General features: G+C 61.2%; 59 protein-coding genes and 1 pseudogene. 38 read left to right on the forward strand and 22 right to left on the reverse strand.

The annotated features are described in order from the left end of the window. Positions 1–219: pseudogene (locus tag ACJ8PN_RS00005) on the forward strand (pyrroloquinoline quinone biosynthesis protein PqqE); the annotation flags it as partial. A 66-nt stretch (positions 220–285) separates the two neighbouring features. On the opposite strand, the gene ACJ8PN_RS00010 reads toward ACJ8PN_RS00005, so the two are convergent. The 5 genes from ACJ8PN_RS00010 to ACJ8PN_RS00030 all read right to left on the reverse strand — a co-directional run bounded on the left by ACJ8PN_RS00010 (position 286) and on the right by ACJ8PN_RS00030 (position 5,913). Then, entirely contained in the window at positions 286–990 is a 705-nt protein-coding gene (locus ACJ8PN_RS00010; protein ID WP_442534441.1) for a hypothetical protein, read from the reverse strand. 16 nt (positions 991–1,006) lie between these two features. Then, complete coding sequence (locus tag ACJ8PN_RS00015; protein ID WP_171453381.1) at positions 1,007–2,182, reverse strand: hypothetical protein; 1,176 nt, start codon at positions 2,180–2,182, stop codon at positions 1,007–1,009. After that, complete coding sequence (locus tag ACJ8PN_RS00020) at positions 2,179–3,465, reverse strand: hypothetical protein (RefSeq protein WP_171453382.1); 1,287 nt, start codon at positions 3,463–3,465, stop codon at positions 2,179–2,181. The genes ACJ8PN_RS00015 and ACJ8PN_RS00020 overlap by 4 nt, the downstream gene beginning before the upstream one ends. A gap of 53 nt (positions 3,466–3,518) precedes the next feature. Beyond that, positions 3,519–4,043, reverse strand: coding sequence for a cytochrome b561 (gene cybB / locus ACJ8PN_RS00025; RefSeq protein WP_171455025.1), 525 nt, complete (start codon positions 4,041–4,043; stop codon positions 3,519–3,521). A gap of 268 nt (positions 4,044–4,311) precedes the next feature. After that, on the reverse strand, positions 4,312–5,913 hold the full coding sequence (locus tag ACJ8PN_RS00030) for an ABC transporter substrate-binding protein (protein WP_442534442.1): 1,602 nt from the start codon (positions 5,911–5,913) through the stop codon (positions 4,312–4,314). Between the two features lie 174 nt (positions 5,914–6,087). Between ACJ8PN_RS00030 and ACJ8PN_RS00035 the strand changes: the two genes are divergently transcribed. Then, complete coding sequence (locus tag ACJ8PN_RS00035) at positions 6,088–6,669, forward strand: flavin reductase family protein (protein ID WP_442534443.1); 582 nt, start codon at positions 6,088–6,090, stop codon at positions 6,667–6,669. Here the strand turns inward: ACJ8PN_RS00035 and ACJ8PN_RS00040 are convergent. Beyond that, entirely contained in the window at positions 6,666–7,046 is a 381-nt protein-coding gene (locus ACJ8PN_RS00040) for a winged helix-turn-helix transcriptional regulator (protein ID WP_004940645.1), read from the reverse strand. The genes ACJ8PN_RS00035 and ACJ8PN_RS00040 overlap by 4 nt on opposite strands. A gap of 84 nt (positions 7,047–7,130) precedes the next feature. Between ACJ8PN_RS00040 and ACJ8PN_RS00045 the strand changes: the two genes are divergently transcribed. Further along, positions 7,131–7,898 carry an NAD(P)H-dependent oxidoreductase gene (locus tag ACJ8PN_RS00045; RefSeq protein WP_442534444.1) on the forward strand — a complete coding sequence of 256 codons (768 nt, stop codon included), beginning with the start codon at positions 7,131–7,133 and terminating at the stop codon, positions 7,896–7,898. Here ACJ8PN_RS00045 and ACJ8PN_RS00050 read toward each other — a convergent pair. Further along, the gene (locus tag ACJ8PN_RS00050) at positions 7,895–8,143 is read right to left on the reverse strand and encodes a hypothetical protein (protein ID WP_004940639.1); all 249 of its coding nucleotides are present in this window, start codon (positions 8,141–8,143) and stop codon (positions 7,895–7,897) included. The two genes, ACJ8PN_RS00045 and ACJ8PN_RS00050, sit on opposite strands and share 4 nt — an antisense overlap. Positions 8,144–8,336: 193 nt before the next feature. On the opposite strand from ACJ8PN_RS00050, the gene ACJ8PN_RS00055 reads away from it, so the two are divergent. From ACJ8PN_RS00055 to feaR, 3 genes are all read left to right on the forward strand, one after another. Further along, positions 8,337–8,741, forward strand: a complete 405-nt coding sequence (locus tag ACJ8PN_RS00055; RefSeq protein WP_015376778.1) for an Exc2 family lipoprotein — start codon at positions 8,337–8,339, stop codon at positions 8,739–8,741. Between the two features lie 107 nt (positions 8,742–8,848). Further along, positions 8,849–9,490 (forward strand): DsbA family protein, encoded by a 642-nt coding sequence (locus ACJ8PN_RS00060; protein WP_351109954.1) that lies wholly within the window; start codon positions 8,849–8,851, stop codon positions 9,488–9,490. Between the two features lie 138 nt (positions 9,491–9,628). Then, entirely contained in the window at positions 9,629–10,528 is a 900-nt protein-coding gene (gene feaR, locus ACJ8PN_RS00065) for a transcriptional regulator FeaR (protein WP_351109957.1), read from the forward strand. A 33-nt stretch (positions 10,529–10,561) separates the two neighbouring features. Here feaR and ACJ8PN_RS00070 read toward each other — a convergent pair whose 3' ends face one another. Both ACJ8PN_RS00070 and leuE read right to left on the reverse strand, forming a co-directional pair. After that, a complete protein-coding gene (locus ACJ8PN_RS00070) occupies positions 10,562–12,061 on the reverse strand; it encodes an aldehyde dehydrogenase family protein (protein WP_442534445.1) in 1,500 nt (499 codons plus the stop codon). 159 nt (positions 12,062–12,220) lie between these two features. Then, entirely contained in the window at positions 12,221–12,859 is a 639-nt protein-coding gene (leuE, locus tag ACJ8PN_RS00075; RefSeq protein ID WP_004940625.1) for a leucine efflux protein LeuE, read from the reverse strand. Positions 12,860–13,096: 237 nt separating this feature from the next. Here leuE and ada point away from each other — a divergent pair, with 237 nt between their 5' ends. Together ada and ACJ8PN_RS00085 are read left to right on the forward strand one after the other, a co-directional pair. Continuing rightward, entirely contained in the window at positions 13,097–14,152 is a 1,056-nt protein-coding gene (gene ada / locus ACJ8PN_RS00080; protein WP_442534756.1) for a bifunctional DNA-binding transcriptional regulator/O6-methylguanine-DNA methyltransferase Ada, read from the forward strand. Then, complete coding sequence (locus ACJ8PN_RS00085; protein WP_442534446.1) at positions 14,149–14,862, forward strand: 2OG-Fe(II) oxygenase; 714 nt, start codon at positions 14,149–14,151, stop codon at positions 14,860–14,862. The genes ada and ACJ8PN_RS00085 overlap by 4 nt, the downstream gene beginning before the upstream one ends. Here ACJ8PN_RS00085 and tehB read toward each other — a convergent pair. Further along, positions 14,857–15,720 carry an SAM-dependent methyltransferase TehB gene (gene tehB / locus ACJ8PN_RS00090; RefSeq protein WP_411261261.1) on the reverse strand — a complete coding sequence of 288 codons (864 nt, stop codon included), beginning with the start codon at positions 15,718–15,720 and terminating at the stop codon, positions 14,857–14,859. The genes ACJ8PN_RS00085 and tehB overlap by 6 nt on opposite strands. Positions 15,721–15,898: 178 nt before the next feature. Here tehB and ACJ8PN_RS00095 point away from each other — a divergent pair, with 178 nt between their 5' ends. Beyond that, positions 15,899–17,002 carry a DUF1615 domain-containing protein gene (locus ACJ8PN_RS00095; protein ID WP_004940610.1) on the forward strand — a complete coding sequence of 368 codons (1,104 nt, stop codon included), beginning with the start codon at positions 15,899–15,901 and terminating at the stop codon, positions 17,000–17,002. A 55-nt stretch (positions 17,003–17,057) separates the two neighbouring features. On the opposite strand, the gene ACJ8PN_RS00100 is transcribed toward ACJ8PN_RS00095, so the two are convergent. Continuing rightward, complete coding sequence (locus ACJ8PN_RS00100; protein ID WP_171453388.1) at positions 17,058–18,737, reverse strand: alpha-keto acid decarboxylase family protein; 1,680 nt, start codon at positions 18,735–18,737, stop codon at positions 17,058–17,060. Positions 18,738–19,412: 675 nt separating this feature from the next. Here ACJ8PN_RS00100 and ACJ8PN_RS00105 point away from each other — a divergent pair. From ACJ8PN_RS00105 to ACJ8PN_RS00120, 4 genes are all read left to right on the forward strand, one after another. Beyond that, complete coding sequence (locus tag ACJ8PN_RS00105) at positions 19,413–19,841, forward strand: universal stress protein (RefSeq protein WP_171453389.1); 429 nt, start codon at positions 19,413–19,415, stop codon at positions 19,839–19,841. A gap of 207 nt (positions 19,842–20,048) precedes the next feature. Next, on the forward strand, positions 20,049–20,639 hold the full coding sequence (pagP, locus tag ACJ8PN_RS00110) for a lipid IV(A) palmitoyltransferase PagP (protein WP_004940603.1): 591 nt from the start codon (positions 20,049–20,051) through the stop codon (positions 20,637–20,639). A gap of 126 nt (positions 20,640–20,765) precedes the next feature. Next, complete coding sequence (locus tag ACJ8PN_RS00115; RefSeq protein WP_015376789.1) at positions 20,766–21,254, forward strand: DUF2501 domain-containing protein; 489 nt, start codon at positions 20,766–20,768, stop codon at positions 21,252–21,254. Between the two features lie 50 nt (positions 21,255–21,304). Further along, positions 21,305–21,568, forward strand: coding sequence for a putative hemolysin (locus ACJ8PN_RS00120; RefSeq protein WP_004940597.1), 264 nt, complete (start codon positions 21,305–21,307; stop codon positions 21,566–21,568). A gap of 36 nt (positions 21,569–21,604) precedes the next feature. Here the strand turns inward: ACJ8PN_RS00120 and ACJ8PN_RS00125 are convergent, their stop codons facing one another. Next, positions 21,605–22,129, reverse strand: a complete 525-nt coding sequence (locus tag ACJ8PN_RS00125) for a hypothetical protein (RefSeq protein ID WP_442534447.1) — start codon at positions 22,127–22,129, stop codon at positions 21,605–21,607. Further along, entirely contained in the window at positions 22,071–22,361 is a 291-nt protein-coding gene (locus tag ACJ8PN_RS00130; protein WP_442534448.1) for a hypothetical protein, read from the reverse strand. The genes ACJ8PN_RS00125 and ACJ8PN_RS00130 overlap by 59 nt, the downstream gene beginning before the upstream one ends. Positions 22,362–22,394: 33 nt before the next feature. On the opposite strand from ACJ8PN_RS00130, the gene ACJ8PN_RS00135 reads away from it, so the two are divergent. Further along, positions 22,395–23,177, forward strand: coding sequence for a DeoR/GlpR family DNA-binding transcription regulator (locus tag ACJ8PN_RS00135; protein WP_004940586.1), 783 nt, complete (start codon positions 22,395–22,397; stop codon positions 23,175–23,177). A 2-nt stretch (positions 23,178–23,179) separates the two neighbouring features. Beyond that, positions 23,180–23,563, forward strand: a complete 384-nt coding sequence (locus ACJ8PN_RS00140) for a VOC family protein (RefSeq protein WP_015376793.1) — start codon at positions 23,180–23,182, stop codon at positions 23,561–23,563. Here the strand turns inward: ACJ8PN_RS00140 and ACJ8PN_RS00145 are convergent, their stop codons facing one another. Continuing rightward, positions 23,564–24,472, reverse strand: coding sequence for a LysR family transcriptional regulator (locus ACJ8PN_RS00145; RefSeq protein WP_442534449.1), 909 nt, complete (start codon positions 24,470–24,472; stop codon positions 23,564–23,566). Positions 24,473–24,597: 125 nt separating this feature from the next. On the opposite strand from ACJ8PN_RS00145, the gene ACJ8PN_RS00150 reads away from it, so the two are divergent. From ACJ8PN_RS00150 to ACJ8PN_RS00170, 5 genes are all read left to right on the forward strand, one after another. Further along, positions 24,598–25,479 (forward strand): pirin family protein, encoded by an 882-nt coding sequence (locus ACJ8PN_RS00150; protein ID WP_015376795.1) that lies wholly within the window; start codon positions 24,598–24,600, stop codon positions 25,477–25,479. Positions 25,480–25,597: 118 nt separating this feature from the next. Then, positions 25,598–26,224, forward strand: a complete 627-nt coding sequence (gene ycaC / locus ACJ8PN_RS00155; protein ID WP_004928476.1) for an isochorismate family cysteine hydrolase YcaC — start codon at positions 25,598–25,600, stop codon at positions 26,222–26,224. 154 nt (positions 26,225–26,378) lie between these two features. Then, positions 26,379–26,708 (forward strand): hypothetical protein, encoded by a 330-nt coding sequence (locus ACJ8PN_RS00160; protein ID WP_015376796.1) that lies wholly within the window; start codon positions 26,379–26,381, stop codon positions 26,706–26,708. A 75-nt stretch (positions 26,709–26,783) separates the two neighbouring features. Continuing rightward, positions 26,784–27,236: a thiol-disulfide oxidoreductase DCC family protein gene (locus ACJ8PN_RS00165; RefSeq protein WP_442534450.1), complete on the forward strand. Its 453-nt coding sequence runs from the start codon at positions 26,784–26,786 to the stop codon at positions 27,234–27,236. An 86-nt stretch (positions 27,237–27,322) separates the two neighbouring features. Next, on the forward strand, positions 27,323–27,574 hold the full coding sequence (locus ACJ8PN_RS00170; RefSeq protein WP_004928468.1) for a hypothetical protein: 252 nt from the start codon (positions 27,323–27,325) through the stop codon (positions 27,572–27,574). Here the strand turns inward: ACJ8PN_RS00170 and ACJ8PN_RS00175 are convergent. The 3 genes from ACJ8PN_RS00175 to ACJ8PN_RS00185 form a co-directional block, all read right to left on the reverse strand. Beyond that, the gene (locus ACJ8PN_RS00175) at positions 27,565–28,113 is read right to left on the reverse strand and encodes a GNAT family N-acetyltransferase (RefSeq protein ID WP_015376798.1); all 549 of its coding nucleotides are present in this window, start codon (positions 28,111–28,113) and stop codon (positions 27,565–27,567) included. The two genes, ACJ8PN_RS00170 and ACJ8PN_RS00175, sit on opposite strands and share 10 nt — an antisense overlap. Before the next feature lie 95 nt (positions 28,114–28,208). Beyond that, entirely contained in the window at positions 28,209–28,949 is a 741-nt protein-coding gene (locus tag ACJ8PN_RS00180; RefSeq protein WP_004928461.1) for a DUF2076 domain-containing protein, read from the reverse strand. A 107-nt stretch (positions 28,950–29,056) separates the two neighbouring features. Next, positions 29,057–29,860, reverse strand: coding sequence for a helix-turn-helix transcriptional regulator (locus ACJ8PN_RS00185; RefSeq protein ID WP_442534451.1), 804 nt, complete (start codon positions 29,858–29,860; stop codon positions 29,057–29,059). Between the two features lie 117 nt (positions 29,861–29,977). On the opposite strand from ACJ8PN_RS00185, the gene ACJ8PN_RS00190 reads away from it, so the two are divergent. Further along, entirely contained in the window at positions 29,978–30,748 is a 771-nt protein-coding gene (locus ACJ8PN_RS00190; RefSeq protein ID WP_442534452.1) for a class I SAM-dependent methyltransferase, read from the forward strand. A gap of 57 nt (positions 30,749–30,805) precedes the next feature. Here the strand turns inward: ACJ8PN_RS00190 and aqpZ are convergent, their stop codons facing one another. Then, positions 30,806–31,501, reverse strand: coding sequence for an aquaporin Z (aqpZ, locus tag ACJ8PN_RS00195; RefSeq protein ID WP_004940529.1), 696 nt, complete (start codon positions 31,499–31,501; stop codon positions 30,806–30,808). 427 nt (positions 31,502–31,928) lie between these two features. On the opposite strand from aqpZ, the gene ACJ8PN_RS00200 reads away from it, so the two are divergent. Beyond that, positions 31,929–33,290 carry an esterase-like activity of phytase family protein gene (locus ACJ8PN_RS00200; RefSeq protein WP_442534453.1) on the forward strand — a complete coding sequence of 454 codons (1,362 nt, stop codon included), beginning with the start codon at positions 31,929–31,931 and terminating at the stop codon, positions 33,288–33,290. 195 nt (positions 33,291–33,485) lie between these two features. Here ACJ8PN_RS00200 and ACJ8PN_RS00205 read toward each other — a convergent pair whose 3' ends face one another. Continuing rightward, positions 33,486–34,661 (reverse strand): low temperature requirement protein A, encoded by a 1,176-nt coding sequence (locus ACJ8PN_RS00205; protein WP_033634036.1) that lies wholly within the window; start codon positions 34,659–34,661, stop codon positions 33,486–33,488. A gap of 309 nt (positions 34,662–34,970) precedes the next feature. Between ACJ8PN_RS00205 and ACJ8PN_RS00210 the strand changes: the two genes are divergently transcribed. After that, positions 34,971–35,255, forward strand: coding sequence for a YdgH/BhsA/McbA-like domain containing protein (locus ACJ8PN_RS00210; RefSeq protein ID WP_004940519.1), 285 nt, complete (start codon positions 34,971–34,973; stop codon positions 35,253–35,255). A gap of 241 nt (positions 35,256–35,496) precedes the next feature. After that, entirely contained in the window at positions 35,497–36,054 is a 558-nt protein-coding gene (locus tag ACJ8PN_RS00215; protein WP_004940516.1) for a class I SAM-dependent methyltransferase, read from the forward strand. On the opposite strand, the gene ACJ8PN_RS00220 is transcribed toward ACJ8PN_RS00215, so the two are convergent. Beyond that, positions 36,055–36,516: a GNAT family N-acetyltransferase gene (locus ACJ8PN_RS00220; protein ID WP_171453399.1), complete on the reverse strand. Its 462-nt coding sequence runs from the start codon at positions 36,514–36,516 to the stop codon at positions 36,055–36,057. A 219-nt stretch (positions 36,517–36,735) separates the two neighbouring features. Between ACJ8PN_RS00220 and ACJ8PN_RS00225 the strand changes: the two genes are divergently transcribed. The 4 genes from ACJ8PN_RS00225 (at position 36,736) to aroL (ending at position 41,173) form a co-directional block, all read left to right on the forward strand. Continuing rightward, a complete protein-coding gene (locus ACJ8PN_RS00225; protein ID WP_442534454.1) occupies positions 36,736–37,851 on the forward strand; it encodes an ABC transporter substrate-binding protein in 1,116 nt (371 codons plus the stop codon). Continuing rightward, positions 37,844–39,967 carry a TonB-dependent siderophore receptor gene (locus ACJ8PN_RS00230; RefSeq protein WP_351109977.1) on the forward strand — a complete coding sequence of 708 codons (2,124 nt, stop codon included), beginning with the start codon at positions 37,844–37,846 and terminating at the stop codon, positions 39,965–39,967. Before ACJ8PN_RS00225 ends, ACJ8PN_RS00230 begins: the two co-directional genes overlap by 8 nt. 53 nt (positions 39,968–40,020) lie before the next feature. Then, entirely contained in the window at positions 40,021–40,539 is a 519-nt protein-coding gene (locus tag ACJ8PN_RS00235; RefSeq protein WP_004940503.1) for a GNAT family N-acetyltransferase, read from the forward strand. A gap of 109 nt (positions 40,540–40,648) precedes the next feature. Then, positions 40,649–41,173 carry a shikimate kinase AroL gene (gene aroL / locus ACJ8PN_RS00240; protein ID WP_442534455.1) on the forward strand — a complete coding sequence of 175 codons (525 nt, stop codon included), beginning with the start codon at positions 40,649–40,651 and terminating at the stop codon, positions 41,171–41,173. A 36-nt stretch (positions 41,174–41,209) separates the two neighbouring features. Here the strand turns inward: aroL and ACJ8PN_RS00245 are convergent, their stop codons facing one another. After that, positions 41,210–41,953: a helix-turn-helix domain-containing protein gene (locus ACJ8PN_RS00245; RefSeq protein WP_442534456.1), complete on the reverse strand. Its 744-nt coding sequence runs from the start codon at positions 41,951–41,953 to the stop codon at positions 41,210–41,212. A 96-nt stretch (positions 41,954–42,049) separates the two neighbouring features. Here ACJ8PN_RS00245 and ACJ8PN_RS00250 point away from each other — a divergent pair, with 96 nt between their 5' ends. The 10 genes from ACJ8PN_RS00250 to ppnP all read left to right on the forward strand — a co-directional run bounded on the left by ACJ8PN_RS00250 (position 42,050) and on the right by ppnP (position 52,283). Further along, positions 42,050–42,454: a nuclear transport factor 2 family protein gene (locus ACJ8PN_RS00250; RefSeq protein ID WP_044031852.1), complete on the forward strand. Its 405-nt coding sequence runs from the start codon at positions 42,050–42,052 to the stop codon at positions 42,452–42,454. 47 nt (positions 42,455–42,501) lie between these two features. Beyond that, positions 42,502–42,702, forward strand: coding sequence for a YaiA family protein (locus tag ACJ8PN_RS00255; protein ID WP_015376810.1), 201 nt, complete (start codon positions 42,502–42,504; stop codon positions 42,700–42,702). Between the two features lie 146 nt (positions 42,703–42,848). After that, positions 42,849–43,349 (forward strand): RNA polymerase sigma factor, encoded by a 501-nt coding sequence (locus ACJ8PN_RS00260; protein ID WP_021504701.1) that lies wholly within the window; start codon positions 42,849–42,851, stop codon positions 43,347–43,349. A gap of 76 nt (positions 43,350–43,425) precedes the next feature. Continuing rightward, positions 43,426–44,379, forward strand: coding sequence for a FecR family protein (locus ACJ8PN_RS00265; protein ID WP_442534457.1), 954 nt, complete (start codon positions 43,426–43,428; stop codon positions 44,377–44,379). A gap of 156 nt (positions 44,380–44,535) precedes the next feature. After that, entirely contained in the window at positions 44,536–47,223 is a 2,688-nt protein-coding gene (locus tag ACJ8PN_RS00270; RefSeq protein WP_442534458.1) for a TonB-dependent hemoglobin/transferrin/lactoferrin family receptor, read from the forward strand. A gap of 78 nt (positions 47,224–47,301) precedes the next feature. After that, the gene (locus tag ACJ8PN_RS00275) at positions 47,302–47,868 is read left to right on the forward strand and encodes a heme acquisition protein HasA (RefSeq protein ID WP_004940479.1); all 567 of its coding nucleotides are present in this window, start codon (positions 47,302–47,304) and stop codon (positions 47,866–47,868) included. Positions 47,869–47,940: 72 nt separating this feature from the next. Beyond that, positions 47,941–49,719: a type I secretion system permease/ATPase gene (locus ACJ8PN_RS00280; RefSeq protein ID WP_442534459.1), complete on the forward strand. Its 1,779-nt coding sequence runs from the start codon at positions 47,941–47,943 to the stop codon at positions 49,717–49,719. After that, positions 49,716–51,047, forward strand: coding sequence for an HlyD family type I secretion periplasmic adaptor subunit (locus ACJ8PN_RS00285; protein ID WP_442534460.1), 1,332 nt, complete (start codon positions 49,716–49,718; stop codon positions 51,045–51,047). Before ACJ8PN_RS00280 ends, ACJ8PN_RS00285 begins: the two co-directional genes overlap by 4 nt. A 2-nt stretch (positions 51,048–51,049) precedes the next feature. Then, entirely contained in the window at positions 51,050–51,841 is a 792-nt protein-coding gene (locus ACJ8PN_RS00290) for an energy transducer TonB (protein WP_442534461.1), read from the forward strand. 151 nt (positions 51,842–51,992) lie between these two features. Continuing rightward, the gene (ppnP, locus tag ACJ8PN_RS00295; RefSeq protein WP_004940463.1) at positions 51,993–52,283 is read left to right on the forward strand and encodes a pyrimidine/purine nucleoside phosphorylase; all 291 of its coding nucleotides are present in this window, start codon (positions 51,993–51,995) and stop codon (positions 52,281–52,283) included. 65 nt (positions 52,284–52,348) lie between these two features. On the opposite strand, the gene rdgC is transcribed toward ppnP, so the two are convergent. Continuing rightward, complete coding sequence (gene rdgC / locus ACJ8PN_RS00300; protein WP_004940461.1) at positions 52,349–53,260, reverse strand: recombination-associated protein RdgC; 912 nt, start codon at positions 53,258–53,260, stop codon at positions 52,349–52,351. Positions 53,261–53,323: the final 63 nt, after the last annotated feature.

Below are 53,323 nucleotides of genomic sequence, written 5' to 3' on the forward strand. Positions count from 1 at the left end.
TGCCGGTCCTGTTCGGAGAAAGAGCAAGACTACGGCGGCTGCCGCTGCCAGGCGTTCATGCTGACCGGCAACGCCGACAACGCCGACCCGGTGTGCGGCAAATCGCCGCATCACGGCACTATCCTGGCGGCGCGTGAAGCGGCTAATCACTCGCAGATCGGTATCGATCAGCTGCGCTTTCGCAATCAGACCAACTCCCGACTGATCTTCAAGGGATAGCGTTGGTGCTGTCTTCACTGAGATCTGCCGGAACGACCTTTTGAAAATTACGCCACGGTCTAACGCTTAAGGCAGCACCCTGACTTCGCCGTTGTGCAAGGTCAGCACCGCGATCGGGCCGCCGGAGAAGCACTCCTTAAAGAGCCAGCCGCTGGGCCGAAACGCCGCCGCAGGCAGCCCGGCCTGCCACTCCTCCCACTGCGGGGCCGGCTTATCCGGCGGTAAAGAGAAAGAGACCAGCCAACCGGCTTCGCAGTGCGCCCTTTGGCCGGTTGGACGGGTGAAGGTATGCGCATCCGCCAGCTCCATCACCGGCGGTAAAACCTCAAAAGCGATGATCGGCACGCCGGCCACGCTTTGCGGCTGAGGGAAGCGCACGGCGGTTACACCGTCCATCGTGATGGGGCTGTCTTCGGTGCCGGGCTGGCGCGGCTCCTGCCGGTTTACCCAGCTTCCCTTTGGCAGGGTGATTTCGCCGAACGGCCTGGCCGCCTCTAGCGTCAGGTAGCTGCGCCGATTCCAGCGTTCTTCCGCCCGCTGGCTCTTGAGATCCTGGATGGCAATGTCGATCAGCATCAGCGCGAACGCTACCGGGTAGATCGCCAGCGCCGAGGCCAACAGATAGCCGCCCCAGGAAAGCGGCGGGCGCGGGCGGCCGCAGCGGGCGGTGGCATATCGCCAGCCCCACCAGGCGAGCAGGATGCCGGCGAGCAGCAGAGCCAATAACAGCGCCAGCAGGCCGGCGACGCCGGCGCCATAACCTAACAGCATGGCAAGTTCCTTATGTTCACGGCGTGGTGGAGCGATAGCGAATGAAGTAGGGCAGCGCCGGGGTCTCCCCGTCATCGCCATAGTGGCTTTCCGGTTCGATCACGGTTTGGCGTGCGTCGTCGCGCCCGTTGTAGCGGTACTCCAACGGCTGTCGGTAGCGCACTTCGGATGAGCGCAGATCGAAAATCAGCGAAAGACGGGCATCGCCGTTATCCGTTTGGGCGACCAGCTTATCGTTGCCCGCCCAGAGCTGATACAGCGATTTATCGCCGGTCTCCAGCAGCATCTTCAACTGCCCGTCGGATTGATAACGCAGAAGCTGATACAGCCCTCTGTCCAGCGTTTGTGCGATCAGGTAGATGCTGCCGTCCGGGGCCTGCGCGCTTTCCTCCACGCGCACCAGCAGCCAATGCAGTTCAATCACCTCGCCGGTTTTACCGTTAACGGCGATGTGTAACGCGCCGGATCCGAGCACCGGGTTCATCCAGAAATGCACGCGATCACCATCAACGGCGGTGAAGATCTCGGGTACGGATTTGCGCTTACCGGAGGCGTAAGCCGTCGGTGAGTCCTCCTCGCCTCGCTCAAAGCCCAGCAGTTGCCGCGCGTCCAGCAGCGCCGGCAGATCCAGCGTCTGCCGCCAATGGGCGCCGAAGTCCGGGCTGTAGAATACGCCTTCGGTGCTGATGAGATACAGCGCGCGTTTTCCCGGTTGCGCTACCAGTTTGCCGCCGACAAAGGAAGGCCGGTTGTCGTCGCCCTCCGGCCAGGGGATCAGCGCCCCGATGGTGCCCCGTTGCACATCAACCAGCCTGCGGCCCTTAGAGAGAAAAAGCACGCACTCCTGCTCGCCGCAAACCGCATCGTGGATCAAGTCGTCGAGTTCCCCCAGCATCTGTAACCCTTTTGGGCCGGCAAACAGCACCTGGCTGAGGTAGTTGGCCGCCCAGCCGTAAAAGCTATTGTACGCGCGGTCTTCACTTCTTTTGCTGGTGAGCAGCAGGGCGCCGTCCTGCGCCGGATAGCTGTGGATGAGATCGTAACGGGCTATCGTCGGCAACGCCTGGTCGCCCTGAGTCCATTGCCACTGCGCATAGCGTTGCTCAGGGGCGAGCAAATAGACGCCCAGCGCGCTGGCCAAAAACAGCGTCAGGATAATAAGGGGTCTTTTATAAAGCGCTAACGTCATCATTTCAGCTCCGTCACCTGAGCCTGCCGCCATAAACTGCGGCGCAGATTTCTCAGGTATTTAAACGTTTTAAACGTGCGGTGCTGGTCAAAAGAGTACAAGCGGCAGATCTGGGCGAACCCCTCGATCAACAGCGCCAGGCCGCTGACCATCAGCATCAGCAGCAGAATAATCGGCGGCAATTCGCTGCCGAGACGCTTCAGGGTCCAGGCATCCAGGTGAAAGCCGGCCGGGGTATCGGCGTTATCCACCACCATCATGCCGAGTACAAAACACGCCACGATTGCCCCAAAAATGAAGACAACGCGCGCGCACAGGTTAAGACCGGCTTCGGTGAAGTAGCGGCTGCCGCCGATGAGATAGGTTTGGCGATCGCGATGATTGATGATCCCACGCACTTTGGGCAACTCGGGAATGACGTCGTTCTCGCAATACAGCACCTGCAGCGGATCGCCTTTGGCGATGAAAAGCGGATGCTGCCGACGAAATACCGGATGCAGTTTGGTATTGGGGACATTGAGCGCGCGGGTCGTCAACGCGAAGTGCGTCTCCTTCTGACGCCACGCATACGTATCCAAATACTGCACCTGCCGCGGGATCTCATATTGGCAGAGTTCGTAGTTCAGGGCGTTGACCGTCTCTATGCCGGAGGTCTCGACGCCGTCCGGGAGGGGGGGCGCGGTCTGCAGCGATGTGGTCGCCGGCACAGCGTCTGCGCGGACAGCCCGGTATTTGATGCCGGGGATTTTCAGGCTGAGCGAGCCGGGCGGCGTGACGTCTTGCCCCTGCAGCACGCGATCCAGCGCCCGTAGCAGGCGCCTGCGGCCGCGGTGCCCGATCAGCAGGAGCTCCGAACCGACGAACAGCACTATGCCGATGCCGATAAGGCCGGCGATGATGGCGATAAAGAACAGGACGATGGTCAGCCAGGAATCTTCCCCGTCCATGATGAAAAAGGCCGCCGGGAAACCGCCGGCCAGCACTGCGCCCAGCAGCAGCAGGGCGAAGTATTTCAGCTTGTATTTCAGCGTTCTGTCAGGCTCCAGCCGACCTTTCGTGCCGTGCAGCAGCCAGTGTAGCCAGTAGCTGCCGTCTTGCAGGCGGTGGGCACCGATCTTCACCCGATCGCCGGCGGCGAGCCTGGCCAGCAGATTTTCGCTGTCGCTGAAGTCGTCGCGGTAAAAAAAGAACGTCTGGCCGGAGGCGATGATCCTCACCAGATTATCGGGCGCCGTCTGCTGGCAGGCGCATTGCTCGACGGTCACATTAAAAAATTGGGTTTGCATGTCATTCCCTGTCAGTGGGCGTGGCCCGAAAATTCATCCCTGGCGCCGGGTATTCAGCGTTTTTTCATCAGCGGCAGCATGCGCACCAGCGCATTGTCCTTGACGATATAGTGGTGGAACAGCGCGGCGGCGGTATGCAGGCCGATCAGCCAGTAGCCGAATGACGCCAGCGTTTTGTGCCAGCCGATAATCATTCGTGCCTGCGGCCGATCGGCCACGTCGGCGAACGGCATCGACAGGCCGAACAGATACCACTCCTTGCCGCCCAGATAGCGTGAATACACCCCCAGCACCGGCAGCGTCAGCAGCAGCAGGTAAATCAGGGTGTGCGTCAGGTGCGCCAGGCCGGTTTGCCACTTCGGGGGTTTGGGCGCGATGGCGGGCGAGGGGTGGCGCCAGCGCAGGAGCAGACGGGCGATCATCAGCGCAAACACCGTTACGCCGCAGCTGAAGTGGGTGACAACCAGCGCGTACCAGGGGGCGCTGCCCGGTTCGGCATAGCCGCGCAGCTCGATGGTGACACAGGTGATGACCAGCAGGATCGCCACCAGCCAGTGCAGGCGAATTTGCAACGGCATGTAGGTGTTCTGCACCGGGTTACCTTTTGATGTTAAAGGGTCTGTGTGCCGATGGTAACGAAATGTTACATCGGAGGAAAGCGCGTGCGCGCAATTTAGGCAAAACGCCAGGCTCAACTCACTTATTAAGCTATTGGTTTAGTGGGCTATGCGCCTGGCGATAGGTGGGGTAGTAAGTTATGAAGCTAATAAACGACAGGTTCAGAGGTTGGCAGCTTATTAAGCGATGAGGCGGGTGGTGCCGCAGCCCTCGCTGCGGCGCCCGGGATCAGTTCAATTTGGCCTTGGCGAAGTCGCTGCCGTTCACGTCCACCACGTAGCCGCTCAGGTTGCTGCGGGTGGCGTAGAACACTTTGCCGGTGGCCAGCGGCAGCCACGGCGCCTGTTTGGCGAAGATCACCTGCGCCTGTTGATACAGCTTGGCGCGTGCCTGCGGCTGGTTTTCCTGGATCGCCTGCTGGATCAGGCTGTCATAATCCTTATCGCACCAGCGCGCCACGTTGGCGCCGCTCTGCACTCCGGCGCAGCCGAGCAGGGTGGCGAAGTTGTCCGGATCGCCATTGTCGGACACCCAGCCGTACAGCGCGCTCTGTTGCTCGCCTTTGCGCAGCCCGGCCAGATACTGGCCCCACTCCCAGGTAACGATCTTGGCCTTCACGCCCACCTTCGCCCAGTCGCTCTGAATCATCTCGGCGATGCGCTTCGAGTTCGGGTTGTAAGGGCGCTGTACCGGCATCGACCAGATGTCGGTCTCAAAACCGTGCTCCAGCCCGGCCTGCTTCAGCAGCTCACGCGCCTTCTGCGGATCGTAGGCGTACTCCGGCAGTTTAACGTTGTAGCCCAGCATGCCCGGCGGCAGCAGCGAATTAGCCGGGGTGCCGCTGTCTTTGAACACGGCGGCGACGATCGCTTTCTTGTCTACCGCGTAGCTCAGCGCCTGGCGCACCAGCAGGTTGTCGAACGGTTTTTTCTGGGTGTTGAACGCCAGATAGCCGACGTTCAGCCCGGTAATGTCGTGCAGTTGCAGGTTGCCGTCGGCCTTGATGGCGGCGAATTGCTCCGGCAGCGGTGCCGGGATGATCTGGCATTCGTTGGTTTTCAGCTTGGCCAACCGGGTTTGCGGATCCGGCGTAATCGAGAAGATCAGGTGCTTGCTGGCCACATCGCCCTGCCAGTAGTGCGGGTTGGCGATGTAGCGGATCAGCGAATCCTGCTTGTACTGCTGCAGCGCGAACGGCCCGGTGCCGATCGGCCAGTTGTCGACGTATTCCGGCGTGCCCTTTTTCAGCATCGCGTCGGCGTACTCGGCGGACAGGATCGAGGCGAAATCCATCGCCCAGTCGGCGACGAAGGCGGCGTTGGGCTGGCTCAGCGTGAAGCGCACGTGGTGCTCGTCTACCGCTTCCACCTTGGTGATCAGCTTATCCAGACCCATGTCGGTGAAGTATTCATAGTTGCCGCCGGAGACCTTGTGATACGGGTTGGCGGGATCTTTCTGCCGCATCACGGTGAACACCACGTCTTCGGCGTTGAAGTCGCGCGTTGGGGTGAAGTATTTGTTGCTGTTGAATTTCACGCCCTGGCGCAGGGTGAAGGTGTAGGTCTTGCCGTCCGGGCTGACGCTCCACTCGGTGGCCAGCGAAGGGGCGGGCGTTTTGTCGCTTTCACGCAGCGTTACCAGGCGGTTGTACAGCACCTGCGAGGTGGCGATAAAGGTCGGCCCGGAGCTGGAGAGCTGCGGGTTGAACGATTCCGGCGAGGCGACGGTGCAGTACACCAGCGCATCGGAAGCGGCCAGCGCGCCGCCCGCCGACAACAGGCCGCAGCCGGCCAGCACCAATCCGGCGATAGGGTGTTTTAAAAACGTCAAGGCAAGATCCTCAGGTGGAATGAGCCGTTACCGGCGAATTGATCTAACTATAGATAACGGATGGCGAGATCGGGAACAAGCGCCTCATCGGTGCATTCTGTGCGCCCCGCGTTGCCTGCCATTGCGGCGCAGATCTACACTGCTGGGCAAACAGTCACTCGCAAGGATTTCCCGATGAGCCACTTTCGTCCTGTCGCCCTCGAACACACCAGCCGCCTGCTGAATCACGGTCCGACGGTATTGATCACCAGCCGCAGCCATGACGGCGCCAAACGCAACGTGATGGCCGCCGCCTGGTCGATGCCGGTGGAGTTCAGCCCGCCGCGCATCGCCATCGTGGTGGACAAAGGGGCGCATAGCCGGCAAATGATCGAGGAGAGCGGCGCATTCGGCATTTGCGTGCCGGCGGCGATGTTCATCGACGCCACCTACGCGGTGGGCAGCGTGTCCGGGCTGGATGAAGACAAATTTTCCCGTTTCCATATCGCAGCGACGCCGAGCGCCACGCTGCAGGTGCCGCTGATCGAACAGGGCTGCGTGGCGTGGCTGGAGTGTCGCTTGCTGCCGGAAAGCGGCGCGCAGGAAAAATACGACACCTGCTTCGGCGAGGTGTTGAGCGCGGCGGCGGATGAGCGAGTGTTCCAGCAAGGGCGCTGGCACTTCACCGCCGCCAATGCGGATCTGCACACCATTCATCATCTGGGGGCGGGCAACTTCGTGCGCATCGGCGAGACGCTGCGGGCCAAACCGCTTTAATCGGCCTCGCGTTTGCGGTCTGCATCATAGCGCTCGCGGGCGGCGTCCAGCTCGGGGAAATGGTATTCCGCCCACTTATCCAGCGCCGTCAGCGTCTCGACCAGCGAGCAGGCGACGGCGCTGAGGCGGTATTCCACATGGGCCTGATTCTTTTCACTTAAATCCAGCCGCTCGAGCAGCCCGTTGCGTTCCAGCTGGCGCAGCGTTTGCGTCAGCACCTTCTGCGAAATGCCGTCGATGCGGCGCAGCAGCTCGCCGTTGCGCATCGGCCGCTGCGCCAGCGCGGGCAGGATCAGCATCACCCACTTGCCGGAAATCAGCGCCAGCGCATCGCGCGCGGAGCACTTGCTCGAATAGACGTCGCCGGGATAAGCCATTGGGGGTTACCTTCAGGTGCGTAATTGCCAAGAGGGCGATAAAGCCACAGCATAACAGCACCACCTTACAACGGGAGAAACAGGATGAACGTGCTGATTGTGCTGGCTCACCCCGAGCCGCATTCTTTCAATGCCCATTTGGCCGAACAGGCGCGGCAGGCCTGGCTGGCGCAGGGGCATCAGGTGAAAACGGTCGATCTGTATCAGGAGGGGTTTGATCCGCGCGAGGGCGCCGGCCACTACCCCAGCAGAAAGCAGGCGGACAGGTTCGATGCGATGCAGGAGCAGCGCCATCACTGGACGATCCAGGTACTGCCGGCGGAGATCCGGCGGCATATCGAGCTGCTGCGCTGGGCGGATACGCTGGTGCTGCAGTTCCCTTTCTGGTGGTTCGGCGCGCCGGCCATCATCAAGGGCTGGATGGATCGGGTGTTCGTTTACGGCGGGCTCTACGACAGCCGCCACCGCCATGAGAACGGCGTGATGCGCGGCAAGCGGGCGCTGCTGACCGTCACCGCCGGCGCTTCCGCACAGGCCTGCGCGCCGGACGGGCGCGACGGCGACATGCGGCTGATGCTGTGGCCGATCATGCATGCGCTGCACTATATCGGCTTTAGCGTGCTGGAACCGTTCCTGGTCTATGGCGTGCGCGGCGGGCTGGCGTGCGAGGAGCGGCAGGCGCAAAACGCCGCGTTGGCGCAGGTGACGCAGGCGTATCGGGCTGGCTTAAGCGACCTTGCCGCCTGGCCGGTGGTGCCGTTCAACCGTAATGAAGATTTTGATGCCGATCTGGCGCTGAAGCCCGGCGCGCCGGTCTACAGTCCGTTCGTGCGGCACCGAGATCCGGCTTAGAACCCGGCCTTCAGCAGTTCCTCGCGCAAATCGTCGATAATCGCCGGTTCGATGTCGGGGAACTGCTGCTGAATATCGGCGATGGCTTCGGCCACGCTCGGGCCGGCGAAGGTGCCGGAGAAGGGCAGCAGCGGCAGATTCGCGTCGCTGTCCGGCAGTTCACCGCGGATGGTGCCGGTGATCATGCCCGCTTTTTTTTCCGCAGTGAGGTCGTACTCCCCCACGCTTTTGTCGATCGGTTTCATTGGCCGCCTCGCTGTCGGTGAGTGTTTACCCTGTTCTGTTAAAGCATAGTGTTTCAGGCAATGAATACCAATCAATGTATATAATATTAATATAAAACAAAGTGATGCGTATTTTGTCGTTTGACGTTCACCGGGGGCTGGCGCTATGCTCTTGGCGCTAAAGGAACCTTCCTCACTGACAGGGACAGACGACATGAAAAGACTGAAAAGCGCGGCGCTGCTGTTGCCGCTGTTGGCGCTCAGCGCCTGCACCCACTCCCTCAGCAGCGCCGAGCAGCATGCCAAACACTACGTTTATCAAACCCGCGACGACTTCGATCCGCAATTCCGCACCGATGTGAACGGCAGCATTAAAAACGCCGTGCCGATGTTCGAACAGTTCTATCAGCAGGGGAAAAAGGATCGCGCGGCGGGCGTGGCGCGCAGCGAAGCGCAGAAAAAGGCCGACTACCTGGCCAGCGCGGAATTCCAGCAGAATATGGAACACAAAACCATTTTCATCAATCGCGCCTACAGCAGCACCGACAATCCTAAACGCCGCCAGGTGCTGTCGCAGGAAGCGGTAGGCGCCTATTGGGACGGCTACGAAGGGCGCTGACTTAATCCCACATAAACAGAAGGTAATAAAAACTGGCCTTCTGGCGGTTATTTGATTATAAAAACCGCCGCTAAGGACGATGTTCATAGAAGAAACCAGGAGTGTTTATGTTGGCAAAAGTTAAGCGTTCGTTCGCCGCCGCCGTCGTATTGATGTTGGCGCTGCCCGCGGTGCAGGCTGCGGATTACCGTGCGGGCGAGCAATATACCCGGCTGGATCATCCGGTGGCCGCCGCACCGGCGGTGGTGGAGTTTTTCTCCTTCTACTGCGGGCCTTGCTATCAGTTCGCCGAAACCTACCGCGTAGGCAGCACCGTGGCGCAGGCGCTGCCCGCTGGTGAGAAGGTCACCAAATATCACGTCAGCCTGATGGGCAAACTGGGCAATGAGCTGACCGAAGCCTGGGCGGTGGCGACGGTGCTGGGCGTGGAAGACAAGATTGAAGGCGCGATGTTTGATGCGGTGCAGAAACAGCGCGCCGTCAACGGCGCCGACGATATTCAGCGGGTGTTCACGGCGGCCGGCATCGATGCCGCCACCTATGAAAACGCGCGCCACAGCCTGCTGGTCAAAGGGGTGATCGCCAAGCAGAACGAAGCGGTGAAAGCGTTCGAGGTGCGCGGCACCCCGTCGTTCTACGTGGCAGGCAAATACAAGATAGATAATGCCGGCATGGCCAGCACCAGCGTCGAAGGTTACGCCAAAGAGTACGCGGCGGTGGTGCGCCATCTGTTGGATACGCAGCCTTAAGGCGATGCCTCCCCGGCGCCCGGTGATCTGTGATCGCGGCGCCAAATCCCCCGCTCGCCATTGATTGTGTGTTAACGGATTGTTATGGTGTTTTTCTGTTCAACGGCGCAGCTCCGCTGCTGTTTGAAGGGAGAGATCATGACGGCATTGGCAACGCTCCGGGACGTCGGCTTCGAAGAGTGGCTGGGGAAAATCAACACCGCTTGCGGCCGATTCTGCGCGAAAACGTTGGGGCCCGGCTTTAGCGGGGCGATGCAGGAGTTTCGCGCCCATGCCCTGCGCCTGAGCGTGGTCGACGTGTCTCAGGCCCGGTTGTACCGCACGCCGCGTGAGATCGCCCGCAGCGACGGCGCGCACTTTTTCACCGTCATCCAGCTGCGCGGCAGTGCGTTGATGGAGCAGGGCGATCGCCAAACGCTGCTCTCCCCCGGCGACATGACGCTGATCGATGCCTCACGGCCCAGCAGCTTCACCTTCCAGCGCGATTCGCGCCAAATCTCCCTGTTGTTGCCGCGCGGCTGCCTGCCGCTGCCGCCGCCTGGTGCGCAGCGTCTCGGGGCTGAGCTCAGCGCGGTGCGCCTCAGCCGCCAGCTGGTGCTGAGCAGCATGCAGGATCCTCAGCTCGCCGCGGCGGAAAGCGAGGCGGTGCTGAATGCGCTGGCGGCGCTGCTGCGCCCGGCGTTGGCGCTCGAACAGGCGCGTCCGGAGGGGCAACAACCGGTCTTCGACAAGGCGCTGGCGTTGATCGACAGGCATATTCAGTCGGCGCAGCTGCGCCCTGAGTGGGTGGCGGCCGAGTTGGGGGTGTCGCTGCGCAGTCTGTATCGGCTGTTCGCCCGCCAGGGGCTGGTGGTGGCCCAGTACATCAGGAACCGCAGGCTGGATCTTTGCGCGCAGGCGCTGCGCAGCGCCGCCGGGCAAGAAAAGCTGGCCGGAGTCGGCCTCGACTGGGGCTTCGCCGATCACAGCCATTTCTCGACCGCTTTCAAGCAGCGTTTCGGCATGTCGCCGAGCGAGTACCGCAGGCAGTATCAGTAAGTCAGGGCGCGGGCCAGGCCCGCGCCGCTTCACTCAATAGCGGATGCAGACCGATTTCGACTCGGTGTAAGCGTCCAGCCAATCCGGGCCGAAATCACGGCCGCTGCCCGACTGTTTGAACCCGCCGAACGGCATGTTCGGGTCGATCAGCGTATGTGTGTTGACCCACACGGTGCCGGCCTGAATGCGCGGCGTCAGCGCCATCGCCTGCTGCAGGCTGGTGGTCCACAGGCTGGCGGTCAGCCCGAAGTCGGTGTCGTTGGCCTTGCTCAGCGCTTCTTCGGCGCTCGCCACCCGGATCAGGTTGACCACCGGGCCGAACACTTCCTCGCGCGTCAGGTTCAGCCGATCGTCCGGGTTGATCACCAGGGTCGGCGGAATGTAGAAGCCGTTGGCGTCCGGCCCGGCCGCGCCGCCGATAAGCTCGGCGTTTTTCGCCCGGGCGTCGTCCAGGTAGGCCGCCACCTTGTTGCGGTGCGCGAGCGACACCAGCGGGTTGATTTGCGCGCCGGTATCCATCCCCGGCCCGACCGACAGCGATTTCACCGCCTGTTCGAATCCAGCCACCAACCGATCATAAATCGGCGCTTCGATATAGATTCGCGAGCTGGCGGCGCACACCTGCCCCTGGTTGAGGAAGCTGCCGAGCATCAGGCCTTCGATCACCTGCTGCGGATCGGCATCTTTCAGCACGATGGCCGGGTTTTTGCCGCCCAGCTCCAGCGTCACGCGGGTCAGGCGATCCGCCGCCGCGCGCGCGATGCTTTTGCCCACCGGCGTGGAGCCGGTAAAGCTGACTTTGGCGATCAGCGGATGTTCGGTCAGCGCCTTGCCGCACATGGTGCCGCGGCCGGTGACCACGTTGAACGCGCCCGGCGGCACGCCGGCTTCGCTCGCCAGTTCGGCGATGCGCAGCAGGGTGAGCGGGGTGGTTTCCGACGGCTTGATGACGATGGAGCAGCCCGCAGCCAGCGCCGGCATCACTTTCCACATGCCGATCATCAGCGGGAAGTTCCAGGGCACGATGCCGGCGACCACGCCGATCGGCTCTTTGCGCGTATAAACCTGATATTTGGCGCCCGGTGGCATCGGAATGGAGACGTCCAGCGTCTGGCCGGTGATTTTGGTCGCCAGCCCGGCGGTGTAGCGCATCCAGTTCAGGGTGCTGCCGACTTCGAAGGCGCGGGCGATGTTGATGGATTTGCCCTGCTCAAGGGTTTCGAGCTGAGCCAACTCTTCGGCGTGCTGCTCCACCAGATCGGCGAAGCGCAGCAGGATGCGCTCGCGCTCTACCGGCAGGCGCTGCGCCCAGACGCCTTCGCTGAAGGCTTTGTGGGCGGACTGCACCGCCAGCGCGACGTCGTGTTCATTGGCGTCGGCGGTGGTGGCGATCTGCTGCCCATTGGCGGGGTTGTACACCGCCAGGCGGCCTTCCGCGGCGGACGCGCGCCATTGGCCGTCGATATACAGCCCATGCTGACGATCGAGAAAACGCGACACGCTATCCAGCACGGCTACGGTATTGTCAGACATACATCCTCCGATCAGGCTCATCAGGTTATCGTTAACCCTGCAAGTCTAGATCAGCGGGAAAGGGGCGGCTTTGGTCTGCCTGACATTCGGTTTGTCCTGCGTGTCATTTTGCCGTGACGGGAGAGTAAACCGCGGCCGGCGGGCGCCGGCCGGGAGGGATCACGAGCTCAGGGTCGCCAGACGGGTGGCAAAACCGAGGAACAGCAGGCCGATCAGGCCGTTGCCGAGCTTCGCCAGGCCTTTCTTGTGGTTGAAGAAATGCGCCAGCATCGCACCGGAGAAGATCAGCGTGCTCATGTAGATAAAGCTGACGGCTTCGAGGATCAGCGCCAGAATGGTGAACGACAGCCCGGTGTGCGCGTAGTTGAAGTCGATGAACTGCACGAAGAACGACACGTAAAACAGAATAGCTTTCGGGTTGGTCAGGCTCAGCGTCAGCGACTTGCGCAGAATGCTGTGGCCGCCTTCAATTTGCTGCTGTTGCGCCTGCGCCTTCTGCACGAAGGTGGCGTAGAGGATTTTTGCGCCGAGGAACAGCAGGTAAATCGCGCCGAGAAAACGCACCAGGGTAAACAGGAACGGCGTGGTGCGGATCAGCGACGCCACGCCGATATAGGCGCAGAAGATCAGGATCGCATCACCGATAAACACGCCCAGCGCCGCGGTGTAGCCGGCGCGCACGCCGCGCGATATGCCGGTTTTCAGCACGTACAGTGTATTCGGCCCCGGCAGAATGATGATGAAGACCACCCCGGCCAAATAGGTCCATAAATTCAGGACGCCAAAACTCTCTAACACAATAACCTCTCCATGCGCGCAACTAACAGGCAAAAACACTGGCCACGCCCGTGACCGGCCGCGATCCTAACGCCGTGCAAGCGGGTTGGCAACGTAATAAACTTCATGTTGTTGGTTAAAAATTGTCGAAACATTGTTGAAAACGTCGGCATCGAATTAAAAAGCAAGAGTCGGCGTGTTTCGCCAACGGCCCGTCACTATGCTGGTTAACATCGAAACCGCAGTGAGGAACGGATGATGAAAAACGTAATCGACAGCGCCGATCCGCGCTGGTTGGCGATCGTCAGCCGCGACAAGCACGCCGACGGCCGCTTTATCTACGCGGTGAAAACCACCGGCGTGTATTGCTCGCCTTCCTGCCCGTCACGCCAGCCGAATCGGCAAAACGTGGAGCTGTTCGACGATGCGGAACAGGCGGAGGCGGCGGGTTATCGGCCCTGCAAACGCTGCCGCCAGGGGCTGACGCCGTTGACGGAGCAGCATGCGCGGCAGATAGCCGAGGCCTGCCGCTATATCGAACGGGCGGAGAAAGCGCCGTCGCTGCAGACGCTGGCGCGCCACATCGGGTTGAGCCAATACCATTTCCACCGGCTGTTCAAAGCGATCACCGGCCTGACGCCGAAAGGCTACGCCGACGCGCAGCGTAGCCAGCGCTTGCGCACCGGTCTTTCGCAGCAGGAGACGGTGACCGACGCGATCTTCGACGCCGGCTATGGCACCAACGGCCGCTTCTACCAGCAAGCCAACGCCGCGCTGGGCATGACGCCGAAGGCCTACCGGGCGGGCGGCAAAGGCATGCGCATCCATTTCGCCGTCGGGCGCTGTTCGCTGGGCGAGATCCTGGCGGCGCAGAGCGAGGTGGGCATTTGCGCCATTCTGCTGGGGGACGATGCGCAGCAGCTGGTGCAGGATCTGCAGGATAAATTCCCCAACGCCGAGCTGATCGGCGGTGACGCACAGTATGAAGCGCTGATGGCGCAGGTAGTGGGCCTGATTGAAGCGCCGGAGAGCGGGCTGGCGCTGCCGCTGGATATTCGCGGCACTGCGTTTCAACAGCGGGTCTGGCGGGCGCTGCAGGCGATACCAGTCGGCGAAACCGTCAGCTATGCCGATATCGCCCGGCGCATCGGCGCGCCGAAAGCGGTGCGCGCGGTGGCCGGCGCTTGCGCCGCCAACGTGCTGGCGGTGGCAATCCCCTGTCACCGGGTGGTGCGCAACGACGGCGCCTTGTCCGGTTATCGCTGGGGCGTCGAGCGCAAGAAAGCCTTGCTGGAAAAGGAGGCGCAGCGATGAGCGGCGCGCTGGCGGCGCGGTTGGCCGAATTGGACTGGGCGGCGATCGAACGCGAACTTGATGCGCAGGGGGGCGCGCGCCTGCCGGGCGTGCTCAGCGCCGAGCTGTGCCGGCAATTGGCGGCGCTGTATCCGCATGGCGAGCACTTCCGCAGCCGCATCGTCATGGCGCGGCACGGTTTTGGCCGCGGCGAGTACCGGTATTTTGCGTATCCGTTACCGCCCCCGGTGGCCGAAGTGCGCGGCCTGCTGTACGCGCGGTTGGCGCCGTTGGCCAATCGCTGGAACGCCATGCTGGGTCTGGAGACGCGCTATCCCGCCGAACACGAGGCCTACCTGACTGAATGCCATCAGGCCGGCCAGCGGCGGCCAACGCCGCTGCTGTTGCGTTACACGGAGGGGGATTACAACTGCCTGCATCAGGATCTGTACGGCGAACGGGTGTTTCCGCTGCAGGTAGCGTTTTTGCTCTCCGCCCCTGAACGGGATTTCACCGGCGGCGAGTTTGTGCTGACCGAGCAGCGGCCGCGGATGCAGAGCAGGCCGGAGGTGGTGCCGCTGCAGCAGGGCGATGCGGTGGTGTTCGCGGTGCACCATCGGCCGGTGGCCGGGGCGAGAGGCTACTATCGGGTCAATCTGCGCCACGGCGTCAGCCGGATACGCACCGGCCAACGCCACACGCTAGGGGTGATCTTTCACGACGCGTTATAGCTTGCGCGCCAGCAGGGTGGCGAAGCGCAGCGAGATGCGGTTGCCGGCTGCGTCGGTCTTGTGCAGTTGGCCGACGTCCTCGTTGTATTTGAGGATCTGCCAGTCGCGGTAATAGTGCTTCAGCTCGCCCGGCTTGAAGGTGAACGGGAACGGCAGCGGGCAGGGATAATCTTCGGTATCCATCGCCGCCACGATCAGATTATGGCCGCCGGGCACGATGCTGTCCTGCATGTTTTGCACGATATGCGGGATCTGCTGGCGCTCGAGAAACATCAACACCACGGTGGACAGGATGAAGTCGTACTCGCCGCTGAAGCGGTGAGTATTGAGATCCTGCACCCCGGCGCTCAGGCGGGTCAGCTGCTCGGCGTCGATGATCTGATTGAGGCGAGCTATCGACGGCGCGTGCTTGTCCCAGGCGGTGACGTCGAAACCTTTCAGATTGAGATAGAGCGAATTGCGGCCGCCGCCGCAGCCCAGATCCAGCGCCTTGCCCGGTGCGATGCGCGCCGCCGCTTCGATCACTTCGGAGTGGGTGCGCGTCAGTTCGTATTTCTTGTGGTAGTAATCTTCCGGCGTGCAGTAGAACGCCAGCCGGCAGGTCATGTCGTCCGAGAAGGAAACGATGCGATGCCACTGCTGCGGTTCGATAAACGGCGGCTGGCTTTCGGGGCTAAACTGCCAGGTCTCGGTGGTGGCGCCGTCTTCGGTCATCATGGCGAACGTCAGGTTGCCGCTCAGCACGGTGAGCTTCGCCCAGGTGCCGCTCTGGGTGTTGTGGCGCTGGCGAAAGGCTTCCGGCAGTGTGTCGCTGTTCCATTCCGGCAGGGTTTTATAGCAAAGCAGCTGCTGCTCCATAGGGGGCTCCTCTGGCTGGGCAAACAAAGTGATTTATATGATGTATATAAAATACATCTTTATCGATCGTTTGAACATAGCGGCCTGACGGAAAGGCGCGGCGATATCTTTATACTGGATTGTGCGCGGCGGCTGGGCTAATTTCAGTGCTGTTCATGTCATCACGTTCAGGGAAAAGATGCCGATATCTCGTTTATTCCACCCGATGCCCTTCCGTTTGCTGAGCCTGGCCGCGCTGCTGGCGCTGGCGGGCTGTACCAGCAAAACCACCACCACGGCGCCGGCGGCGCGCCCCGCCGACGTCAAAGCCCGACTGATGACGCTGATCCCGGCCAACGCCGGCGATCGCCAGGGCTGGGCCACCGATATTACCGCCGCCTTCGCCGCGCAGGGTATTGAACCGAGCGATGAGAACCTGTGTTCGGTGCTGGCGGTGACCGAACAAGAGTCGACGTTCCAGGCTAACCCGCAGGTGCCGGGGCTGCCGAAGATCGCCTGGAAAGAGATCGACCGCCGTGCCGATCAGATGCACATCCCGAACTTTTTGGTGCATACCGCGTTGAAGATCTCGTCGTCGAACGGCCAGAGCTACAGCGAGCGTCTGGATAAGGTGCGCACGGAGAAGGATCTGAGCGATATCTTCGATGACATGATCGACCGCGTGCCGATGGGACAGAAGCTGTTCGGCCATTTGAACCCGGTACATACCGGCGGCCCGATGCAGGTGAGCATCGCCTTCGCCGAGGCGCACGCCAAAGGGTATCCTTATCCGGTCGACGGCTCGATTCGCCGCGAAGTTTTCAGCCGGCGCGGCGGCATGTACTTCGGCATTATGCATTTGCTGGGGTACCCGGCCGATTACAGCCGGCCGATTTACCGCTTTGCCGACTTCAACGCCGGCTGGTACGCCAGCCGCAACGCAGCGTTCCAAAACGCGGTCAGCCGGGCGAGCGCCATTCCGTTGGCGCTGGACGGCGATCTGATCGACTTCAGCAGCGACAAGCCCGGCTCGACCGAGCTGGCGGTGCGTACGCTCGGCAAGCGCCTGAACATGAGCGACAGCGCCATTCGCCGGGCGCTTGAGAAAGGCGATACGGCTGACTTTGCCGATACCGACCTGTATAAGAAGGTCTTTGCGCTGGCGGGCGGCAAGCTGCCGCGTGAGATGCTGCCGGGTATCCAGTTGGAAAGCCCGAAAATCACCCGCAAGCTGACCACCGCCTGGTTCGCCAAGCGGGTGGATGAACGCCGCCAGCGCTGCATGGCGCGCGCCGGCGGGTAACGGCATGAAAAACGCCGCCGGTGGCCTGAACCACCGGCGGCGCGATCATCGCGCCTCAGGCGCTGCGGCGCGGGTTGGTCAGGCCGAAGTTAAAGCTGTTGCAGCGGTTACAGAACTCTTTCATCACCGGCGGCGTGTCCATCATCGGCACTTTCACCTCGATAAACGCCAGCCGATCCTGCCGTGAGGCGTGTTCCAGGGCCATTTCCAGCTGTTGTGTGGTTTCCACCGCTACGCTGAACGGCTGCGCCTGGGTATTCAATACCGCCGGCAGTTTGGCGTAGTCCCACGGGCTGATGTCATTGTAGGACGAGTTTTCGCCGAGGATATAGCGTTCGATAGTGTAACCGTCGTTGTTGATCAGGAAGATGATCGGCTTTTGTTCGCAGCGCAGCAGGGTGGACACTTCCTGCGCGGTAAGCTGGAAGGAGCCGTCGCCGATGAACAGCAGGTGACGGCGCTCAGGGGCCGCCATCAGGGTGCCGAGCAGCGCCGGCAGGGTATAACCGATCGAGCCCCAAATCGGTTGGTTGACCACCTTGACGCCGCCCGGCATGCGCATGCCGCCGATGGCCGCGCCCGAGGTGCCGTTTTCCACCACCACCACATCCTCCGCCTGGATGAAGCGTTGGATCCGCTGCCACAGATAGGCCTGGTCGATAAGCGCGTCGCTCGGCGTCGCCAGCTTGTCACGCGGATCGGCCAGCGGTGATAAAAGCTGCGCCGGCGCGTCTTCGCTCAGATCCAGCAGCGCCTGCAGCAGAGCCGCCGTCGCTACCGCCGGGTAGGACGTATTGTCCAACGTCATCGAGAACGGCTGAATATCCACCTGAGCGGCGGCGGGAATTTGCTGCGAGAAATAGCCGGTGGTGGAGTCCACCAGACGCACGCCGAAACTCAGCACGCAATCTGAGTGGGCCATGCGTTCATACAATTCGGGGCGCGACAGGTTGCCGCTGTAGCCGCCCATCCAGCCGGCGGTGTTTTCCGGGATAATGCATTTGGCGGTTGGCATGTTGGTCAGCGGTATGGCGAAGCGGTGAGCGACATCGATAACCAACTGCTGCAACTGGTAGCGATCCACCATTTGGTCGACCAATATGATCGGGCGCTGCGCGCGCTTTATTTTGGTTAACAGCGCCATTGCCGCCAATTGCACATTGTATTTATCGCTCGCCGGCAATTGCGGCGCTGCTGCGGCTTCGGCGACTTCAATTTCGATATCGCAAATATCAGACGGCAGCTGTAAATACACCGGTTTCTTCTCTATCCAGGCGCGAGAAATAACGCGTGGAATTTCCTGCGCGGCATTTTCCGGCGTGATAAGAGCCTGAGCGACGGTGAATTGTTTAAAGCAGTTCATGACGTTGTCGAAATTGCCGTCGCCCAGGGTATGGTGCAATAGCTGATGATTCTTCATCGCGTGCAGCGGCGGCGTGCCGGCGATGCAGACCACCGGCGAAGATTCGGCATAGGCGCCGGCGATGCCGGACAGCGCGGCCAGATCGCCGACGCCGTAGGTGACGATCAGCGCGCCGGCGCCTTTCATCCGTGCGTAGCCGTCGGCGGCGTAGGAGGCGTTCAATTCATTGCAGTTGCCGACAAACGCCAGCCGTTCGTCGCTTTCCAACAGCTCCAGCAGGCTGAGGTTATAGTCGCCGGGCACGCCGTAAATACGATCGACGTTCAGGGCGTGAAGCTGTTGCAGAATGAATGACCCGATAGTTATTTTCATTGATTGCTCCGGATTATTTATCTTTATTTTGTCAGGCGAAAATCAGCAAAAATAAATTGCTGGCGATGTTGTGTCGTTAGCATTAACAGTTATTTAAAGTGTCGGCTTGTTCAAGATAGGAGGAGCGGCCGAGGAAGAGGCGGTTTGTATTCGGCGCTTTACGCGATGGGTTTGTCCATAAATAGTGTGGCTATTGTGCATTAGGGCGGGGCGGTATTTTTCGTTGACGGCATATCGGCAGAAAAACGGCGGCGCATTGGTATTTATCATGATGCAGGGTGAATCATCCGGTACTTTTGAAGCCGTGTTAAATCCCATTGAGCGGTGCAACGCTTTTTGCCTGAGAAAGAAAAGCACAACTTCATGTAAAGGTGCATTTTGGTGATCCGCCGCACGCTTATTTAAAGAAACCTTCCAGTAACCAATTAAAAACAAAAAATCAACAATGGGGTTTTTTTATTCGGTCATTGTTGTCAGTTTTGCTTTACAGATGCCGCAATGCGCGCCGCGTCGGGCCGATGTAAAAATGGGCCGTCACGGGCGCTAATATAACGTGGCGGTCATCACATTCTGTGGGAAGTGATACGTAAACTTTTCTCTACGTGCGCACGGATGGCGTATACCTACCAGAGGGGCTCATGTCCCAGCGGTGCTGGCTTGAGAGGGGGGCGTGTGATGAAAGGCTATCGACATATTCTGGTGCTGATTCATAACGAGCGTGATGGGCTGCCGTTGCTGCGTCAAACGGCGGCGATGGTGCGCGGGCAACCAATCGCCCTCACCGTCGGGCACCTTAACGCCGACTACGCGGAGCTGGAGTACGGCAGCGATGCGTTAATCAAGGATCGCCAGGCGCAGGAAGTGATCGCCGCCAAGGCGATGCTGAGCCGGTTGGTGAGCGCCGTCGATGTGCCGGTCGCGGTCAAGGAGATTGTCACCATTCGGCGCTTTAAGGACGTGAGCGATTTTATTCACCAGGCCGGCATCGATCTGGTGGTGGTCGGGCACCAAAACCGCCTGTTCGGCCTCTATTCCTCGTATTCCCTGGCGTTCGTGAACCGTCTCGATGTCGATGTGTTGGTCAAGCATCTTGCTCGCGAGTAGCGTGTGACAAAGCGGATTTTTCCCACGGTTTTGCCGCCCGAAAGGCAATAGCATGCGGATATCGGTACGGTTTGTCCTGAATTATTGGGCATTTTCCGGTGCTAAACTTAACCAAAGCACAACGGGCGTTGGATAAATTAGATACGGCTTGATCTTGCCTGGGCTATCGGTAAAAATCTGCGGCCGTATTTTTACAGGAGCTTTACGATGTTTCTAAAACGGACCCTTTTGGCGTGTTCTCTGGCGTTGATATTTCCTGCACTGCCTTCTTATGCTGAGGTTGGTACAGAAAGTGGCAATGCCGCACAGGCTGAAAAACCGGGTTTATGGCAGCGTTTTACCGATAACGTGGCGGAGACCTGGAACAACTCGCCTAACCACGATCTCTATATCCCGGCCATCACCTGGCACAACCGTTGGACTTATGATGATGAGCATATCGATAAGTACAACGAACGCCCATGGGGCGCCGGTTACGGCATCTCCCGCTACGACAGCGACGGTGACTGGCACGGCATCTACATCATGGCGTTCAAGGATTCCTTCAACAAATGGGAGCCGATCGGCGGCTACGCCTACGAGAAGATCTGGCGCCCGCTGGATGACAAGGATTTCCGCCTGGGGCTGGGCTTCACCGCCAGCGTCACCGCGCGCGACAACTGGAATTACATCCCTATCCCGGCGCCGCTGCCGCTGGCCTCTATCGGCTATCAGCGGCTGACGTTCCAGGCGACCTACATTCCCGGCACCTATAACAACGGCAACGTGTTCTTCGCCTGGCTGCGCTGGCAGTTCTAAACTTCCTGAATTCCGAAAAACGGCGCGGCGGCGAGATAAAAGGAACTTGTCGCCGCAGGCGGCGTCGGAGAGGTATCCCGGCGCGCTGCGCCGATTGCATGCCGTTATGACAGGAGTTTCACCACTATGATCACCAAACATCGTTTATTGCTGGCTTTGGCGCTGTCCGCGACCCTGGCCAGCGGCGCCACCCAGGCCGCCGGGCTGATGGATTCCCTCAGCAGCGCGGCGGGCGAACTGAGCAAGTCGGGCGGCGATAGTAGCGGCGGCATGTCGCTCTCCTCGTTGACCGGCCTGCTGAACGGCGGCGACAAGGCGTTGAGCTCCAGCAGCATGACCAATGCCGCCGGTATCCTGCAGTACTGCGTGAAAAACAACGTGCTGTCGGCTAACGGCGCCGAAGGGGTGAAAGATCAGCTGCTCAGCAAGCTGGGCATCACCAGCACCGAAAACGCCAAGAGTCAGGATTATCAGCAGGGCCTGGGCGGCTTGCTGCAGACCGGCGAAGGCAAGAGCCTGGATCTGAACAGCCTGGGCACCTCGCAGATCACCGAGAAGGTGAAGCAAAAAGCCTGCGATCTGGTGCTGAAACAGGGCAAATCCTTTATTTCATGATCTAAGAACGGCGGAGCGCTCCGCCGTTCGTTTTTGTATAAGCTGGAAAAATGAAAAAAACGTTGATGCTTTCCCTGCTGGCAGGGATGACGATGTTGCAGGGGTGTTCCGTGAAATCCAACGATGCGCCGCCACCGCCGCAGGTGAAACCGATCGGCATGGCGAACCCGGCCGACGTGTACTGCACCCAAATCGGCGGCAAGCTGAACGCCAAAGAGAATGCGGCAGGCCAGTATTCCACCTGTACCTTGCCGAGTGGGCAGGAAATTGAAAGCTGGGAACTGTTCCGCCGCGATCATCCGGTGAAAAAGTAACCCTATGCGGCGCCGGCTCTGCTGCCCGGCGCCCGCTCAGAATTGGCGATCGCCTATCGGCTGCAGCTGCAGGTTGCCGTCCTTCTGCAGCGTCAGCGGCATGCGCCAATCACGCTGTTTATCCAGGTTGAACGGCCGGGAGCGGAACATGCAGCCGGTCTTGATATTCTTGATTTTCATCACGTGTTCCGCGTTCGCATTGATTTTCACCTCGAAGCTGCCGGCGGGCGGAATAAAGACTTCCGCCAGCTGTTGCGGCGCCGCTGGCGTTTCCAGCTTGACCAGCACCGCGAAATCGTTGCCCTGATTATCCAACGTCAGCCGATGCAGGCCGGATGCGGGCAGGCGCGTCGGCTGATGCAGATAACCCGCTGAGGCGGGCCACGGCTGCCCGGCATTGTCATGCAGCGGCCCGCCGCACTGTTCGCGCGCCTCCCGCAGCGGCATTTCGCGCTTGATGGCGCGATTGTAATCGGCGGGGGCGGCGAGACTGAACTCGTCGTCATATTGGTGAGCGCGCAGATAGCGCTTGGCGCCGAGCACCCCAACGGCGACCAGCATGAAGAACAAAAATATCCTCAGGCGATTTTTGAAAATCAGCCCGAACAGCTTCCCGGGGAGTTGAAACAGCCACCTTGCGATCGTCAATAACATCGTTTTCCCTTAGCGTCCAAGCCGTTACGTCTGCGGTAACTTCGCTTGCCTCAGTATAGCCAACATCCTGCAGGCGAAAATCCTGCCCGGCGATTTTTCTTCCGCTCTGCATTGTACGTTTGTGTTTGTTTGTGTGCATTTATGATCACTTTAGCGTCACCGGATTGACATGATGTCCAAACTGTTACCGAATGAGCGTCACCAGGCCATTCTTGACACGCTCCGCCAACAGGGGCGGGTGCTGGCCCTGGAGATGGCGCAGCGGCTGAACACCACCGAAGCGACCATCCGCCGCGATCTGCGCCAGCTGGCGGCGCAAAATCTGTGCAAGCGCATCTATGGCGGCGCGTTGGCGCCGACGCCGGCCGAAGGCCCCGTTGCGGCGCGCATTGCGCTCAGCGGCGATGAGAAGCTGGCGCTGGCGCAGACCGCGCTGGGGGTGATCGGTGAAGAACAGCTGATCTTCCTCGACGCCGGCAGCACCCACCTGTATCTGGCGGATCTGTTGCCGCGCGACCGGCGTTTGACGGTGGTGACCAATGCATTGAGCATCGCCGGCAAAATGCTGGAGCGGCCGGGGATCCGCACCATCCTGATCGGCGGCGAGTTGGATGCGCAGGTCGGCGGCTGCGTGGACGCCAAGGCCGCGGAAGAGATCGACGGTTTCCATTTCGATTTGGTGTTTACCGGCATCTGCGCCTACGACCCGGCCGGCGGCTTCTCCGCGCTGAGCTACCAGGACGCCACCTTCAAAAAGCGGCTGTTGACGCGCGCCGGCAGCGTGGCGGTGCTGTGCACCCGCGACAAGCTCAATACCTACGCCCCTTACCCGTTCCTGCCCGCCGGGCGGGTGGATCATCTGGTGACGGCGCGCGGCGCGCACCCGCAGCTTGAGCTGCAGGTGGCGCAGGGCGGCGGCCAGGTTTGGCACAGCGATTTACCGACCGGAGAATGATGATGAAAATAGCCCATGTTGCCCTGTGGACCCGTGACATCGACGCGCAGCTGGCATTTTGGCAGCGCTATTTCAATGGTGCCGCGGGAGAGGAGTATGTCAGCCGCAACCGGCCGGGGTTCGTTTCCCGCTTCGTCAGCCTGGCGGCCGGGCCGTCGCTGGAGATCATGCGCGTACCGACGTTGCTGCCGGCGCAGGAGCAGGAGGAGCGGGTCGGTTGGGCGCATATCGCGCTGTCGTTGGGGGATGAGCGGCAGGTCGATCGGTTGGCGCAGCGCGCGCAGCAGGAGGGCATTTTGCTGTCCGCGCCGCGCTGGACCGGCGACGGCTTCTACGAGGCCGTCATTCGCGATCCAGACGGTAACGCGATCGAAATCACCGCCTGATCACTCTTCTTCAATGCTGGCGAATTGCTCGCCCAGATAGTCGAGCAGCAGCCGCACCGCCGGCAGCAGACCGCGGCGCGACGGGTAAACCGCATGCACCACGCCGCCCTGCGGCTGCCAGCCCGGCAACAGTTGCACCAGCTCGCCGCGCAGCATGTCGTCGCGCATCATCATCGCCGGCAGTTGGACGATGCCGGCGCCGGCGATGGCGGCGGTGCGCAGCATCAGCATGTCGTCTGTGACCAGCCGCGGCGTGTGCTCCCACTCCACCCGTTCACTCTGCGGGCCGGTCAGCCGCCATTGGTGCTGACCGCGCGCGGGGCCGAGATCGAGCGTCGGGTATTTACGCAGGTCTTCCGGCGTGCGCACCGGTCCGAGGGTGCGCACCAGCGCCGGGCTGGCGGCGACGCACCAGGTGCGCTGCGCCAGGATCTTCAGCACCAGATCGCTGTCCTCCAGCGGCGGCGGCCGCACGCGGATCGCCAGATCCAACCCTTCCCCCACCACGTCCACCCGGCGATTGGTGGCCTCCAGATGCACCGTCACCTTGGGATAATCGGCCATAAAGGCCGCCACCATGCTGCCGACGCGGGTGTGCAGGATCGCCACCGGGCAGGACATGCGCACCGTGCCGCAGGGCTCGGCGCGGGTCTGTTCGATCGCCTGCTGCGCCGCTTCCGCTTCCACCAGCATTGCCTTGCAGTGCGCGTAATAGGTTTGGCCGACCTCGGTCACCGAGAAGCGCCGCGTCGAGCGCTGGATCAGGCGTACGCCCAACCGCTCCTCCAGCAGCGCCACGCGGCGGCTGAGCTTGGATTTGGGAATGCCCAGCGCCCGGCCGGCGGGGGCGAATCCCTGGTGATCGACCACGCTGGCGAAGAAAAACAGATCGTTCAGATCGGTCAGCATCGTATCCCTTATCGTTCTATCAGTAGAACGCTGAGTGTACATCTTGCCTACTACTGCAGCAAACCCCGGCGGATTAAACTTCTGACATCAACTTAAGGCCGTGAGGTCTGAAACGGGAGTTCAAGATGAAAAAAATCCTCGGTATTCACAACAGCCCGGAAGCACACTGGGTCGGTAACGGTTTCCTGGTGAATTCGCTGTTCTCTTATAACGATTTGGGGGCGGAAATGAGCCCGTTCCTGCTGCTGGATCACGCGGCGCCGACCAAATTCCGTTCCGCCTCCGGCACCCGTGGCGTGGGTCAGCACCCGCATCGCGGGTTTGAAACGGTGACCATCGTCTATCAGGGCGAAGTGGAACACCGCGACTCGACCGGCAGCGGCGGGGTGATTGGCCCCGGCGACGTCCAGTGGATGACCGCCGCCTCCGGCATCTTGCACGAAGAGTTCCATTCGCGGGACTTCTCGCGCAACGGCGGCACCATGGAAATGGTGCAGCTGTGGGTCAACCTGCCGGCCAAGGACAAAATGGCCGAGCCGGGTTACCAGACGCTGCTGAACGCCGATATTCCGGTGGTTCCGCTGGCGGACGGCGCAGGGCAGGTGCGGGTGATCGCCGGTGACTTCGGCGGCCATGCCGGCCCGGCGCGCACTTTCAGCCCGCTCAACGTGTGGGATATGAAGCTGAATGCCGGCCATACCACCACGCTGACGGTGAAAGAAGGCCATACGCTGGCGCTGGTGATGCTGCACGGCGCGATCCTGGTTAACGGCGAAGATGTGGTGCGTGAAACCCAAATGGTGCGTTTCGACCGGGCGGGGGATTCGATCACTATCGAAGCCAACAACGACGTCGCGCTGTTGGTGCTGAGCGGCGAACCGATCGATGAGCCTATCGTCGGCTACGGCCCGTTCGTTATGAACAGCGAAGCGGAAATCCAGCAGGCGTTCCGCGATTTCAACAGCGGCAAGTTCGGCAGCATGAACGCCGAAGCGAGCGCCGGTTGAACCTTGGCGTCTGGGGCGGGAAGTGTTCTCGGTTCCAGACGCCACACTTAAACCTCAACGCCCCGCCACACCGGCGGGGCATTTCATCCGCAACATCAAACCCCACAGGAGTAAAACCATGACTGCAAATTACAAACGCCTCGACAAAGATCAGGCCGCCGTATTGCTGGTGGATCATCAGGCAGGGCTGCTTTCGCTGGTGCGCGACATCGATCCCGATCGGTTTAAAAACAACGTGCTGGCGCTGGGTGATTTAGCGAAGTATTTCAACCTGCCGACCATTCTGACCACCAGTTTTGAAAACGGCCCCAACGGCCCGCTGGTGCCGGAACTGAAAGCCCAATTCCCCGATGCTCCCTTCATTCCGCGCCCTGGCCAGATCAACGCCTGGGACAACGACGACTTCGTCAAAGCGGTAAAAGCCACCGGCCGCAAGCAGCTGATCATTGCCGGCGTGGTGACCGAAGTGTGCGTGGCATTCCCGGCGCTGTCTGCACTCAATGAAGGGTTCGAAGTGTTTGTGGTGACCGACGCCTCCGGCACCTTCAATGAACTGACCCGTCAGTCGGCCTGGAGCCGCATGGAAGCCGCCGGCGCGCAGTTGATGACCTGGTTCGGCGTCGCCTGCGAGCTGCACCGCGACTGGCGCAACGATATCGAAGGCCTGGGCACGCTGTTCTCCAACCATATCCCGGACTACCGCAATCTGATGACCAGCTACAACACGCTGACCAACGGTAAGTAACGCGACGGCCCTTTACTCAACCTTTCGCCTTTCATCACGTTAGACGCGGGATGTAAGCAAAGCGCAGCGGGGCGAAAAGGTAGCGAAAAGCGGCTTTCTCATTGGCCGGGGGCGGGGTAGCGTAATCCCGAACCCGGCAAATGAGGCTAATTCAATGAAACAAGCAATCAAGATCCTGGCGCTGCCCTGCATGGGCATGGCGCTATTGTTCAGCGCGAGCGCGATGTCGGCGCCTGAGAAGCCTGCGGCCAACGCGTTGCCGCCTTTGATGGATGCGCCGATGCGCATGCCGCCTTTCCCGGGCGGGCACCCGCCCAAGCCGGGGTTCTGCCACGGCGGCGAGCTGTTCTGTGCCACCTCGGCCAGCGACAATCCGGTGGAAACCATCAACAAACTGACGGCGGTGATCCCGGCGGGCAGCGCCAAACATTACGAAGTGCGCGTCGCGGTGGTGGCCGTGCCTGACGCACCGCCTGCGCCTTAACGGGCCCTGTCATCCCGCTCTGGCCTGGGCGCGCCCGGCGCGTTAGGCTAAGGAGAGCGTTTTTCGGGAGGCGGGATGACCCCTTTATCACAGCTGCCTTATCTCCAGCCCGGCGATCGCGCGCTGTTGTTCGACGGCGAATGCAATCTGTGCCACGGGCTGGTGAGATACCTTATTCGCGCCGATCGGCAGCGGCGCATTCTGTTGGCAACGGTGCAATCCGTCGAAGGACAGGCAATCCTGCTGGCGTTGGGGTTGCCGACCGATCGTTTCGATTCCGTGGTCTATGTTGAGCAGGGGCGCTATTGGTTGCGCTCGGCGGCGTTGTTTCAGGCGCTGCGCCAAATGACCTGGCCGTACCGTGCGCTGGCGCTGGGGCGTTGCCTGCCACCGCGGCTGGCGGACAAGGTCTACGATGCGGTTGCCGGCAATCGCTACCGGCTGTTTGGCCGCAACGACGGCAGCGGCCTGCCGGGTGCCGATCAGCCCGGGCGCTATCTGTCTCGGCGGCGGGAGCCGCCGGCCTGAGCTTTACGCTTCTTTACCATCCAACCGCTTGAAATATCAGCACTCCAACTCCATATAATGGAACATTCAACCAACAAGGAGCGCGTATGGGAATCAGTGAAGAAGAGCGCATTCGCCGTTTGACCCAGGAGAAAAACGACATGGGCAATACGGCGAAATGGGTGGCGATCGTTTCCGCCGTGTACTTTGCCTTGATGGTGTTTTACGGCCACCCGACAGGCGTGTTGGCGATGTCGGGCGCGGTGTTCATCGTGTCGACCACCACCTGGCTGAAAAAGCGTAAAAAGGTCAAATCTTATCGCATGGCATTGGCCAGAATCAGCGACGATCAGCCCTGATAGTCGCCGCGCTTTAGTGTATACACCAGGCTCGGCGCCGCGCCGGGCACGTCATCCAGCGTATCCACCCGCCGCATGCCGATCTTTTCCAGCACTCGCCACGACGCCTGATTCTCCGCGCGCACAATGGCGGAAATTTCCTCCATCGCCAATCCGACAAAACCATATTGCAGCGAAGCCCGCGCCATCTCGGTGGCCAACCCCATGCCCCAGACGCGAGTATCGAATCGATAACCGAGGTTCACGGTGCGCTGCGCGCCAAGCGGTTTCCAGGACAATCCGCCAAAGCCGATAATCCAATCCGGCCGTTCGCGCAGGGCGATCGCCCAGGAACCGTAACCGTGTTGTTGCCACCCGGAAATTCTCTCTTGCAGCGCCGAGATAGCCTGCGCTTCGCTGGTGAGCGGGCCGGCGGGATTGAAACGCTGGGTTTGCGGATCGCCGAAGATGGCGTAGAAGCGTTCGAGATCCGCCATCACCGGCGGGCGCATCTGCAGGCGTTCGCTGAAAAAAGGGTCTGAAGGAGTCAGGCTCATCATCGTTTCTCCCGGCTGGATAAATGAACAGTGTTCACTGTAGACCAGATTGGTGAAACGTGAAATCCCCCTCTGCGGGTGAGAGGGGGCGAAGGGAATTACAGGAAGGAGTCGTCGTCGTCGCTGTAATCGTCGTCGGCGTAATCCGTGTCGTCCTGATAGCTGGCGTTCTGGAAGCCGTTGTCCTGGTTCAGGAAGCTGCCACCATCGCCGTTGTTGAAGGTATCAAGGTTGTTGGAGGCGTCGAAATTGCGCATTGCGCTGTCGTCCAGCGGTGCCGGGGTTTCCTCGATAATATTTACGATTTCCTGTGGTTGCGAATGGCGGAACATGCCGGTCAGCATGTCGGCCAACACCACGCCGCCGGCGACGCCCGCCGCCGTTTGCAAGGCGCCTCCCAGGAAGCCACCGGCGCGTGAAGGCGCCGCCTGCTGCGGTTGGGCATAGGCAGGCTGCTGCTGCGCGTAGCCACCCTGCTGCGCGTTGTTCCAGGCCGCCGTATTTTGCTGCTGCGCCTGATACTGTTCGCGCGGGCTTGGCGTGCGACTGCCGCCGCCGAACAGACCGGCCAGGAAGCCGCCGCTGCTCTGCTGGCCGTTGGCGGTTTGCTGCAGCTGCGCCACCTGGGCCTCCAGCTCTTTGACCCGCTGATCCATCTGCTTGAGCGCCGCTTCCTGAATGATCATCGCCTGCGCCATGTAATAAGGGGCGGAAGGCTGCTCGCGAATATGCTGGTTGATTTGCTGCTCTGCCTGGAGATCCCGTGGGCCCGTCTTGGTCTCGGCTTCTTTCAGGCGGCCAAACAGACCATCGATAAGGCGTTGTTCTTCGGATTGCATAGGAGTACCTCAGGAGATAAATAACTGTGTTGGATGATCATTATCATCGATATTAATCACCCTAGCGCGTTTACATGAACCAATAAATAAATGGCGGGTAAACTTGCCTATGAATTTGTTACCAATTGCGGCAGCGGTATCAGCATCACCAGCTTCAGACCGGCGTGCTCTGCCGGGTGGAAGGTCAGTTGGCGATAGCGCAGTGTGCCTTGCCGAGAATGCTCGAACGCGCGTTCGCCGCCTTCGCGCGCCATGACGTCATGTTGCTTCCACCAGTGATTAAAGTCTGCGCTGTTGTGCGTCATGTTGCGCACGAAGGCGCGCATCTCTTCGGTATTTTGATGATGGCTGGTCTCGGCGCGAAACTCGGCCACCACGCGGCGCGCGCGCTCTTCCCAATCGCTGACCAGCGTTTTCGCCAATGGGTGGAAGAACATGAAGTGCAGCAGGTTGGGGGTGTTGGCCACATCCAGCCAGCCGCTGAACAGCGCCGCCGCCTGCGGGTTCCAGGCAACGACATTCCAGGTCACGTCCAGCAGGTAGCAGGGCACCGTCATCTGGTGCACGCTTTGCAGCACCGCGTCGTTGGCGGTTTCGCGGTGTGTTTCCTGCTCGGGGTCGGCGACGCGCGCCAGGGTAAACAGGTAATGGCGTTCGGCCGGGCCGAGCCGCAGCGCCTTGGCGATGCGTGCCAGCGTATAGGGGGAAATGGATACCTCGCGGCCCTGTTCGATCCAGGTATACCAGGTGGCGCTGATGCCGCTGATTTGCGCCAGCTCTTCGCGCCGCAGGCCGCTGGTGCGACGGCGCGAGGAGCTGGGCAGGCCGAGCATTTCCGGCGTGATGCGTTCGCGGTGCGCCCGCAGGAACGCGCCGAGGGCCTTTGGCCCGGATAAGGCTTCTGATGACATAGCGTGGTACCTATTTATACCAGGATAACTGCTCATATTGTACCCGTATAGTAGCCTGATTATAGTAGCCGAAAGCCTTCAGGCACAGGCGCAAGCCGGATAATAACGGGAGCAAACATGAGCATCAGCAACAGCCATAACAATGCGGTAGACCGGCAGTTCGGCGAGCAGGCCAACGCCTACTTAACCAGCGCGGTACACGCGCAGGGCAAGGATTTGCAACGCCTTGCACAGTTACTGGAACCGCACGCCGGCGCGCGCCTGCTCGATCTGGGCTGCGGCGCCGGGCATGCCAGCTTCACGGCGGCTGCCAGGGTGGCGCAGGTGGTGGCCTACGATCTGTCGGCGCAAATGTTGGCGGTGGTGAAGCAGGCGGCGGCGGAAAAAGGCCTGAATAACATTCAGCTGCAGCAGGGCGTGGCGGAGTCTTTACCGTTTGAAGACGCCAGCTTCGATCTGGTCATCAGCCGCTATTCGGCGCACCACTGGCACGACGTCGGCCAGGCGCTGCGCGAGGTCAGGCGGGTACTCAAACCGGGCGGCAGTGCGATCTTTATGGACGTGGTCTCGCCGGGGCATCCGCTGCTGGATATCTACCTGCAAACCGTGGAAGTGCTGCGCGACACTTCGCACGTGCGCAACTATGCGCCGGGCGAGTGGCTGACGTTGCTGACCGAGGCCGGGCTGATGGTACGCGAAGTGACGGCGGATCGATTGATGCTGGAGTTCGGCAGTTGGGTGGCGCGCATGCGCACGCCGGCGCATTTCGTCACCGCGATCCGCGCGCTGCAGCAGAGTGTGTCGCAGGAGGTGGCGGCGCATTTCGCCATTCAGCCGGACGGCTCCTTTAGCAGCGATATCATGATGTTTGAAGTGACGAAGGGCTGAAAGCAACGGGGCAGCCGATGAAGGCTGCCCCGTGAAACGCGATCGACTGCGATACGCTTATTTCTTGTCTTCCAGCAGGCAGCGGTAGATCAGGCCGCCGATAATGCCGCCGACCAGCGGCACCAGCCAGAATACCCACAGCTGCTGCAGCGCCCAGGTGCCCTGGAAGATCGCTACGCCGGTGCTGCGCGCCGGGTTGACGGAGGTGTTGGTCACCGGGATGCTGATCAGGTGGATCAGCGTCAGCGTCAGGCCGATCGCCAGCGGGGCAAAGCCTGCCGGCGCGCGCTTGTCGGTCACGCCGTGAATAACGATCAGGAAGAAGGCGGTCAGTACCAGCTCAATCACGATCGCGGCTTGCAGAGAATAACCGCCCGGTGAGTGTTCGCCGTAACCGTTGGAGGCGAAGCCGCCTGCGGTGGCGTCGAAACCGGCTTTGCCGCTGGCGATCAAATACAGCACCGCCGCTGCGGCGATACCGCCGATGACCTGAGCGATAACGTAAGGAATAACGTCTTTCGCCGCGAAACGGCCGCCGGCGAATAAGCCGACGGTGACGGCCGGGTTAAAATGCCCGCCGGAAATATGGCCGACGGCATAGGCCATCGTCACCACGGTCAGACCGAAAGCGAGCGCGACGCCGAGGAAACCAATACCCAGCTGTGGGAATGCCGCTGCCAATACTGCGCTACCACAACCACCAAACACCAACCAAAATGTGCCAAAAAATTCAGCAAAAAGTCGCTTTGACATAGATTCCATCCTGCGGAATAGACTAACGGGCGTTAGCACTAAAAACTATAGAACAGCTTTTTGAGTTCATGCAGATATTCTATAGAATTTTCTTAATGCACCTTGAATAACGGCGGTATTAAATCCCCGGTATTTTATTTTGTCTATGAGAAAAACACCGTTTTTCCCCGTGCCGACGCGCGTTTGCCGATTTTTTTATCTTTGCTATAAGAATTTACCCTAAGCAAAATGGCGGGCTATTTTCGGGCGGTTTTTTCCAGCGGTTTTATCCATTCAATACGCTCAGGTTAATTGCTAATTTCTATTTGCCAGCCAACCTTATTGCTTGTTTTACATTTGACGAAGCGCCTGTTGTCATCTAAGTGTCATGCTAAATTAATATCTTCTTCTGCCTGATAACGCTTCATTCAACCTCGGGTAAAAAAACATGAGAATAAAATCGCTCTCCCTGCTGTTGGCTTCGCTGTTTCCGGTATTCACCTACGCTGCAGATATTGAGGTGGCGCGTTATGTGGTCGGCTTCCCCGGCGGGGAACGCGTCGCCTATCAGGGAGCGTTTGCCAAGCATTTCCCGCAGGGGCTGCCGGTGGGGATCGGCTCAGGGCTGTCGTTCAATCGCAAGCAGGGCGACGATCTGGTGCTGACGACGCTGACCGATCGCGGCCCGAATGCTGATGCCCCTGCGGTGGGCAAGCAAGAAGCCAAGATTTTCGCCAATCCGCAATTCACGCCTCTGTTGATGGACATTCGTATCGGCGGCGGCAAGGCCGTGGCCGAGAATGCGCGGCCCTTGCATGACGAAAAAGGGCCGATTAGCGGGCTGCCGCTGCCGAGCGAGCTGATTGGTTCCACGAACGAAGTGGCGTTGAACGACGCGCTGCAACCGCTGTCCGGCGATCGCCGTGGGTTGGATACCGAAGGTATCATTGGTGACGGCAACGGCGGCTATTGGCTGTGTGACGAGTATGGCCCGTTTCTGATCCATGTCGACGACAAAGGCAAGATTCTCGCCAAATATGGCCCAACGCCGCAGGCCGGCGAGCAGGCGGTGGCGAGCGGTTTGCCGAACATCCTGAAGTGGCGCCAGCCTAACCGCGGTTTTGAGGGGCTGACCCGGATGCCGGATGGGCGCATTCTGGCGGCGGTGCAGAGCACGCTGGATGTCGATGGTAAAAGCAAAAACAAGGCGCAGTTTACCCGGCTGGTGAGCTTCGATCCGCGCAGTGGCAAAACTGCGATGTATGGCTATCCCATCGATATCGACCGCTATAAAAAAGCCAAAGACGCCAAGATTGGCGATATCGTGGCGTTGGACAACCAGCGCATCCTGTTGATTGAACAGGGAACCGATAAAGATAAGACGATGCTCAACAAGATCTATCTGGTGGATCTCGCGCAGGCCAGCGATCTGAGTACGTTTGACGGCCAGGGTAAAGCGCTGGAGTTCGACGACGCGCAAGCTCTGGCTAAACGCGGCGTGAAGTTGGCGCAGAAACGGGAAGTGGCGGATCTGCGCCAGTTGGGCTGGCGCCAGGAGAAAGCGGAAGGGTTGGCGCTGATCGACGATCGCACGCTGGCGGTGATCAATGACAACGATTTCGGCTTGCAGGCGAAGCTGGTGGATGCGTCGCCAAAGAGCAAAAAAATCGGTGACTACCAGTTGGAGAAAGAAGGGCGGTTGAGCCTCGACGGCGACAAGACCGATGCCCGTATCGAATTGCGCCCTCTGGAGCAGCCGGAGTCGCTGAGCGAGCTCTGGGTGCTCACCTTGCCGCAATCCTTGAAGTGATCGAGAGGGGGCGACAGCGCCCCCGTCAGACCGTTGACAAAGGAGGAAAAACGTGGTTTTCCTCCTTTGTGGCCATCAGCCGAAAATCAATAAATTGATTTTCCTTGTTTTTTATCCGCTGCTCTCTGCAAATCCGGCAATGGCATGAGGTTTGTCATCAATCTCACAGCGGGGGCGGTGACGCCCTCGTTTGCTTCAGGTCTCCGCGTGCCGCTGCGGCGCTCTGCCGCGCGAGATGCTCTCCCACACCGCCACCACCACCATGATCAGCGTCGTCAGGCCATTGACCATCAGCAGATCGGTTAAATAGGCGGCGGGGGCCAATACCGCCAGCGCCAGCAGCCCAACCAGGTGCGACAGCGGGAAGCGGCGATACACCAACCGTTTATACAGCGCGTTGGCGAACAGGTAAATCGCCGGGCCGAGCAGCAGCACCGCCGCCGTGGCGTGTTGGATGCGGCCGTCGGGATGGGCGATCACCAGTTCGTTGGCCACGGCGCAGACGATGATGGCCCCCACCAGCGCGACGTGCACGTAGTGGAAATAAGCGCCCAGCTGGCCGGGGTTTTCCGCCTGGCTGATGGCGTGGCTGCCGGCTTTGCTGCTGGTGTCGAAGTAAACCCACCACATCGCCAGGCTGCCGAGAAAGGCCACCAGCGAAGCGATGAGCACCGGCAGGCTCCAGCTTTCCATTTCGCTCAGGGTGGCGCCGGTGATCAGAATGGTTTCCCCCAGCGCCACGATCACGAACAGCTGGCAGCGCTCCGCCAGATGGTGGCCTTCGATGGTCCATTCGCTGCTGCTGTCCGAGCGCCCCAGCACCGGCAGACGAAAACCGAACATCGGCGAGACGTATTCGCACAAGACGGCGATCGCCCACAGTGCCAGGCGAGTATGGCCTTCCGCCAGCCCGCCGGCGATCCAGAAGACGGCGGAGATGCACAGCCAGCCGAGGATGCGGCGAAAGTTTTGTTTCAACGGGTGGCCAGGCGCCAGCAGGCGCAATACCGTGGCGGAGCGGCCGACCTGAATAGCGACATAAAACAGCGCGAAGATCAGGCCGCGCTCGCCAAACGCCTGCGGCAGCGCGGCGGCGGCGAACAGCCCCAGCAGCATGATCGCGAACAGCAGCAGGCGGATCTGGCGGGTATCCGGATTGAACCAGTTAGTGACCCAGGCGGTGTATTGCCAGGCCAGCCAGACGGCAAACCACAGCAGCAGGGTTTCCAGCGCGCCGGTCAGCGTCAGGTGATGCAACAGATAGTGGGAAAGTTGGGTCACGGCGAAAACGTAGATCAGATCGAACAGCAGCTCGGAAAATGAGACCGACGCGCCCTGACCGTCACGCACGCGCAGCAGGTTTTGCGACATAAGCGTTCTTCCTTAAAAGGGTAAGCCACAAAATCAGCGTAGCTCAGCGCGCTCCGGCGGGTAAAAAATCTTAAATAGACGCGGCGCGCATGCTTTATCTCGCACCGTCTTTAATTGTTCATCAAATAGGGGTAAGGTGAGGTCTATAAAGTCATTCCCGCCTGAAAATACACACCCGCTCTCACTTCCTCCTTATTCTCCTCACAATGATTGATGTTCTTTACGTTGCATGACGTCCGTTTTCATTGGCTAGCGGATAATTAACATCACTGACCACGAGCTAATAAACAAGAACACCTGGAGTCAATCATGAAACTCATCCCAAGCATCGCAGCCGTATTGATCGCCGCCGCTTCTTTCTCCACTTTCGCCGCGCCGCTGTCGTCGGTGAAACAGGTCAACAGCGAGCAGGCCGCCAATCTGCAAAGCATCGGCGTCGTGTCGGTTTCCGGCATTAGCGGCTCACCGCATGATGCCATCACCGCCCTTAAAGAAAAAGCCGCGGCGGACGGCGCCAGCCATTATCGCATTATCGGTCTGGACACCCCCGGGGATTCCAGCAACTGGCGCGGCAATGCGGAAATTTATCGCTAAGCATTGGCTTTTTTACGCTCTGGCCGCGGTAACGCGGCCAATAAAATAAACGGTCGCAATAATTATCTGAATAGTCGGTGTATAAACGACTTATTCTCAGGTCATTATTACGGCCGTTTTTCTTTGCGTGCCGTTGATGAGGTTGCATTTTATTACAACTGTGTCTGCCGCTTTCGGAATCATGTTAATGATTACTTAAGAAACTCGGCTCACATTGAGGGCTTAACCCAAGGAGGCCTCAATGTTAAATGCGACCCGGCTGCAACTGATGAATCACTTCGCTTACCTGCAGCAGTTTATGGCTTCACCGCGCACCGTCGGTACGCTGGCACCTTCTTCCCCGTGGCTGTGTCAGGCGATGCTGAACCAGATTGAATGGACCCGGGCGCTGTCGATCGCGGAACTGGGCGCGGCCGACGGGGTGTTGACCAAACGCATTCTGGGGCGGATGCGCGCCGATGCGGCGCTGGAGGCTTTCGAAATCCAACCCCATTTCGTGCATCGGCTGCGCGGGATAGACGATCGGCGGCTGCAGGTGATGGGCCACTCTGCGACCCGGATGGCCACGGATTACGACGTGGTGTTTTCCTGCCTGCCGCTGTTGTCGATCCCGGTCAGGATCAGCGTGCGCATTCTTCAGCAGGCCCGGCAGCGGCTGCTGGCGCGCAACGGCACGCTGGTGTTGTTTCAATACAGCCACCTGTCGGAAAAATTGCTGTCGCGCTATTTTCACTGGAAGCGCCTGCGGGTAGTGCGCAACTTCCCGCCGGCGCTGGTGTATGTCTGTACGCCGCGTTAGCTACAGTTTTTTCTCCATCACCACCACCTCTTCGTCATGCTGTCGCCGGCGTTCCACGGGATGCCAACCCCAGCCGGCGTACAGCGCTTCCGATTTGTCGGTAATGAGATGCAGAACCGAGTGATGGCGTTGCCGCGCCGCCTCGACGATGGCCATTTCAAGACGGTGGGCGATGCCTTTGCAGCGGTGATCGGGATGCACGAAGACGCCGGCCAGCCACGGGGTGAGATCCTGGCGCTGGTGATCGTCGCTGGGCCACAGGCTGGCCATACCGACCGGACGATCGCCGTCGATCATCATCAGCGTCAGGTGATCGTCGCTTGGCCGGCTGCATTGGGCGAAACGCAGCTGGGTGCGCGCCAGCGAACCGCCGCGCTGTGAACCCCATTGGCCGAAAGCCCAGGCGGCGCACACATCGGCAAACTGCGGGCACTCCGACAGCGGAATGATGCGTTGAGTCATGGCGGTCTCCCGGTTTTTTTGCTGTTTCCCCCTCCTATTTAACCGATTTTTCCGCCATTTTTTTAACTTTTTAAAGCCGCTATTTTAGCGGTTTCACGGTGTTTCACCGCATGCCCGGCACCGTTTCCCGGATTTCTTTTGGCAATCGCGGCATGGGATTGCAAGTGCTAATGAGAGTGATTATCATGCGCACACTATTTCCCCCGTTTCGGCTCAATCATGCGCAATTCCCTCATTTTACTGCTGCTTTCCCTGTGGTTCGGCATGTTCTCCGCCCAGGCGAAGACGGTAACCGACATCACCGGCCGCCAGGTCGCGGTGCCGGACAACCCGCAGCGCATCGTGGTGGGGGAGAGCCGCATGCTGTATACGCTGGCGCTGCTGGAGCCGGGCAACCCGGCGCAGCGCATCGTCGGCTGGCCGGCGGATCTGGCGCGCTTTGATGCACAAAGCTGGCAGCTGTATACGCAGAAGTTTCCACAGATAGCCCAGATCCCCGTCATCAGCGGCAATAACTTTCGCCAGGTCAACATCGAAAGCCTGCTGCAGCTGAAGCCGGATCTGGTGATCCTGGCGCGCTACGCGCGTGAAGACGGCGACAACGATCTGCTGGTTTCCGCACTGAGCAAGGCCGGCGTGGCGGTGATCTACGTCGATCTGCGCATCGATCTGCTGAACAACACCGTGCCGAGCGTGCGGCTGCTGGGCGAAGTGCTCAATCGCCAGCAACGCGCCGAGCAGTTCATCGCGTTTTATCAGCAGCATATGACGGTGATCCGGCAACGGCTGGCGGGCTATCAGGGGCCGAAGCCCAAGGTGATGCTGCACCTGCATCTGGGGCGGCGCGACACCTGCTGCACCACCGCCGCGCACGGCAACCTCGGCGATCTGCTGACCTTCGCCGGCGGCGACAACATCGCCAACGCCAGCGTCAAAGGGGTGTATGGCGAGCTGAACCCGGAAACCATTCTGAGCGCCAATCCCGACGTGTACCTCGCCACCGGCATGGCTGGGCCGCAGGGCAAACGGCTGTCCGATCTGCGCCTCGGGCCGCAGGTCAGCCCACAGGAGGCCGCCGACAGCTTCCGCCAACTGATCGCCAAACAGCCGATGCTGGCCAGCCTGCAGGCGGTGAAAAACCACCGCGCCTGGAGCGTCTGGCACAACTTTTACCTCAGCCCGTACCATGTCGTGCTGGTCGAGATGTTCGCCAAAGCGTTTTACCCGGATCTGTTCGCCGACATCAACCCGCAGCAGACCTTCCAACAGCTGTATCAGCAGTTTTTGCCGTTACCTTTTTCAGGGACCTATTGGAGTCGGTTAGATAATGAATAACAACAAGCGCGGCTGGTGGTGCGCATTGCCTTTGGCAGCCTGCGCGACATCGCCGGCGTGGGCGGCGGAAAAAGCCGCGCCGCAGGAAGAGAGCCTGGTGGTGGTCGGCCGCAAAGACGCCGACGGCGTGCAGAGCTATCAGCCGTTGACCAGCGTCACCGGCACCCGCAGCGAAACCAACCTGCTGAACGTGCCGCAGGCGATCGACGTGGTGCCGCAACAGGTGATTACCGATCAGGCGGTCAGCAGCTTGGACGAAGCGCTGTACAACGTCAGCGGCATAACCCAGGCCAACACGCTGGGGGGCACCCAGGACGCGGTAATGAAACGCGGCTTCGGCGACAACCGCGACGGCTCCATTCTGCGCGACGGTGTGCGCTCGGTGCAGGCGCGCAACTTTACGCCGACCACCGAGCGGGTGGAGGTGCTCAAGGGGCCGGCCTCGATGCTGTACGGCATGGGCGAGCCGGGCGGGATGATCAACATGATCACCAAAAAACCCCAGCTGCAGCAGCATACCCACGTGGAAGGCTGGGGCAGCAGTTTCAACGGCGGCGGTGGCCAGCTCGACGTTACCGGGCCGCTCGGCACGTCGGGGTTTGCCTATCGGATGATCGTCGATCACGATGAAACCGATTACTGGCGCAACTTTGGCCGCAATCGCCAGACGGTGATCGCGCCCTCGCTGATGTGGTACGGCGAGAACACCACCGTGCGGTTGGCCTATGAACATATGGAATATCTGGTGCCGTTCGATCGTGGCACCATTATCGATTCGCGCACCGGCAAACCGGTGAATACGCCGCGCGATCGCCGTTTCGACGAGGCTTATAACGCCACCCGCGGCGATCAGGACAGCGTCACTCTGCAGATCGATCAAACGCTCAATGAGCGCTGGAAAAGCTCGCTGACCTACGCCTACAGCCGCAACAGCTACAGCGACAACCAGGCGCGCGCCACGGCGCTGGACCCGGAGAGCGGCGTATTGAGCCGCCAGGCCGACTCGACCGCCCATGCCGTCAGCCACGCCAACGCGGTGCAGCTGACGTTCAATGGTGACGTGGACTGGGGCAGCATCAACCACCAGATGCTGTTCGGCTTTGATTTTGAAGATAACCGTACCTACCGCGGCGACATGATCCGCGGTAAAAAGAACAGCGATTTCAATATTTATCATCCGGTATACGGCCTGATGCCACCGTCGAACGCGGTGAGCGCCAAAGACAGCGACCAGCGGGAAAACCTCACCAGCTACGGCTGGTTTATGCAGGATTCCATCCAACTGACCGATAAATGGCTGGTGATGGGCGGGCTGCGCTACGACGCTTTCGACGTCTATGCCGGCAAGGGGCGGCCGTTCCAGACCAATACCGATAGCTCGGACGGCAAGCTGGTGCCGCGCGCCGGGGTGGTCTACAAGCTGACGCCTTACGTGTCGCTGTACAGCAGCTATACCGAGTCGTTCAAGCCGAACTCTTCCATCGCCACCCAGATTGATTCGCTGCCGCCGGAGCAGGGCAAGTCGTGGGAAGTCGGCGGCAAGCTGGCGCTGCCGAACGGTGTTACCGGCACGTTGGCGCTGTTCGACATCACCAAGCGCAACGTGATGGTCAGTGAGCTGGTGGAGGGCGAAACCGTGACGCGCACCGCCGGGCGCGTTCGTTCGCAGGGCGTGGAGCTGGACGTGGCCGGTAATCTCACCGACTCGCTGAGCCTGATCGGTTCCTATGCGTATACCGACGCACGGGTGGTGGACGATCCGGACAACAAGGGCAAAGAGATGACCAACGTGGCGCGCCACACCGCCTCGCTGTTCCTGACCCAGAACCTGGGCAGCCCGGGTCTTTACAGCGGCGATGAGGTGCGCATTGGCGCCGGTGCGCGCTACGTAGGGCGCCGCCCGGGTGATGCTGCCAACAGTTTCTACCTGGATAACTACACCGTTGCCGATGCGTTCGCCGCTTACACCATGCCGATCAACGGCTATCGGGTGAAATGGCAACTGAACGTGAAGAACCTGTTCGATAAAACCTACTACCCGTCCAGCGGCGGCAATTTGCGCGTGGCGGTGGGGGAACCGCGTGAGGTGGTGCTGCGCGGCAGTGTCGATTTCTAAGCCACGGGCGGTGAAATTTGCTTAAATAACCTCCCTAACGTTAAGGAGAACCCATGAGCCTGCAGATTCGTTTGGCGCAGCAGCGGGATATCGCGCATCTGATGGCGGTTGAACGCTCGGCGGCGCAGTTGTTTCGCCAACAGCCGGAATGGCGCTTTATTGCCGAAGGCGAGGTGATGGCCCCGCAGCAGCATGCCGCGTTTATCGCCGAGCGCCGTGAATGGCTGGCGGAAAGCGACAACGGCGAGTGCGCCGGTTTCATCGCCGTGCTGGCTCAGGGGGAAGACTGGCACATCGCCGAATTGTCGGTCGCCGGCACCTGGCAGCGGCAGGGCGTCGGCCGCCGCCTGATCGGCGCGGTGGCTGAAGAGGCCAAACGGCAGGGGGCTGGCCGCCTGACGCTCACCACCTTCATTGAGGTGCCGTGGAATGCGCCTTACTACCGGCGGTTGGGATTCCGGCCGCTTGAGGGCGCGCAGCTCACGGCCGCCTTGCGGCGGCATCTGGATGAGGATCTGGCGCACGGCTTTGCCGTCGGCAGTCGCTGTGCCATGGAATTTACACTATCGTAAATATTGAAATACAGAGCGGGCAGGGTATGATGCTGCCACCACGCCATCGCACCCGCTCGGCATTTTGGTATGCAATGCACTCAAGTCACCGCATAAGGGACAACCCGTAATGACACAAACCCTGTTCATGATAGGCGCTCGCGGAGCCGGCAAGACCACGGTAGGCCGCGCATTGGCGCTGGCGTTGGGCTATCAATTCGTCGATACCGATCTGTTTATGCAGCAGGCGGCGCAGATGAGCGTGGCGGAAATGGTCGAGCGCGAGGGTTGGCTGGGGTTCCGCCGCCGTGAGACCGTCGCGTTGCAAACCGTGACTAAGCCGTCAACTATAGTTGCCACCGGCGGCGGCGCGATCCTGGCGGAAGATAATCGTCAGTTTATGCGCCAGCATGGCACCGTTATCTACCTGCGCGCGCCGGCCAGCGTGTTGGCGCAGCGGTTGGAGGAGTACCCGGAAGATGCGCAGCGCCCGACGCTCACCGGCAGGCCGATCGCCGAAGAGATGCGCGAGGTGCTGGCCGCGCGGGAAGCGCTGTATCAGGATGCCGCACATTATGTGATGGACGGCGCCGCCGATCCGCAGCGGGTGGTGGAACAAATCCTCGCGGTGCTGCCGCGTGAGACGGTGAAATAACCTTTTCTTCTCTTCGGGCGCTGTGCGCCCGTTTTTCTATTCCGTTTGCCGAGCGGCCGCAAAGTATGCCCCGGGCGTGACGCCGAAGCGGCGGCGAAAGGCGGCGATGTAGGCGCTGACGTTATCATAGCCGCAGGCGTCGGCCACCTCGCCAACCGCTTTGCCGCGTGATAACCCCTCCAGTGAACGCAATACCCGCGCCTGCTGGCGCCACAGCGCGAAGCTGATGCCGGTTTCCTGCAGAAAACGGCGGCTCAGGGTGCGCGGGCTGAGTCCGGCCCAGGCGGCCCAGTCGCACTGGCTGCGCAGGCTGGCGGGATCGTTCAGAAGCGCCCGAGCGATGTTCAGCAACCGGGCGTCCTGCGGCAATGGCAATTGCAAAGGGGCGCGGCTTGCCGCGTGCATTTCGTCCAGCAGCACCTGCAGCAGCCGCCGTTGCGGCGCACTCAGCGGGCCGGCGGGGAACTGCGTGATGCGCTCCACCAGGGCCTGCAACAACGCAGAGGCCGTGAACAGCTGCGGCAGCGGCGGCATCTCCGGCACGCTTTCCACCGGCAGATACAGGCTCCAGCCCGCCACGTCGCCACAGGCCAGCGCCTGATGGGCGCATCCCGGCGGCAGCCAGCCCAGCGTGCCGCCGGTGATCGCCCATTGCCGGCCCGGGAGTTCCATTGCCAGCATGCCGCGCGTCAAGAGATAGATCTGGCCGCCTTCGTGCCGGTGCCAGGGCGTCAGGTGCTTTTTTTCATGCTGAAGGCGTTGGCTGCGGATCTGCGTCATGTTGGCCGTTTAACGTTATTGAAGGTCTTGATGTGGTTATTATGCCATCGCCTGGCCGGGATAGGATCGCCGTTCACCCTATTTCGGAGAAATGTGATGACTCAACTTACCCCGCTGAATCTGGTGCTCGATACGCTGCAACAGGTGGTCGCCAGCCCGGAGCATCGGCCGACGCACCTCGCCGCCCGTTTCAGCGCAGGCTACCGCCAGCAGGTGGATGGCAAGGTGCTGAACTTCGAGCAGTTTGAGCAGCATATGGCGCTGCTGAAGCGGCAAACTCGCCGCATGACGCTGAGCGTGATCGCGGCGGCGGAGCAGGGCGAAGCGGTGCTGACTCACCATCTGGTCGAGGTGGAAAAGCGTGACGGTTCCCGCTGCCGCGTGCGGGTGTTGGCGCACTTCACCGTGCGTGAAGGGCGTATTTGCGCCTGCGACGAATTGACCGAGCTGTTGACGGGCGCTCCCGGCGATCGCGATCTTGGTTCACGCGTGTCGGAATGAGGGCGGCTGCTATACTTGCTACTGTGTGAAACACACGGGAGAACGGCATGCGCGAAAATGATCAACCTGCTTATCCGCGGAGCGCCCGCGTCGTAGAGGTGTTTCGGGGGGACCCGAACCTGCATCTGCGCCGTTTTGAAGTGCGCACCGACGACATTGAGCCGAATACGCTGCTCAGTGAACATGAAACCGAGCAGGAAGCGCTCGACGCCAAGCACCGCTATGAAGACGAGGCGCTAGAGCACTGACCTGCAGCCCAGCGGAAACCGGCGCCAGGCCGGTTTCCTGTTTATGCCCCCGCGTTAGCACATATTTCCCAGAACAATATTGATAATGATAATCATTTATGTGATTTTTATCGCCCCTATTGGGTGTTTCACTTCTGGGAAAAGAGATGTCCAATTCCGAGTTGCAGGCGCTGTTTCTGCGCCATATGCGGCCGCTGCAAGCCTATTTGAACGCCAAACTGCGCGACCCTCAGCTGGCCGCGGATTTGGCGCAGGAAAGTTTTACCCGCCTTACCGAGCAATATCCGCAGGGTAACATTCTCGATATCGAAGCCTACCTGTATAAAACCGCCAAAAACCTGATGCTCGACCATCTGCGCCAGCAGCAGCGGCGGCAGACCGAAGCGGTCGAAGACGACATTCTGGCGCAGTATCCCTCCGGTGAACCGGCGCTTGAACAACTGGCGATCGATAGCCAATTGCTGCAGCTGTTGCAGCAGGCGCTGGCGGACATGCCGCCGCGCACGCAGCAGATTTTCCGCCTTAACCGGCTCGATGGCCTGACCCAGGCGCAGGTGGCGGCGCAGCTGGGCGTGTCGCTCAGCACGGTGGAAAAACACCTGGCCAGCGCGCTCGAGCGGCTGATGGCGCGGATGGAAGAACAATAATGGCAATTTTTTTACGGGTTTATCCGCGCTCAGACGTCTTAACCTATAACCAGAAAAAACAGAGGTCTATGCCATTATGAAACCGCTAACCGCACAGGCGCGACAGCAGGCGGCCGCCTGGGCCGTGAGCCTGGCCGAAGGGGCGCTGCCGGCCGATCGGCGGCGAGCGTTGGACGCCTGGCTGGCCGCCGATCCGCAGCATCCGGCGGCGCTGCGTCAGGCTTGCCTGCTGTGGACGACGCTGGGACAGCTGCCGCCTGAGCAGCGGCAGGCGTTACAACCGCAGGTGGCGACGCTGAAAACGTCATCCCATCGCAGGTGGCCCCGCTGGGCGGCGGCGGCGGCGGTGGCGATCGCCGTTTCCTTCGGCGTTTATCACGGGCCGGATCTATGGATTGGCATGCAGGCGGATTATCAAACCGTTCGCGGCGAGGTGCGCGAAGTTGCGTTGCCGGACGGCAGCCGGGTGGCGCTGGACAGCGGCAGCGCGATCGCACTGGCGTATTCCGCAGGTGAACGCAAGGTGCGGCTGCTTAGCGGCGCCGCCTATTTTGTCGTCGCGCCGTTGGGCGGGCCGGAACGTCGCCCGTTCAGGGTGGAGGCGGAAAACGGCGTCACCCAGGCACTGGGCACCGAGTTCAGCGTGGCGCGCACCGAACAGGGCGTCGACGTCAGCGTGCATCAGCACAGCGTGCGGGTAACGCTTGAGCGCGGCGAGCGTTCGCTGGTGGTTGCGCAACGCCAGGCGGCGCATTACCGCAACGGGCAGCTGCAGCTGACGCGGCAAACGGCCGGTGATGACGCCTGGCGGCGCGGCTGGCTGGTGATCGACCGCCAACCGCTGACGCAGGCGCTCGCGCAGCTCAACCGCTATCGCGAAACCCGCATCGTAGCGATCAATCCCGAACTCAGATCGCGTACGGTCAGCGGCGTGTTCGCGCTCAATAAACTCGACGACGGCGTCGGCGCCATTCGTCAGGAACTCTCCGCCCGCCAGCTGAATCTCCCCGGCATCACGCTGCTTTACTGAGCGGCGCAGGCGGGCCGGGATGCCCGTTTCGCCGCTATTTTCACTTTCTGTAAAAAATCTTTACGGGTTTTTGCCTCCCGGAACGTCCTTATGTTTAAACGAGATTGATTTCCATTATCACTTGGTTTGACATTCTTTCGGGTGGAACACACACGCATGCTTATTCATAAGGGAACCACGCCGGCCGGCCGATTGGCCACGGCGGTACGCGCCGCGCTGGCGGCGATGATGCTGACTCAGCCGGCTGTGGCGCTCGCCGTCCAGGCTGAGGCGAACGGTGCGCAGGCCGCACAGCAAAAGCATTTCAACATTGCGGCGCAGCCGCTGCAGAGCGCCATGTTGCGCTTCGCCGAGCAGGCCGGCATGCAGGTGTTTTTCGACGAGGTGAAGCTCGACGGCATGCAGGCGGCGGCGCTGAACGGCAGCATGAGCGTTGAACAGGGCCTGAGGCGCTTGATCGGCGGCAATTCGGTGGCTTTCCGCCTGCAGCCGCAGGGGCAGATCGTATTGAGCCGGCTGCCGACGGCTAACGGAGAGGGCGGCGCGCTGGCGTTGGACAGCCTGACGGTGCTGGGCGCCGGCGGCATGAGCGCCAACGATTGGGTTTACGACGAACCGCGCTCGGTCAGCGTCATTAGCCGCGAACAGATGGACAACCGCCCGGCGCGGCACGCGGCCGATATTCTGGAACAGACCACGGGGGCCTATTCCAGCGTCAGTCAGCAAGATCCGGCGCTGTCGGTTAACATCCGCGGCATACAAGACTATGGCCGGGTGAACATGAACATCGACGGTATGCGGCAGAATTTTCAAAAGAGCGGCCATGGCCAGCGTAACGGCACCATGTATATCGATTCTGAACTGCTGTCCGGCGTGACCATCGACAAGGGCACCAGCGGCGGTATGGGCAGCGCCGGCACGCTCGGCGGCATCGCCACCTTCAATACCGTCAGCGCGAGCGATTTCCTGGCGCCGGGCAAAGAGCTGGGCGGCAAGCTGCACGCCAGCACCGGCGATAACGGCACCCACTTCATCGGCAGCGGCATACTGGCATTGGGCAACGAAACCGGCGATATCCTGCTGGCCGCCAGCGAACGCCACCTCGGCGACTATTGGCCCGGCAATAAGGGCGACATCGGCAACATTCGCATCAATAACGACACCGGCAATTACGATCGCTACGCCGAGAGCATCAAGAACAACAAAATCCCCGACACTCATTACCGCATGCACTCGCGGCTGGCCAAGGTGGGCTGGAACCTGCCCGCCAACCAGCGCCTGCAGCTGAGTTATCTGCAGACCCAAACCGCGTCGCCGATCGCCGGCACGCTGACCAACCTGGGTACCCGGCCGCCCTATGAACTGGGCTGGAAGCGCACCGGCTACAGCGACGTGATGGCGCGCAACGCGGCGTTCGACTATAGCCTGGCGCCGGAAGGCGTCGACTGGCTCGATTTTCAGGCCAAGCTGTATTACGTCGATACTCAGGATGACAGCGACACCTACAGCACCAGTTCGCTGCTGGACAACGGCTACGCGACGCGCACCCGTCTGCGTACCTATGGCGCACAGGCGCAAAACACCTCGCGCTTCAGCCTGGCGCCGGGGCATGACTTCCGCGCCAATTACGGGCTGGAGTTCTATTACGACAAAGCCACCAGCGACTCTTCCCGCCAAGGCATGGATGGGGTGACGCCGGCCGGCAACCGTTCGGTAGCCAGCCTGTTCGCCAATCTGACCTATGACTACGACGGCTGGCTGACGTTGGAAGGCGGGCTGCGTTACGACCGCTATCGCCTGCGCGGCCAGACCGGTCTGAGCTACGCCGACTTCCCGTATACGGCGGAGAATCCCTGCAAACAACTGCGGCTGCGCAACTGCCTGGCGACGACCACGCAGCAGGAGTGGAACGTCGATCGCGATCAGGGCAAGCTGTCGCCGACGCTGGCGCTGGCGGTGCGCCCCGGCGTGGAGTGGCTGGAGCTGTATACCACCTACGGCAAATCCTGGCGGCCGCCGGCGATCACTGAAACGCTGACCAACGGCAGCGCGCACAGCACCTCTACGCAATATCCCAACCCGTTCCTGCAGGCCGAGCGCTCGCGCGCCTGGGAAGTGGGGTTCAACGTGCAGCAGCCTGACCTGTGGTTTGAGGGCGATCGGTTGGCGGCCAAGGTGGCCTATTTCGACACCAAAGTGGATAACTACATCAACCTGGCGATTAACCGCGACAAGCCGGGGCTGGTGCAGCCGAGCATCGGCAACGCCGCCTACGTCAACAATCTGTCGAAAACCCGCTTCCGCGGGCTGGAGTACCAGCTCAACTATGACGCCGGGGTGTTCTACGCCGACCTGACCTACACCCACATGATCGGTAAAAACGAGTTTTGCTCCAGGAACGCCTGGCTGGGCAATCGCCTGCGTTACGGCGCCAACTCCCGGCCGGGCAACTTCTACGCGGAGCAGGATCCGACGGCGAATGACGCCGTGTCCTGCGACGGCGGCTCGCAGTTCGGCACCGCCGCTTACCTGCCGGGCGATCGCGGCTCGGTGACGCTGGGCGGCCGCGCTTTCGATCGCAAGCTGGACGCCGGGGTGACCGTGCGCTTCGCGCCGGGCTATCAGGACAGCTCGGTGCCGTCCAACTACCCGTATCTGGCCGACTGGCCGAAATACACCCTGTTCGATCTGTACGCCAGCTACAAACTGACCGACAGCCTGACGCTGCGCGGCTCGGTGGAGAACCTGACCAACCGCGCCTACGTCGTCAGCTACGGCGAGACGCTGGCCAATACCCTGGGGCGCGGCCGCAGCGTGCAGGGCGGGGTGGAGTACCGTTTTTAAGCAGTAAAAGGGCGTTGCTCATCGTTGAGCACAGAGGTCGCCTCGCAAGGGGCGCCGTTCATCAATGGAGATAGAGAAATGGCATTTTCAGTCAATTATGACAGCAGTTTCGGCAGCTACAGCATCCATAACTATCTGAACGAGTGGGCGTCGTCGTTTGGCGATATCAACCACACCAACGGTAATGTCACCGACTCCAACAGCGGCGGTTTCTACGGCGGCAGCCTGTCCGGCAGCCAATATGCCGTGACCAGCACCGCCAATAACATCACCTCGTTCGTGGCGGGCGGCAACCTGACCTACACCCTGTTCAACGCACCGGCGCACACCCTGTACGGTCAACTGGATTCCCTGTCGTTCGGCGACGGCTTGAACGGCGGCGGCTCCACGCCGTACAACATCCAGGTGCCTGACGTCAGCTTCGGCGGCCTGAATCTCAGCAGCCTGCAGGCGCAGGGCCATGATGGCGTGGTGCACCAGGTGGTGTACGGCCTGATGTCCGGCGATACCGGCGCGCTGGAAACCGCGCTGAACGGCATCCTCGACGACTACGGTCTGAGCGTCAACTCCACCTTCGATCAGGTGGCGGCGGCGACGGCGGTGGGCGTGCAGCACGCCGACAGCCCGGAATTGCTGGCGGCCTGATCGCGGCCGTTTGCCCGCCGGCGCCGCGTGCCCCGGCGGGCGTTTTCTCGTTTTTAGCCGATGGAAAACGCCATGAAAAACGCCGTCAGGCGCGGAGAAGTGATGAGCGTGCTGGGCGCATACCGGCGCGGATTTTGGGGCATTGCGCTGTTTACCGCAGTGATCAACCTGCTGATGCTGGCACCGGCGCTGTACATGTTGCAGGTTTACGATCGCGTGTTGCCGTCTGGCAACCGCATGACGCTGGCGATGCTGACCCTGATGGTGGTCGGCCTTTACCTGTTTATGGGCCTGCTGGAGTGGGTGCGCAGCCAGGTGGTGATCCGCCTTGGCGCCCAGATGGATATGCGCCTCAATCAGCGGGTCTACGACGCTGCCTTCGAAACCAATCTGAAAACCGGCAACCCGCTGGCGGGGCAGGCGCTGAACGATCTGACCAATCTGCGCCAGTTCGCCACCGGCAATGCGCTGTTCGCCTTTTTCGATGCCCCCTGGTTCCCGGTTTATCTGCTGGTGGTTTTTCTGCTTCACCCCTGGCTTGGCGCGTTGGCCAGCGCCGGGGTGATCGTGCTGGTGCTGCTGGCCTGGCTCAACCAGCGGGTGTCGCAGGCGCCGCTGGCGGAGGCCGGCCGCGTCGCGCTGAGCGCCACGCAACAGGCCAACGGCAACCTGCGCAATGCCGAAGCCATCGCCGCCATGGGCATGTTGACCGACTTGCGCTTGCGCTGGCTGCGGCAGCATCAGCAGTTCCTGCTGCTGCAGAACCGCGCCAGCGAGAAAATCGCCGTGGTCACCGCCTGGTCGAAAACCGTGCGTCTGGCGCTGCAGTCGCTGATGTTGGGTTGCGGCGCGCTGCTGGCGGTCAACGGCGACATTACGCCGGGCATGATGATCGCCGGATCGATCCTGATCGGCAGGGTGTTGGGGCCGATCGATCAACTGATCGGCGCCTGGAAGCAGTGGTCATCGGCGCGCCAGTCCCTGCAGCGGCTGGAGGTGATGCTGGCCGCTAACCCGCCACGAATACCGAGTCTGCCGCTGCCGGCACCCGGCGGTACATTGGCCGTGAATCAGCTGACCGCCAGTGCGCCAGGCGGCACGGCGCCGGTGTTGCACGGCGTCAGTTTTCGCCTGGAGGCCGGCGAGGTGCTGGGCGTGATTGGCGCGTCCGGCTCCGGCAAAACCCTACTGATGCGCCAACTGGTTGGCGCGCTGACGCCGCTCAGCGGCGACGTGCGGCTGGACGGTGCAGACATTCAGCAGTGGGACAAGCAACAACTCGGGCCGCATATCGGTTACTTGCCGCAGGATATCCAGCTGTTCGCCGGCACCCTGACGGACAACATCGCTCGCTTTGGGCTGGTCGACGCCGAGAAGGTGGTGGCCGCGGCGGCGCTGGCCGGCGTGCATCAGCTGATCCTGCATTTACCGAAAGGCTATGAGACCGAGCTGGGTGAAGGCGGCAGCGGCCTATCCGGCGGCCAACGTCAGCGGGTGGCGCTGGCGCGCGCGCTGTATGGATCTCCGGCGCTGGTGGTGCTGGACGAACCGAACGCCAACCTTGATCGCGAAGGGGAAGGGGCGCTGCAGCGGGCGATCGAAGCGCTGAAGGCGCGCGGCACCACCATCGTGTTAGTGACCCACAAACCGGCGATCCTGGCGACCACCGACAAATTGCTGGTGCTGAGCGCCGGCCAGATACAGCACTTCGGCCCCAGCGACGCCATCCTGAAAAAACTGCCTGGTTTTGCGCCCGCCGCCGCACCGGCCAATGCCGGGCGCAGCAACGGCGGCTTCAACGTCAATTACGCCAACTTCGCCAAAACGGCCAGCGGTGAACGAAAAGTATGAGCAATCAGAGTGTGATCCCCGGCGATATCGACGCCCTTTCCCGGCAGTTCGACGAAGGCCGTTATCTGCGGCTGGGAGGCTGGCTGGTGCTGTTGGGGTTTGGCGGTTTCCTGCTATGGGGGCTGTTGGCGCCGCTGGACAAAGGCGTGCCGGTTTCCGGCAGCGTGGTGGTGGCCGGCAACCGCAAGGCGGTGCAGCACCCGAGCGGCGGGGTGGTGTCGCAGATTCAGGTGCATGAGGGCGACCGGGTCAGCGCCGGGCAGGTGCTGTTGTTGATGGATACCGTCGACAGCCGCACCCAGCGCGATGCGCTGCGCAGCCAGCAGTTGAGCAACGCCGCGCAGCAGGCGCGGCTGCAAGCCGAGCGCGACGGTCTGCAAGCGATCGCTTTCCCGCCATCGCTGCAAGCGCGGCGAGAAGAGCCGGAGGTGATGTCGCTGATTCTGCTGCAGCAACAGCTGTTCACCAGCCGCCGTGCGGCGCTGCAGAGCGAGCTGGCGGCGATCGCGGAAAGCATCGCCGGATCGCAGGCGATGTTGGAAGGGGTTCGGCAGTCTTACGCCAGCAAACAGCGGCAAAAGGCCATGCTGCAGGAGCAACTGGGCGGCATGCGCAAGCTGGCGGCGCAAGGGTATGTGGCGCGCAATCGGCTGCTGGATCTGGAAGGGCAGCATGCGCAGATCGACGGCCAGGCATCCGAGGACAGCGGCAATATCGGCCGTCTGGGGCGCCAGATCCTGGAGCTGAAACTGCGGGCGATCCAGCGGCGGGAAGAGTATCAGAAAGAGGTCAGCAGCCAGCTGGCCGAGGTGCGGATGAAGTTGGACGAGCTGGATAACCGCCTGGCCAAGGCGGAGGCCGATCTGGGGCATACGCAGGTGAAAGCGCCGGTGGCGGGCACCGTGGTGGGGTTGAGCGTGTTCACCGAGGGCGGCGTGATCGGCGCCGGTCAGCAACTGATGGAGATCGTGCCCAGCGATCGGGGGCTGCAGGTGGAGGCGCGTATCCCGGTCGAACTGATCGACAAGGTGCAGGTGGGACTGCCGGTCGAACTGTTGTTCTCGGCGTTCAACCAAAGCACCACGCCGCGCGTCGAGGGTGAAGTGACGCTGGTCGGGGCCGATCGCCTGACCGACGAGAAAAGCGGCGCGCCTTATTACAGCGTGCGCGCCAAGGTCAGCGAAGAAGGATTGCAACGCTTGAGCGGGTTGGAGATCCGCCCGGGGATGCCGGTCGAAGGCTTCATCCGCACCGGTGAGCGTTCGATGATGAACTATCTGTTCAAACCGCTGACCGATCGCCTCCATTTGGCGCTGACGGAAGAGTGAGCATGTCGGTTTCGCCGCTGCCTTTCGCCGCGCCCGGTGCCACCATGCCCTGGCGCCGTTGTCTGGTGTTGGTGCTGGCGCTGCATCTGCTGGTTGCCGCGCTGCTTTGGCCCTGGCGAGACAAGGCCGAGCCGCCGTGGGTGCCGCCGCCGGCGGTGATGGTGCTGATGGCCGCCGCGCCGCAGGCCCCGGCCGAGGCGAAACAACCGCCGGGACAAAGGACGCCGCCGCCTCAGGTTGAACCGCCGGCGCCACCGGAGCCGTTGCCGCTAGTGAAAGTGCCTGACGCCGCGCAGCCGAACATCGCCGTGCCGCCGAAACAGAAAAAACCGCCTAAGCCGGTGAAGAAAAACAACCTGCCCCGCACGCCGCCGCACGAGAGAATCATCGCGCCGCCGAAGGTTCAGGAACAAAGCGTCGGCGCGCCGCCGCCGGGGCGCGCGGATAAAACGGCCGCGCCGCAAACCCGCCTGACGCCCTATGCTCAGGCGGGGGAGGACAACTGGCGCAGCCGCATCAGCGGCCGCCTGAATCGCTTTAAGCGTTACCCCAAAGACGCACTGCGGCTGAAGCGCCAGGGCGTCGGGCAGGTGCGTTTCACGTTGGACAGACAGGGCCACGTGCTGGCGGTGACGCTGGTCAGCAGCGCCGGGCTGCCGTCGCTGGATCGTGAAATCCAGGCGCTGGTCAAACGCGCTTCGCCGCTGCCCACGCCGCCGTCGGACGCCTACGTCAACGGCACGGTGGAATTGACGCTGCCGATCGATTTCAGTTTGCGCGGTGCGGGTTTTTGACGCGGTTGTTTCATGGCGATGGCCTGAGCGTGGCGCACGGAAACCTTTGCCTCTGCGCCGTGATCGCATTTCGCGCGAAAAACCAGTGACAGATCAACTGCAATCCCCCAATATGGATTTTCCATCAAGATGATTACGCGGGTGCCAGTCTATGCTGAAAGTGAATGAGTATTTTGCCGGAAAAGTGAAGTCTATCGGTTTTGACAGTAGCAGCATCGGTCTTACCAGCGTGGGTGTGATGGAAGAGGGCGAATACACCTTCTCCACCGCGCAGCCGGAAGAAATGACGGTGATCACCGGAGCGCTGAAAGTGCTGCTGCCGGGGGCGCCGGACTGGCAAGTGTTTACGCCGGGCGAGAAGTTCTTCGTGCCGGGGCACAGCGAGTTCAACCTGCAGGTGGCCGACGCCACCGCTTATCTGTGCCGCTACCTGAGCAAATAAACGTTGCTCGTTAGGGGAACGCAGGGCTCAGCGAAGGCTGGGCCCTGGTCGTTTCTGAGGCGGGATTAACGCTGGGCTTCGCCGCCGAGCGCTTCGATGGTGTTTTTGATCAACGCCGCCAGCTCGCTGGTCATTAGGATAAAGTCGGCGTCAAAGCGCTGGGCGAAGTCATCGCGATCGATATCGTCGTTCTGCTCGCGCAGCGTGTCGGCGAACTTCAGGCGCTTGAGCGAACCGTCGTCCGACAGCATCAGCTGGATGCGCTCCTGCCAATCCACCGCCAGCTTGGTCACCAGCTTGCCGGCTTCGATGTGCACCGCGATTTCGTCGCTGATCAGATTCTGTTTCTTGCAGCGGATCACGCCGCCTTCTTCCAGAATCGCTTTCAGTTCCGCTTCATCCTGAATGGCGAAGCCGGCCGGCATCTCACCGGAACGCACCCATTCGGTCAGCGTCAGTTCGATCGGGCTTTCCATGGTCAGCGGCACCACCGGCAGCGAGCCGAGGCTCTTGCGCAGCAGCGCCAGCGTGTCTTCGGCGCGTTTGGCGCTGGCGGCGTCGACCATGATCAGGTCGTTGACGGTGTCTATCCACATGAAGGTCTGGTTGAAGCGGCTGAACGCGCGCGGCAGCAGGCTGTGCAGCACTTCATCCTTCAGCGCGTCCTTCTCGGTTTTCTTCAGTTTGCGGTGTTGCTCCGCTTCCAGGCGCTCAATCTTGGCCTGCAGCTCTTGCTTGATCACCGGCGACGGCAGGATTTTCTCTTCCTTGCGCGCGCAGATGACGATCTGGCCGTTGACCGCGTGCGTCAGCGCATCGCTGTGCGAGCCCATCGGGGAGACCCAGCCGGTCTTCGCCATGTCCTGGCTGCCGCACGGCGTGAAGGCGAACGCGCTGAGTTGTTTTTCCATTTCATCCGCGTTTAACGCCACTTCGCGGCTCAAACGGTAAACCATCAAATTCTTAAACCACAGCATAATGTTATCCCTGGCTGGGCGTGCGTTCGGCACGCTGATTCGTCAAAAGCAGGGCGGCATGAT

The organism is Serratia sp. CY76391 (assembly GCF_052166695.1).
Lineage (GTDB): Bacteria > Pseudomonadota > Gammaproteobacteria > Enterobacterales > Enterobacteriaceae > Serratia > Serratia nematodiphila.

What these genes read in the sequence shown, in the direction of transcription:
- cybB (WP_171455025.1), bottom strand. Translation starts at nt 4,043, where the DNA reads ATGCCGTTGCAAATTCGCCTGCACTGGCTGGTGGCGATCCTGCTGGTC.
- ACJ8PN_RS00210 (WP_004940519.1), top strand. Translation starts at nt 34,971, where the DNA reads ATGAAACTCATCCCAAGCATCGCAGCCGTATTGATCGCCGCCGCTTCT.
- ACJ8PN_RS00095 (WP_004940610.1), top strand. Translation starts at nt 15,899, where the DNA reads ATGCCGATATCTCGTTTATTCCACCCGATGCCCTTCCGTTTGCTGAGC.
- ACJ8PN_RS00140 (WP_015376793.1), top strand. Translation starts at nt 23,180, where the DNA reads ATGAAAATAGCCCATGTTGCCCTGTGGACCCGTGACATCGACGCGCAG.
- rdgC (WP_004940461.1), bottom strand. Translation starts at nt 53,260, where the DNA reads ATGCTGTGGTTTAAGAATTTGATGGTTTACCGTTTGAGCCGCGAAGTG.
- aqpZ (WP_004940529.1), bottom strand. Translation starts at nt 31,501, where the DNA reads ATGTCAAAGCGACTTTTTGCTGAATTTTTTGGCACATTTTGGTTGGTG.
- ACJ8PN_RS00165 (WP_442534450.1), top strand. Translation starts at nt 26,784, where the DNA reads ATGACCCCTTTATCACAGCTGCCTTATCTCCAGCCCGGCGATCGCGCG.
- aroL (WP_442534455.1), top strand. Translation starts at nt 40,649, where the DNA reads ATGACACAAACCCTGTTCATGATAGGCGCTCGCGGAGCCGGCAAGACC.
- ACJ8PN_RS00085 (WP_442534446.1), top strand. Translation starts at nt 14,149, where the DNA reads ATGAGCGGCGCGCTGGCGGCGCGGTTGGCCGAATTGGACTGGGCGGCG.
- ycaC (WP_004928476.1), top strand. Translation starts at nt 25,598, where the DNA reads ATGACTGCAAATTACAAACGCCTCGACAAAGATCAGGCCGCCGTATTG.
- ACJ8PN_RS00225 (WP_442534454.1), top strand. Translation starts at nt 36,736, where the DNA reads ATGCGCAATTCCCTCATTTTACTGCTGCTTTCCCTGTGGTTCGGCATG.
- ACJ8PN_RS00135 (WP_004940586.1), top strand. Translation starts at nt 22,395, where the DNA reads ATGTCCAAACTGTTACCGAATGAGCGTCACCAGGCCATTCTTGACACG.
- feaR (WP_351109957.1), top strand. Translation starts at nt 9,629, where the DNA reads ATGACGGCATTGGCAACGCTCCGGGACGTCGGCTTCGAAGAGTGGCTG.
- ACJ8PN_RS00015 (WP_171453381.1), bottom strand. Translation starts at nt 2,182, where the DNA reads ATGATGACGTTAGCGCTTTATAAAAGACCCCTTATTATCCTGACGCTG.
- ACJ8PN_RS00150 (WP_015376795.1), top strand. Translation starts at nt 24,598, where the DNA reads ATGAAAAAAATCCTCGGTATTCACAACAGCCCGGAAGCACACTGGGTC.
- ACJ8PN_RS00060 (WP_351109954.1), top strand. Translation starts at nt 8,849, where the DNA reads ATGTTGGCAAAAGTTAAGCGTTCGTTCGCCGCCGCCGTCGTATTGATG.
- ACJ8PN_RS00035 (WP_442534443.1), top strand. Translation starts at nt 6,088, where the DNA reads ATGAGCCACTTTCGTCCTGTCGCCCTCGAACACACCAGCCGCCTGCTG.
- ACJ8PN_RS00125 (WP_442534447.1), bottom strand. Translation starts at nt 22,129, where the DNA reads ATGCTGGTCGCCGTTGGGGTGCTCGGCGCCAAGCGCTATCTGCGCGCT.
- ACJ8PN_RS00250 (WP_044031852.1), top strand. Translation starts at nt 42,050, where the DNA reads ATGACTCAACTTACCCCGCTGAATCTGGTGCTCGATACGCTGCAACAG.
- ACJ8PN_RS00120 (WP_004940597.1), top strand. Translation starts at nt 21,305, where the DNA reads ATGAAAAAAACGTTGATGCTTTCCCTGCTGGCAGGGATGACGATGTTG.
- ACJ8PN_RS00010 (WP_442534441.1), bottom strand. Translation starts at nt 990, where the DNA reads ATGCTGTTAGGTTATGGCGCCGGCGTCGCCGGCCTGCTGGCGCTGTTA.
- ACJ8PN_RS00260 (WP_021504701.1), top strand. Translation starts at nt 42,849, where the DNA reads ATGTCCAATTCCGAGTTGCAGGCGCTGTTTCTGCGCCATATGCGGCCG.
- ACJ8PN_RS00205 (WP_033634036.1), bottom strand. Translation starts at nt 34,661, where the DNA reads ATGTCGCAAAACCTGCTGCGCGTGCGTGACGGTCAGGGCGCGTCGGTC.
- ACJ8PN_RS00270 (WP_442534458.1), top strand. Translation starts at nt 44,536, where the DNA reads ATGCTTATTCATAAGGGAACCACGCCGGCCGGCCGATTGGCCACGGCG.
- ACJ8PN_RS00185 (WP_442534451.1), bottom strand. Translation starts at nt 29,860, where the DNA reads ATGTCATCAGAAGCCTTATCCGGGCCAAAGGCCCTCGGCGCGTTCCTG.
- ACJ8PN_RS00200 (WP_442534453.1), top strand. Translation starts at nt 31,929, where the DNA reads ATGAGAATAAAATCGCTCTCCCTGCTGTTGGCTTCGCTGTTTCCGGTA.
- ACJ8PN_RS00215 (WP_004940516.1), top strand. Translation starts at nt 35,497, where the DNA reads ATGTTAAATGCGACCCGGCTGCAACTGATGAATCACTTCGCTTACCTG.
- ppnP (WP_004940463.1), top strand. Translation starts at nt 51,993, where the DNA reads ATGCTGAAAGTGAATGAGTATTTTGCCGGAAAAGTGAAGTCTATCGGT.
- tehB (WP_411261261.1), bottom strand. Translation starts at nt 15,720, where the DNA reads ATGGAGCAGCAGCTGCTTTGCTATAAAACCCTGCCGGAATGGAACAGC.
- ACJ8PN_RS00160 (WP_015376796.1), top strand. Translation starts at nt 26,379, where the DNA reads ATGAAACAAGCAATCAAGATCCTGGCGCTGCCCTGCATGGGCATGGCG.
- ACJ8PN_RS00170 (WP_004928468.1), top strand. Translation starts at nt 27,323, where the DNA reads ATGGGAATCAGTGAAGAAGAGCGCATTCGCCGTTTGACCCAGGAGAAA.
- ACJ8PN_RS00040 (WP_004940645.1), bottom strand. Translation starts at nt 7,046, where the DNA reads ATGGCTTATCCCGGCGACGTCTATTCGAGCAAGTGCTCCGCGCGCGAT.
- ACJ8PN_RS00245 (WP_442534456.1), bottom strand. Translation starts at nt 41,953, where the DNA reads ATGACGCAGATCCGCAGCCAACGCCTTCAGCATGAAAAAAAGCACCTG.
- pagP (WP_004940603.1), top strand. Translation starts at nt 20,049, where the DNA reads ATGTTTCTAAAACGGACCCTTTTGGCGTGTTCTCTGGCGTTGATATTT.
- ACJ8PN_RS00050 (WP_004940639.1), bottom strand. Translation starts at nt 8,143, where the DNA reads ATGAAACCGATCGACAAAAGCGTGGGGGAGTACGACCTCACTGCGGAA.
- ACJ8PN_RS00190 (WP_442534452.1), top strand. Translation starts at nt 29,978, where the DNA reads ATGAGCATCAGCAACAGCCATAACAATGCGGTAGACCGGCAGTTCGGC.
- ACJ8PN_RS00145 (WP_442534449.1), bottom strand. Translation starts at nt 24,472, where the DNA reads ATGCTGACCGATCTGAACGATCTGTTTTTCTTCGCCAGCGTGGTCGAT.
- ACJ8PN_RS00100 (WP_171453388.1), bottom strand. Translation starts at nt 18,737, where the DNA reads ATGAAAATAACTATCGGGTCATTCATTCTGCAACAGCTTCACGCCCTG.
- ACJ8PN_RS00230 (WP_351109977.1), top strand. Translation starts at nt 37,844, where the DNA reads ATGAATAACAACAAGCGCGGCTGGTGGTGCGCATTGCCTTTGGCAGCC.
- ACJ8PN_RS00175 (WP_015376798.1), bottom strand. Translation starts at nt 28,113, where the DNA reads ATGATGAGCCTGACTCCTTCAGACCCTTTTTTCAGCGAACGCCTGCAG.
- ACJ8PN_RS00180 (WP_004928461.1), bottom strand. Translation starts at nt 28,949, where the DNA reads ATGCAATCCGAAGAACAACGCCTTATCGATGGTCTGTTTGGCCGCCTG.
- ACJ8PN_RS00045 (WP_442534444.1), top strand. Translation starts at nt 7,131, where the DNA reads ATGAACGTGCTGATTGTGCTGGCTCACCCCGAGCCGCATTCTTTCAAT.
- ACJ8PN_RS00280 (WP_442534459.1), top strand. Translation starts at nt 47,941, where the DNA reads ATGAAAAACGCCGTCAGGCGCGGAGAAGTGATGAGCGTGCTGGGCGCA.
- ACJ8PN_RS00115 (WP_015376789.1), top strand. Translation starts at nt 20,766, where the DNA reads ATGATCACCAAACATCGTTTATTGCTGGCTTTGGCGCTGTCCGCGACC.
- ACJ8PN_RS00105 (WP_171453389.1), top strand. Translation starts at nt 19,413, where the DNA reads ATGAAAGGCTATCGACATATTCTGGTGCTGATTCATAACGAGCGTGAT.
- ACJ8PN_RS00275 (WP_004940479.1), top strand. Translation starts at nt 47,302, where the DNA reads ATGGCATTTTCAGTCAATTATGACAGCAGTTTCGGCAGCTACAGCATC.
- ACJ8PN_RS00020 (WP_171453382.1), bottom strand. Translation starts at nt 3,465, where the DNA reads ATGCAAACCCAATTTTTTAATGTGACCGTCGAGCAATGCGCCTGCCAG.
- ACJ8PN_RS00265 (WP_442534457.1), top strand. Translation starts at nt 43,426, where the DNA reads ATGAAACCGCTAACCGCACAGGCGCGACAGCAGGCGGCCGCCTGGGCC.
- ada (WP_442534756.1), top strand. Translation starts at nt 13,097, where the DNA reads ATGAAAAACGTAATCGACAGCGCCGATCCGCGCTGGTTGGCGATCGTC.
- ACJ8PN_RS00255 (WP_015376810.1), top strand. Translation starts at nt 42,502, where the DNA reads ATGCGCGAAAATGATCAACCTGCTTATCCGCGGAGCGCCCGCGTCGTA.
- ACJ8PN_RS00290 (WP_442534461.1), top strand. Translation starts at nt 51,050, where the DNA reads ATGTCGGTTTCGCCGCTGCCTTTCGCCGCGCCCGGTGCCACCATGCCC.
- ACJ8PN_RS00070 (WP_442534445.1), bottom strand. Translation starts at nt 12,061, where the DNA reads ATGTCTGACAATACCGTAGCCGTGCTGGATAGCGTGTCGCGTTTTCTC.
- ACJ8PN_RS00235 (WP_004940503.1), top strand. Translation starts at nt 40,021, where the DNA reads ATGAGCCTGCAGATTCGTTTGGCGCAGCAGCGGGATATCGCGCATCTG.
- ACJ8PN_RS00285 (WP_442534460.1), top strand. Translation starts at nt 49,716, where the DNA reads ATGAGCAATCAGAGTGTGATCCCCGGCGATATCGACGCCCTTTCCCGG.
- ACJ8PN_RS00130 (WP_442534448.1), bottom strand. Translation starts at nt 22,361, where the DNA reads ATGCACACAAACAAACACAAACGTACAATGCAGAGCGGAAGAAAAATC.
- ACJ8PN_RS00055 (WP_015376778.1), top strand. Translation starts at nt 8,337, where the DNA reads ATGAAAAGACTGAAAAGCGCGGCGCTGCTGTTGCCGCTGTTGGCGCTC.
- ACJ8PN_RS00220 (WP_171453399.1), bottom strand. Translation starts at nt 36,516, where the DNA reads ATGACTCAACGCATCATTCCGCTGTCGGAGTGCCCGCAGTTTGCCGAT.